Below are 57,671 nucleotides of genomic sequence, written 5' to 3' on the forward strand. Positions count from 1 at the left end.
CGGGGATGGAAAGGTCGGCCGCTGCCTCGATCTCGGTATCGGCATCGACGAACGGCAGGTTCAGCCGATGCGCGAGCCGCCGTCCGACCGTGGATTTGCCCACGCCCATCAGGCCGATCAGCACGATCGTCCGGCCATCCCATGCGGGGGCGCTATCGCGGGTTTGTAACATTGTCATCAGGGCTATACAGCGAGCCTGCGCTTCGGGCAAAAGGCCCCGCGCATCTTTGTTGTAAAGCTTTTCTTAGGCGACCTAACGCATGTCTCGATCCCTGCTCCTGCTGATTGTTATCCTCGTCATTCTGGTGGGCGGGCTGTTCCTGCTGTCTTCAAAGGATACGCAGCAGCCCGTGACGACCGTCGAAAAGGTGATCCCGCTTGACAATCTCACGAACTAGCACGGCCATTGGCGCGCTTTGCATTGCCCTGATCGGTGTCGGCGTTCCCGCCATCGGTCAGGACCGGCCCGAATCGCTGCTTCCGCCCGGATTCGGCGATGGCCCCGCGCCGACCCCGACGCCAAAGCCGACGCCGCGCCCGACCGGTCCTGCGCCGAGCCCGACGCCCGCGCCGGTGCCTGTGCCGACAGACCTGTTGCCCCCCGGCGACACGCCGCAGCCCGAAGCGACGCCCAGCCCGGTTCCGACGCTCACCGCCGAGGATCTGCTCAAATATGAGCTGCCCGAATATGCCCGGCGGCCCTTGTCGCGCGCAGGGTTCCTGTCGGCGGCGACCGGCGGCCTGCCCGCCAATGCTTATGGCGATTATAACGGCCGCTTCATCGAGGGGTTGATGCGGCGGATCGACACGCCGCTTGCCTCGCGCTGGCTGTCGATCGGCATGCGCCGTGCGCTCGTGTCGCAGACTGAGGTGCCGGCGATGGTCAACGGCGCCGATTTCGCGGCTGAACGCGCATGGCTGCTGGTCCGCATGGGTGAGGCGTTCGCTGCGCGCGCGCTGGTCCAGTCGGTCGATACCGAACGCTATACGCCCAAACTGTATCAGGTCGCGATGCAGGCGCATCTGGCCATGGCCGACCCGGCGGGACTGTGCCCGCTGGTCGGCACGGCGCAGACTGTGTCGGACGAGCAGGGCTGGAAATATGCCGCCGCGATGTGCGCGGGGCTTGCCGGAAAACCCGATGAAGCGGGCGAGCTGATCGATTCGCTCCGGCGCCGGGGCGGCAACAATGTGGACCTGCTGCTCGCCGAGAAAGTGGCAGGCGAGGGTGCTCAGGGACGCAGAGCGGTGACGATCGAATGGGACGGCGTTTCGCGGCTGACCGCATGGCGCTATGGCCTTGCCACCGCGACGCGCACCGCCATTCCGCCGCGCCTGTTCGACGATGCGCCCTCGCAGGTGCGTTTCTGGCGCGTGCAGGCGCCGATGGTTTCGCCGACCGAGCGGCTGCCCTACGCCCCCGAAGCGGCGGCGCGCGGCATCTTGTCGAGCGCGGCGCTGGTCGACCTTTACGGCCAGATCGATGAAGCTGGCGAAGCACCGAGCGATCAGATCGCAGTCGCACATGACCTGAGAGAGGCCTATACCGCAGCGACGCTGGACGAACGGATCGCGGCGCTGAAACGGTTGTGGGACGGGCCGACCGATCGGCTGGGCCGCTATGCCCGGCTGGTTCTGACCGCGCGCGCTGCGGCCGGGATTCCGGCATCGGGACCGAATGCGGCAGAGGCCGATCGGCTGGTTGCCTCGATGCTGACGGCGGGGCTGGACATGCCCGCTATGCGCTGGCTGCCCAATGTGCCGCGCGGTAGCGATGCCTGGGCGATGCTGATGCTCGCTGATCCTTCGCCCTCGCGGCGGCTGAACCAGTCGGATGTCGATGCCTATCGCGTGCGCGGCGCGGGCAGCGATGCGCGAAAGGCGCAGATGCTGGTCGCCGGGCTCGCCGGGCTGGGGCGGCTTTCCGAACGCGATGCCGCTGCCGCTGCAAAATCGATGAACTTCCAGCTCGAAGCCGATAATCGCTGGGCGGAGGCGATCGATGAGGCGGGGCGCAAGCGCGATCCGGCCATGGTGATGCTGCTGGCCGCGGTCGGCATGCAGACCCCTGATTGGGGCGGCGTCCCTCCGCAGGCGCTCTACCATATCGTGTCGGCGATGCGCGCATCGGGGCTGGACGGTTATGCCCGGATGATCGCAGCGGAATCGATCGCCCGGCTTTGAGCCGAAGCGGCGACCGCGCGCTGATCGAGCGCTTTCTGGAAATGATGTCGGCCGAGGCGGGGGCATCGGCTAACACCATTTCGGCCTATGCCACCGATTTACGGCTGGCATCGGAAGCGCTTGACGGCGGACTTGGCGATGCGGATGCAGCGGCGCTCGCCCGGCTGAGCGACGGCTGGGCCGATTTGTCGCGTTCGACCGTGGCGCGCAAATCCTCGGCACTGCGGCGTTTTTATGCGTTTCTTGCCGAAGAGGGGATGCGCGACGACGACCCGGGCCGCTATCTGCCGCGCCCCGGATCGGCGCGCAGCCTTCCCAAAATCCTGTCGATCGACGATGTCGGGAAGCTGTTCGCGGCGATTGCCGAGCGGCAGGCGCGCATTCCCCCCGATCCGCGCGACCTTCGGCTCGCCGCTTTGGTCGAGCTGCTCTACGGGTCGGGGCTGCGCGCGACCGAGCTGGTGTCGTTGCCGCGCAATGCGGTCGCCTCCGACCGACCCTTCCTGATCCTGACGGGCAAAGGCGGACGCGAGCGGCTAGTGCCGATTTCGGATCGTGCGCGCGCCGCCGTCGCTGTGTGGCGCGATCATGTGCCCGCATCGTCGCTCTGGCTCTTTCCGTCGGGCAGGCGGCATCTGACGCGTATCCGCCTCTATCAGATCATGAAGGCGCTTGCCGCCGAAGCAGGCATTCCGCCCGATCGGGTCAGCCCGCATGTGCTGCGCCACGCCTTTGCCACGCATCTGCTCGCCGGGGGCGCGGATTTGCGTGCGTTGCAATCGATGCTGGGCCATGCCGATATCGCCACGACCGAGATTTACACGCATGTCGAGAGCAGCCGGCTGGTCGAACTTGTCAATCAACGTCATCCGCTCGTTGACCTTCGCACGCGCTCGCCCTAACCGCCTTGGTCGATATGCCTAGCTTTCTAGACTTTGAAAAACCGATCGCAGAGCTTCAGGGCCGGATCGACGAACTTCGCGAAACCGCGAGCGAGGGCGATGTCGACATCGATATCGATGCCGAGGTCGCGCGTATTCAGGCGAAATCGGACAAATTGCTCCGCGAAACCTATGCGAAGCTGACGCCATGGCAAAAGACTCAGGTCGCGCGCCATCCCGAACGCCCGCATTTCAACCATTATGTCGAAGGGCTGATCGACGATTTCGTCGAACTGGGCGGCGATCGCGCTTTTGCCGACGACAATGCGATTCTGGGCGGTCTCGGCCGCTTCCGGGGGCGCAAGGTCATGGTGATCGGCCATGAAAAGGGTGACGATACCGCCAGCCGGATCAAACATAATTTCGGCATGGGTAAGCCCGAGGGCTATCGCAAGGCGATCCGCCTGATGGAACTCGCCGACCGCTTCGGCATCCCGGTGGTGACGCTGGTCGATACCTCGGGTGCGTTTCCGGGTATTCAGGCCGAGGAGCGCGGACAGGCCGAAGCGATTGCCCGTTCGACCGAGGCATCGCTCAACCTCGGCGTGCCGATGGTGTCGGCGATTCTGGGCGAGGGGGGCTCCGGCGGTGCGATTGCGCTCGCCAGCGGCAATCGCGTGCTGATGATGGAACATGCCGTTTATTCAGTGATCTCGCCCGAAGGCTGTGCCTCGATCCTGTGGCGCACGGCTGACAAGGCACCGGACGCAGCCGAAGCGATGAAGGTGACCGCGCAGCATCTGAAGGAATTGCGGGTGATCGACACGATTATCGCAGAACCGCTGGGCGGTGCGCATCGCGATCCGGGCCGCGCGATCGAAGCGCTGGGCGATGCTGTGGAAAAGGCGCTGGGCGAGCTGGACGGCAAGGATGCCGCTGTCCTGCGCAAGGAGCGCCGCGCCAAATTTCTGGAAATGGGCCGGGGGTGAACGCGCCCTGCCGCCAAAAAAGCGCGCAGACATGAAAAGGGCGGCAGAGCAGATGCTCCGCCGCCCTTTTAGCGATTAGTCGCTGTTGCCTGCATCCGTGCTTGCATTGAGGTCGCCTGCAACCGAAGAGAAGGTGTTGCTCAGACTTCCGCCGAGCGCTTTCATCGCTGTGATTGCGGCTACTGCGATCAGCGCTGCGATCAGACCGTATTCAATGGCGGTAGCGCCCTTGGAATTCTTGATAAATTTGCGAATGGCCAACATGCCGGTCTCCGTACAATCCGTTTCAAAATACCCGGCTATTCAGGAATTTCCCGTTTAGCGTCACCGGTTTAGACGTGGTTGGTTGAGAAAGGCTTAAGCCCCCGCCGGTTGTTCGGCGGTGACGACATTTGATGCAACCGAGGACCACAGACCACCGTTTACGCCGCCGAGCACGGTGAGGCCGACCAGCAGCGTCAGCGCGACCAGCGCAAGGATCAGGCCATATTCGATTGCCGTTGCCCCGGCACGCTCGCGCATCAGGCGGCGCGCGCTGCTTCGAAGGGACTTGAACATCGCTCGCTCTCCATGGTCAACGGACTGCGGATAGCAAGGGACGTTTAAAAAATGCTTCATACCCCTGACGCGGCGGCACAGCGGTCGCTTTTTCTCGTTGTCGCGGCGGCGATGGTCGATGGGGACGGGCGGGTGCTGGTGCAGCGGCGGCCCGAAGGCACCGCGATGGCCGGGCTTTGGGAGTTTCCCGGCGGCAAGCCCGAGCCCGGCGAAACCCCGGAAGCAGCCCTGATTCGCGAACTTCACGAAGAACTGGGGATCGAGACCGAGGCATCATGTCTTGCCCCCGCCACCTTTGCCAGCGAGCCACTGGGCGATCGGCATTTGCTGCTGCTGCTCTATGTGCTGCGGAAATGGCGCGGCGTACCGCGCGCGCTCCATGCCAGCGCGTTGAAATGGGTGCGCCCGAACGAATTGTTCGCGCTCGATATGCCGCCTGCCGACAGGCCGCTGATCGGCCTGCTCGACGCGCTGCTTTGACAGGGTGAGTGCGCCGTGCCGGGGCCTGTTCCGGCATTCGGCGAAGGCATGGACGAAGAGCGCCCTCGATAGCATGGCGACGCGATGGACAACTCATACCAAGCTGCATGGATGGCGACCTATCCCCCGCCGTCATGCCAGCGCACGCTGGCATCTGCTGGAGGTGCGCGGCTCGGTTCTCCCCAAGCCCGCCGGAGACCCCAGCTTTCGCTGGGGTGACGACCGGTGGCGAGGATCGAAATACGCGGATAGGTCCACATCAACGCAGCTTGCTATCAGCCATGCAAGGCGCGGATCGGAATTGCCCCTTTGCGACGGTCGGATTGGTCGTGGCGGCGTATCGGCGAGCCGCCAAGCAAGGGTGAGCCTCCAGGTCGGACGCAACAGCCGGACGAGCCTAGGGGGGCGGCTATGCCCCGGAAGTGCCGGCGCGGCGGCGATGGGGCTGCCGTTTCAAGCGGTGCGTGCGGCAATGCGATCGAGGATCGCCTGCCGCCCGGCATCGTCAACCGTGCTCCATCGGCTTATTTCATCGAGTGTTCGCGCACAGCCGCGGCACAGATCGCTATCGGGATCGATCCGGCATATGCCGACACACGGGTTCGCAACCTGTGCCGCCGGTTCGATCGAGATGAAATCGTCTTCCATGCCACTTTTTTCGCGGAGACTGTCGCGGGGCGAGCAGAGGATCGGGGGAAGAGCGATGCCAGCTGCCCTTCTTTCCGATCGGGCGGCAGGGTGGCCGAATGGCCGCACCCCGTCCCCCGACCGGCAAGCCCGACCCTAATCGCGAAGCCCGATACCGATGGTCGCGCGCGCCTGATCGGCTTCGTTCGATACCACCGGATAGGCGCAATAATCGGCGGCGTAGAGCGCGCTGGGGCGATGATTGCCCGACCAGCCGATGCCGCCGAACGGCGCTGCCGAGGACGCGCCGTTGGTCGGCCGGTTCCAGTTGACGATGCCTGCGCGGATCGTTGCCCAGAAGCGGTCGAACAATTTCGGGTCCTGACTCATCAGCGAGGCGGACAGGCCGTAGCGGGTGCGGTTCGCCTCTGCCATCGCATCGTCGAAACTGTCGGTGCGCACGACCTGAAGGATCGGGCCGAACAGCTCGGCATCGGGCCGCTCGCTCGCCTCGGTCATGTCGATCACGCCGGGGGTGAGGAAGGGAAGGTTACCGCGTGGCCGTTTGAGGTGAACGATCGGGCGCCCGCCGCGAGTCGAGAGCGACAGGAAGCTCTCGGTCAGCATATCGGCGGTGTCGCTGTCGATAACCGGTCCCATGAACGGCTGCGGATCGGCATGGGGAGAATCGACGATGATCCGGCGGATCAGATCGGTCAGCTCGGCCATCAGTGGCTCATACTGGTCGTTACCGACGATCAGCCGCCGCCCGGCGGTGCAGCGCTGCCCCGCCGTGGTGAAGGCCGATTGCACGATCAGCGTCGCGGTTGCGGCAAGGTCGGGGCTGTCCCACACCAAGATGGGGTTGTTACCGCCCATTTCGAGCGCGAGGATCTTCTCGGGCTGTTCGGCGAATTGCCGGTTGAGCGCAAGGCCGGTGCGCGCCGATCCGGTGAAGAGCAGGCCGTCGATATCGGGATGGCCGGAAAGCGCCTTGCCCGCTTCGGGGCCGCCGAGCAGCAGGCGGACACAGCCTTCCGGAATGCCCGCTTCGTGATAGCAGCGCACCAGCATTTCGCCGGTCGCAGGCGTTTTTTCGGACGGTTTGAATACCACCGCATTCCCGGCGAGCAGCGCGGGCACGATATGGCCGTTGGGCAGATGCGCGGGGAAATTATACGGGCCGAGCACGGCAAGCACGCCATGCGGTTTGTGGCGCAGCGCCATGCGCGTGTTCATCGGCGCGTCGAGCCGTCGCTGGCCGGTGCGTTCGGAATAGGCAGTCACCGAAATGTCGACCTTGTTGATGACCGTATCGACCTCGGTCTTCGCTTCCCACAGCGGCTTTCCGGTTTCGCGCGCGATCAGATCGGCGAATTCGTCATGATGCGAGCGAACGGTGTTCGCGAAGCGGCGCAGCGCCTCGATTCTGTAGGTGACCGGACGCGCGGCCCAGTCAGCCCAGCCTGCCCGCGCCTTTGCGACTTCGGCATCGACATCGCCCGAAGCGCCGCGCCACAATTCGGCGCCGGTCGCGGGTTCGAAGGAGATCAGTTCAGCTCCGGTCATCTCGGCTCTACTCTTTCGTTACTATCATCGTTCTTTCGGGCGAGCGCTGGTCTTGCCCGATTGTTCCGGTCTTTTCCACGGTCCTTATGCCGAGAGCGCTTCGCCCATCCGACGGATCGCATCGATTTTTGCGTCGAAGCGCGACCAGTCGTCATCGCGGTCGATCGCTTCCCAGATTGCTTCGACCTCATCGATCAGCATCGAACAGGGCGCAGCGTCCCGCCAATAGGCGGCACTGCGGTCGCGTCGCGGCGTGTAGTCGGCCAGCGCAGTGCGGACCCCGTCGAAACCGGGACCATAGCTTTCGGGCAGCGTGCCGCCGAACGCATCGAAGAAGAAGCGGTCAATGGGGGTGTCCTCAGCCCGTATCGCGCGCTCGACCGCGCCGACAAGTGCCGTATCGCTTTCGGGATCGCGCGGGCGCACCCCCAGACGCCACAGGATCGCTTCGGTGACATGCCGCTGATAGCAGGGACCGAAGGTCTCGAGAATGTCGATCAGCGGCTGCGCCTCGCTGATCTGGCGGAGCGCTATGGCAAGCTGCATCGCGTCCCAGTGGATCGCCTCGGGCTGGCGACCGAAAGCGTACAGCCCCTGATGATCGAAATAGGCAGCGGTGAAGCCGGGCTGCCAGGTCGGGGCGAAGCGCCAGGGGCCGTAATCGAAACTCTCGCCGGTGACGTTGATATTGTCCGAATTGAGCACGCCGTGGACGAAACCCGCCGCCATATATTGCCCGGCGAGGCGGGCGGTGCGTTCGACGACATGGGGCAGCAATTGTTCGGCAGGAGCTTCGCCCGCTTCCTCGCCATAGTAATTTTTAAGGACATAGGCGGTGAGGCGGCGCATCGCTGCTTCGTCACGCTGATAGGCGAGCCGCTGAAACGTGCCGATACGGATATGGCCATGGCTGAGGCGGACCAGCACCGCCGAGCGGGTGGGCGAGGGTTCGTCGCCACGTTCGAGCGATTCGCCGGTTTCGATCAGCGAGAAGCTTTTCGAGGTTTCGACGCCCAGCGCTTCGAGCATTTCGGTGGCGAGCACTTCGCGTACGCCGCCCTTCAGCGTCAGCCGCCCGTCGCCGAACCGGCTATAGGGTGTCTGGCCAGACCCCTTGGTCCCAAGATCGAGCAGGCGATCCGCGCCATCGCGAAGCTGAGCGAAGAGAAAGCCGCGACCATCGCCGATGTCCGGATTATACTGGCGGAACTGATGTCCGTGATAGCGCAGTGCGAGCGGAGTTTCGAGCGATCCGGGCAGGGATTCGAACCGGCCGAAATGGCGCGTCCATTGCGTATCGCTCATGTCGGCAAGCCCGACCGCGCCGTCCCAGCGCCGGTTGCGGAAGCGCAATATCGTCTTCGGAAAATCGGCCGGAGCGACGGGATCGAGAAATTCCTCGCCCAGATCGAGAATCGTTCGTTCAGGGCGATAGCTTGCGACTTGCGGTAAAAAGGCCATGCCGCGATATGGGTGCTGATGGGTGAAAAGCACAACAGCCAGGGATTCGAAGACGGCTTTTGGTGGTCGAATGACGGCCTGAGGCTGCATTATCGCGACTATCCGGGGCGCGGCGACCGGCCGCCAATCCTGTGTTTTCCGGGACTTACCCGCAATGCGCGCGATTTTGAGGGGCTGGCCGAGCGGCTGGCCGGGGAATGGCGAATCATCGCGGTCGAACTGCGCGGGCGCGGCGAAAGCGCCTATGCCAAGGATTCGATGAGCTATGTCCCGCTCACTTATCTTCAGGATGTCGAGGCGCTGATCGCGCATCTCAAGCTCGACCGGTTCATTGCCTTCGGCACGTCGCTGGGCGGGATATTGACGATGCTGCTGGCGGCGGCGGAGGGCGATCATATCGTCGGCGCGCTGCTGAACGATGTCGGGCCGGAGCTGGATTCGGCAGGGCTCGCCCGGATTCGCGGCTATGTCGGGCGCTCTGCCTCGTTCGCGACCTGGATGCATGCAGCGCGCGCGACGGCGGAGGCCAATCGCGACGTCTATCCCGATTATGGGGTCGAGGACTGGCTGCGCATGGCGAAGCGGCTGTACAGCCTGACCTCGACGGGGCGGATCACGCTGGATTACGACATGAAGATCGCCGAGCCGTTCCGCGTGCCGGGCAATGAAGCGGGGCCGGATATGTGGCGCGCCTATGACCGGCTGCAGGGATGCCCCCTGCTGATCGTTCGGGGCGAGACGTCGGATATCTTTCCCGCATCGGTCGCCGCGCGGATGGTCGAACGGAATGCAGACGCCGAGCTGGTCGTAGTGCCGCGCACCGGCCATGCGCCGACACTGGAAGAGCCCGAAGCCGTGGCTGGGATCGACCGGCTGCTCGCGCGGGTCGAGGCGCGGCTGAGCGCAGCCACGGCGTGACGAAGCGTTTCGCTTTCCAGATGTCGGTTTTGACGCATTTTCTGAACCGTCAGGTGATTCCACCTGACTGGAAAATGCTCTAGGCGCATATTCCGATGACGATCAAAATCCTCCATCTGTTTTCCAGCTTCGACCCCGGCGGCAAGGAAGCGCGCGCGGTCCGGCTGATGAATGCGTTCGGCGATGCCGCCCGGCACACCATCGTGTCGGGGGTGCCGGGGGCGCTGGGCGCGCGCGAGGGAATCGCGAGCGGAATCCGGTACGAGATTGCGCAGGACCCGCCCGCGCTGACCGGCAGGCCGTCGGTGAAACGCTATGAGATGCTGGCGCGGGCCATGGCGAAATTTGACCTGGTGCTCACCTATAATTGGGGCGCGATTGACGGGGTGATGGCAAAGCGGGTCTTTTCCGGCAAGCTGCCGCCCGTGATCCATCATGAAGACGGGTTCAACGAGGACGAGGCTCGCCGCCTGAACCCGATTCGCAACATGTATCGCCGCGTCGCGCTGCCCGCCGCCCATGCGCTGGTCGTGCCTTCCGAAAAGCTTGAAAAGGTGGCGACGCAATATTGGAAGGTGCCCGACGGGCGGCTCCACCGGATCTCGAACGGGATCGATACGTCGCTTTACGGCAAGCCGGCAAAGCCCGACGCTATTCCCGGTTTCACGAAGAAAGAGGGTGAGATCGTGATCGGCACGATCGCGGGGCTGCGCCCGGTAAAATATTTGCCTCTGCTGCTGCGCGCGGTCGGCGGTATGGCGTTTACCGTGAAGCTGGTGATCGTCGGCGAGGGGCCGGAGCGCGAGAATATCCTGGAGACCGCCGAGCTGATGGGGCTGGAGGACGATCTGGTAATGCCCGGATTCCTGCCCGATCCGCACCGCTATCTCGGCCTGTTCGACATATTCGCGCTGTCGTCGAAAAGCGAACAGCAGCCGATTTCGGTGATGGAGGCAATGGCGGCGGGCCTGCCGGTCGTCGCGCCGCCGGTCGGCGATGTGCCGAAAATGGTGGCGGCTGACAATGCCGAATATCTGTGCCCCAACTGGAATGCGGTGGGATTGCGCGACCGGTTGCAGGTACTCGCCAAAAACAAGCGCGCGCGCGACCAGCTGGGCAAGTCGAACCAGTTGCGGGCACGCGCGTTGTTCGATGAAAAAGCGATGGTGGCTGCTTATGCCCGACTGTATGGAGGGGCGATCGGGCGTCCTGACGCTTTTAATCAGGGTTAATCGCTCGCCATTTCACCGCAATATGTTTAGGCTATCGCCGAATTAAATTGGAGGATCTGTGTTCAAAGGCCTGAAGCCTATCCTGTATAATGGCCGCGAAGTCTGGCCGCTCATCGAGGGCGGCAAGGGCGTGGCGGCGACCAACCATGCCAGCGCCGGTGCCTGGGCGGCAGCGGGCGGCATCGGAACCGTCTCTGCGGTGAACGCGGACAGCTATGACGCCGAAGGCAAGATCATTCCGCAGGTTTATCATGCGCTTACCCGGCGCGAGCGGCATGAGGAGCTGGTCGAATATGCGATCGAGGGCGCGGTGCAGCAGGTCAAGCGCGCGTTCGAAATTGCGGGCGGCAAGGGCGCGATCAACATCAATGTGCTCTGGGAGATGGGCGGCGCGCAGCGCGTGCTGCACGGCGTGTTGGAGCGCACGCGCGGCATGGTCGCCGGCGTCACCTGCGGGGCGGGGATGCCGTATAAGCTCTCCGAAATCGCGGCGAGCTATAATGTCAATTATCTCCCCATCGTAAGCTCGGGCCGGGCGTTTCGCGCGCTTTGGAAGCGCGCTTATTCCAAGGCGTCCGAATGGCTGGCGGCGGTGGTGTATGAAGACCCGTGGCTTGCGGGCGGGCATAACGGTCTGTCGAACGCCGAAAATCCGCTGGAGCCGCAGGACCCCTATCCGCGCGTAAAGGCGCTGCGCGATACGATGCGCGAGGGCGGGATTTCCGACGATGTGCCGATCGTGATGGCGGGCGGCGTGTGGTATCTGCGCGACTGGGACAACTGGATCGACAATCCGGAACTTGGCAGCATCGCCTTTCAGTTCGGCACCCGGCCGCTGCTGACGCAGGAAAGCCCGATTCCGGAAGCGTGGAAGGCGCGGTTGATGGAGCTGGAGCCGGGCGATGTCCTGCTCCACAAATTCTCGCCCACCGGTTTCTATTCCAGCGCGGTGCGCAATCCGTTCCTGCGCAATCTGGAAGCGCGTTCGGAGCGTCAGATCGCCTTTTCGAAGCAGGAGGCGGGCGACCATGCGTTCCAGCTCGACGCGGGTGTAAAGAGCAAGAATTTCTGGGTGACCCGAGGCGATCTGCTGCGCGCGCGCGAATGGGTCGGGCTCGGCTATACCGAAGCGCTCAAGACGCCCGACAACACGCTGGTGTTCGTGACGCCGCAGGAGAAGGAGGAAATCCGTAAGGATCAGGCGGATTGCATGGGCTGCCTCAGCCAGTGTCAGTTCTCATCCTGGGCGGATACCGAGACGAATTCGACGGGGCGGCTCGCTGATCCGCGCTCCTTCTGCATTCAAAAGACGCTGCAGGAAATCGCCCATGGCGGGCCGGTGGACGAAAATCTGATGTTCGCCGGGCACAATGCCTATAATTTCAAGAAAGACCCGTTTTACTCAAACGGCTATGTCCCGACGGTAAAGCAACTCGTCGATCGTATCCTGACCGGCGATTGAGGCGAGGGCGGGGTGGAGCGGCCGGTCCGCCGCACCCTGCGTCGTGACTGGAGGGGCGGTGCCGGTTGCCGTCCGGTGCAGGGCGTAATTGGTGGTTGCGGTTAGCGCTTCGTTGCACTGCTCCTCACAACTGCATTGGAGGGTCGGTCGCGCTGCATGGGGGCGGTGGCGACAAGAGACGCTCCCCGCAATCGTGCCGTCACCCCGGACTTGTTCCGGGGTCCACCGTCCCGCAAGGGCTTTAACGGTTGTGATGGCTGAACCGTGGATGCCGGAACAAGTCCGGGATGACGGTTGGGGGAGTGCCCCTCCGCTCTACCGCCAGCCCTCCAGTACCTGATCGGGCGGGCGGTGGCCGTCGGCCCAGACGCGGATATTGGTGATGACCTTTGCCCCCATGCCCTCGCGCGCCTCGACGGTGGCGGAGCCGAGATGCGGAGTGAGCACCACATTGGGCAGCGCGATCAGGCGCGGATCGACTGCCGGTTCGTTTGTATAGACGTCCAGCCCGGCGCCCGCGATACGGCCCTGTTCCAGCGCCTCGATCAGCGCATCCTGATCGATGATCGCGCCGCGCGAGGTATTGATGACGAAGGCATGGTTGCCCAGCAGCGCGATCCGCCGGGCGTCGATCAGCATTTCGGTGTCGCTTGTGTGGGGCGTGTGGATCGACACGATATCGACCGCGGCCAGCATCGCGTCGAGATCGGCATGCCAGACCGCGCCGAGCTGCGCCTCCAGCACATCCGGAACGCGGTGGCGGCTGTGATAATGGATCGACAGGCCGAAGGCGCGGGCGCGCGCCGCCACAGCCTGACCGATCCGGCCCATGCCGACAATGCCGAGCTTTCGCCCGCCGATGCGGCGTCCCAGCATCCCGGTGGGGCGCCATCCGCTCCATTCGCCGGCGCGCAGCATCCGCTCGCCCTCGGTCATGCGGCGCGGAACGGCGAGGATCAGCGCCATGGCAAGATCGGCGGTATCGTCGGTCAGGACGCCCGGCGTGTTGGTAACGACGATTCCCGCCGCCTTCGCCGCCGCCATGTCGATATGGTTGAAGCCCGCCCCGTAATTGGCGATCAGCGCCAGACGCCCCTTGCCCGCAGCGATGACGTCGGCGTCGATCCGATCGGTGACGGTGGGGACGAGCACGTCGCAATCGGCTGCCGCGCGGGCGAGCGCATCAGCGTCCATCGGCAGGTCATCGGGATTGCCGACCATGTCGAACAATTCGCGCATCCGCGCCTCGATCGGATCGGGTAGGCGGCGCGTGACAAGGACGCGCGGATGGGCAGTACGCTGGCGGTCGGTCATCGCAAAAGAGAATGCGGGGCGCGGCAGGATCAGTCAACGGTTGAAGCGTCGTGCGAGATCGCTGTAACGCATCGATACGATCAGAAGGAAAAGGGCGTCTCATGCGGATATCGGGGAGCATCATCGCGGCTTGCGCTGCCATTGCGGTTGCCGCGTCTGTATCGGGCGATGCGAACGCGCAGCAGCGAAAGACGCCTTATTATGCGTCCATTTCCGCCGGGAAAGCGCATATGCGCACCGGGCCGGGGCGCAATTACCCGATCAGCTGGCTGTATCAAAGGCGCAATCTGCCGATCCGCGTGGTCGATATTTATCAGGACTGGCGCAAGGTCGAAGACCCGGACGGCACGCAAGGGTGGATGCAGGTGGGGCTGCTGAGCGCCGCGCGCACCGCGATGGTGACCGACACCATCGCCCCGATGCGCAATTCCCCCAGTGCGAGCGCAAGCATCAACTGGCGGGCGGTGCCCGGGGTGGTGGGGAAGATCGGCGATTGCAAGCGCGGCTGGTGCTGGTTCGATGTCGACGGGCGCGGCGGCTATGTCGAACAGTCGCATCTTTGGGGTGTCGATCCGGGCGAGGAATTGTAACTGCGCGCGGTCAATCCTTCCGGCGCTTTGCCCGCGCCATTGCGAAGAACAGGATCGCGGGAATGCCGATCCCGAGCAGCAGCCCGCTCGCCGAGCCCCATATCGATCCTACCTGACCGCCGATGATTCCGCCGATGACCGCGCCCGACAGAAAGAACAGCACGGGAAAGAGGCAGCCGAGCGCCATCATGGGATATATCTCCAGCATGGATATGCGCGGGCGGGCGCGCAAAAAGGGAAGCCGCGAACAGAACGCCGCGGCTTCCCTAACTTATCCGTATAAAGGCGTCAGCCCTTTAAGGATCAGCGGTGGAGATCGTAGCGATCGGCCTCCATCACCCGGGTCCATGCGGCGATAAAGTCAGTCACGAATTTCTCGTTCGCATCGGAAGCGGCATAGACTTCTGAGATAGCGCGAAGCTGCGAATTCGATCCGAAGACCAGATCGGTGCGGGTCGCGCGCCATTTTTCGGTGTCGCTCGCCCGGTCGGTGCCGATAAATTCCTCATCGCCCGATTCATCGACTTCCTTCCACGCCACGCCCATGTCGAGCAGGTTGACGAAGAAGTCGTTGGTGAGCTGACCCACGCGGTCGGTCAGCACGCCTTCGGGCCGGCCCTGATAATTGGCGCCGAGGACGCGAAGCCCGCCGACCAGTACCGTCATTTCAGGCGCAGACAGGCCGAGCAGCTGCGCCCGGTCGAGCAGCAGTTCCTCTGTCGGAACGCTCATCCGGGTCGAGAGGTAATTGCGGAATCCATCCGCCTGCGGCTCCAGCGGGTCGAAGCTTTCGGCATCGGTTTGCGCATCGGTCGCGTCGACTCGGCCGGGGGTGAAGGGCACTTCCACGTCGAAGCCTGCATCGGCGGCGGCGCGGCGCACACCAACCGTGCCGCCGAGCACGATCAGATCGGCGATCGATACCTTCTTGCCGTCGGATTTCCCGTCGAAATCCGCCTTGATCGAGTCATAGACCTTCAGAACCTCGGCAAGCGCTTCCGGCTCGTTGACCGCCCAGCCGTTTTGCGGAGCAAGCCGGATGCGCGCGCCGTTCGCACCGCCGCGATGGTCCGACCCACGCCAGGTAGAGGCCGACGCCCATGCGGTTTTGACGAGCTGCGCCACCGACAGACCCGAATTCGCGATCGCGTCGGACAGTGCGGCAATGTCTGCGTCGTCGATCATGGCATAGTCTGCTTCCGGCAGCGGGTCCTGCCAGATCAGATCCTCGTCCGGAACATCGGGGCCGAGATAGCGGATACGAGGCCCCATGTCGCGATGAGTCAGCTTGAACCATGCCCGGGCGAATGCATCGGCGAACTCGTCGGGATTGTCGCGGAAATGCTCCGAAATCTTCCGATATTCGGGATCGACCTTCAGCGCCATATCGGCAGTGGTCATCATGGTCGGAACGCGGCGGTCGGGGCTGTGCGCACCCGGTGCCATATCCTCGGGCGCGACGTCCTTTGGCTGCCACTGCTTCGCACCGGCCGGGCTGGTGACCAGTTCATAGTCATAGTCGAGCAGCATGTGGAAATAGTTCATCGTCCACTGGATCGGGGTCGGGGTCCACGCCCCTTCCAGACCGCTGGTGATGGTGTGATCGCCCATGCCGCTTTCATGGCTCGACATCCAGCCAAGCCCCATTTGCGCGATATCGCCGCCCTCCGGCTCTGCGCCGACCTTCGACGCATCGCCCGCGCCGTGGCATTTGCCGAACGTATGGCCGCCCGCGGTCAGCGCGACGGTTTCATAATCGTTCATCGCCATGCGAGCGAAGGTTTCGCGGATATCGCGCGCCGATTTCGCCGGATCGGGATTGCCGCCCGGACCTTCGGGATTGACGTAGATAAGCCCCATCTGAATCGCGGCGAGGGGGTTTTCGAGGACCTTTTCCTTTTCCTCATCGATCCGGGTATCGCCGAGCCATTCGTCCTCGGTTCCCCAATAGACGTCCTTTTCGGGTTCGTAGATATCGACTCGCCCGCCGCCGAAACCGAAGACCGGGCCGCCCATCGATTCGATCGCCACATTGCCGGCAAGGATCATCAGATCGGCCCAGCTGAGCTTTCGCCCATATTTCTGCTTGATCGGCCACAGCAGGCGGCGTGCCTTGTCGAGATTGGCATTGTCGGGCCAGCTGTTGAGGGGGGCAAAGCGCTGATTGCCCGAAGAGCCGCCGCCGCGCCCATCGGCAGTGCGATACGTACCCGCCGAATGCCAGGCCATGCGGATGAAGAACGGGCCGTAATGGCCGTAATCGGCGGGCCACCAAGGCTGGCTGTCGGTCATCAGCGCGGTCAGATCGCGCTTTACAGCCGCAAGGTCGAGCGTTTTGAACGCTTGCGCATAGTCGAAATCGTCGCCCATCGGGCTGCCCGAGCGGCCATGCTGATGCAGAATGTCGAGCGACAATTGGTTGGGCCACCAGTCGCGATTGGTGCGGCCGAGGAGCGAACGCACCCCGCCGTCATGCTTCATCGGGCATCCGCCGCCCAGCGGGTCACCGGTCTTCGCGTCCATCGTCGATCTCCCGTCAAACATTCTAGATAGGCGGAAGGATAGGGCGCGGCGGATGCCGGGGCCAAACGATTATCCCGGTCAGTCAGACGAAAAAAATCACTTTTTCCCGCGCGCAATGTTCCGATGACGGTTGCTAATGCAAGTGATTGTCATTAGTCGGGCTAGGATGATAAGCCGACAGGGAAACAGGGTAAAATCGTGAAGAATATGAAGGTCGCGACATTCGCATTGCTGGCATCGACCGCGCTCGGCTGCGCGCCCGCTTTTGCGGGGGATATCGCTGCCCCGATCGTGGAAGCGGCGACAAAAGGCGCGGATATCGCGACCGGCGGCGACGATCAGCGCCGCGATATCGTTGTCACCGGCGAACGCACCGAGGGTGATGACAGCTATACGGTCGGCGATCAGAGCACGGCGACGCGCATGCCGCTTTCCTTGCGCGAAACGCCGCAATCGGTAAGCGTTGTAACCCGGTCGCAGATCGAGGATTTTCAGCTCAACGACATCAATGCGCTGCTCGCTACCGTTCCGGGCGTGGTGGTACAGGCGCAGGAAACCGACCGAATCTACTATTCGGCGCGCGGCTATGACATTCAGACGTTCCAGATCGACGGCGTCGGCCTGCCCTTTGCATTCGGAATCCAGACCGGATCGATCGACACCGCGATCTATGACCATATTGAGGTGGTGCGCGGTGCGCCCGGCCTGTTGTCGCCGACCGGCAATCCGTCGGCGGTGGTCAATTTCATCCGCAAGCGGCCGACCCGCGATCTTCAGGCATCGGCATCGGCGCAATATGGTTCGTACGATCATTTGCGGCTGGACGGCGATGTCAGCGTTCCGGTGACGAAGGACGGCAGCATCCGCGCCCGCGCGGTCGGCGCATATCTGGACGAGGACAGCTATCTCGACCGGTACGGGCTGAAGCGCTGGATCGGCTATGGCATTGTCGAGGCAGATCTTGGTCCCGATACCGTCGTGAGCGCTGGCTATGGTCACCAGAAGCATAAGAGCCGGGGTGCGACCTGGGGCGGGCTACCGCTTTTCTATACTGACGGAACGCAGATCGAATATGACCGATCGGCGAATTCCGCACCCGAATGGTCGCATTGGGGCGTCACCGACCGCCAGATTTTCGGCGATATCACGCACCATCTGAGCAGCGACTGGCTGATCAAGGTAAGCGCCGTCCGCCGCGCGATCACCGAAGAGGATGCGCTCTTCTATGTCTATCAAAATCCGGTACGCGGTGCGCCGGGTGGGATCGACGCCAGCGACCCGGACAGTATTAAAGGCATTGTTACCTATCCCGGCGCGTTTCAGGCGGAGACGCGCAACCTGACGCTGGATGCCTATGTCACCGGTAAGGTGTCGCTGTTCGGGCGTCAGCATGATGTGACCTTCGGCGTAAACCGGGCTGCACAGCATTATATTCAGGGGTCGGCTTATGATTTTGCGGCCATCGGACAGCCGATCTCGATCGAGGATATGCTGGCGGGAACCTTCCCCTATCCGAACTTTCCGACCGAATATGATTACACCACCACGTCGCTCAGCCAGGAAACGCATAGCCGCCGGGAAAGCGCTTATGGCCTTGCGCGGCTGAACCTGTCGGACCCGTGGAAGCTGATGCTGGGCGGCAGCGTTACGCATGCCATGCAGGAGGGTTATGCCTATGGCCCACGCGCCGATTACGATCATACGCGGTTCCTGCCTTTTATCGGCACGACCTATGATCTGACGCCCAATGTCAGCTTTTATGCAAGCTATGCCACGATCTTCAATCCGCAGAGTCAGATCAAACAGGGGGGCGGCATCCTTGATCCGATCGAGGGCGATAATATCGAAGGCGGGCTGAAGGGCGAATGGTATGAGGGGCGGCTCAACGCCAGCGTCGCTTTCTTTCAGGCGCGGCAGAATAACACCGCCGAGGCTTTGCCCTTCGATCCGACGATCGGTCAGACCGTGTATCGGGGCGTCGATTCCAAATCGCAGGGTATTGAGGTCGAACTGGGCGGCGAACTCCTGCCCGGATTGCAGGCGACCGGTGGCTTTACGATGATGCGGATCATCGGCGATGAGCATCAGGATGCGCGCACCTTCGTTCCGCGCCGGACGGCGAACCTCAACCTCAGCTGGACCCCGGTCGGCTTCGATCGGCTGAAGCTGGGCGCGGCGATGCGCTATCAGAGCAAAATCTATCTCGAACCCGAAGATACCGTGTCCGACACCACCGGAGAGCAGGTGCGGATCAATCAGGGCGGCTATGCGCTGGTCGATCTGTTCGCGGGGTATAAGCTTACCGATCAGGTGCGCCTGAGCGTCAATCTGCGCAATGTCACCAACGCCAAATATCTGACCGCGCTGAATGCCAGCCAGTCGCATTATGGCGCGCCGCGTACGGTGCTGGGCACGATCAGCGTCGGGTTCTGATCGTGGCGGGGGCGGACTTTCTGGTAATTGCCGGATCGGCGGCGGCAGCGGCGTCGATACTGGTGCTGCGCGTCGCATGGTCGCGTTCCCGGCGGTCGATAGCGATCAACCTGTCGGCATGGACCCTGATGCTGGCGGGCGCGGTGCTGGCCGGGCTGGGCTATGGCGCATGGGGTGTCAGCGTGGCGGGGCTTGCCGCGACCGCTGCGGCATTCATGCTGCTCGCAATTGCCGCGATCCGCAGTCCGAAGGGGCGGGCAGAGGCGCCGCGGCGCCGAGCGCATGTCCTGTCCGCGAGGGGCGAACCGATGCACCTGCTTCGCCGCTTCGCCACCTTTCTGCTGACCGTGCCCGGAGCGGCAATCGTGTCGGTACTGATCGCGATGGTTGCGCGGCAGGCGAGCGAGGGAAGCGGGGAGGGCAATGCGAATATGATCGCGGTCTATGCCATGCCCCTCGTCTGGGCGGTGCTGATGAGCGCGATGCTGATGCAGGAGCGGCAGCGCGCGCGGATCGTGACGCTGATCGTACCGGCGCTTGCCTCGATGGCGCTGCTATGGGCAGGGGGCGGTGCATGAGCATTATTTCGAAGGAGGCGGTGCGCAAAGGCCTGTCGGCGCATGCGGTGATCGGCCTGCTGGCGAGCGCCTTGCTGTATATCGTGTGCGTCACCGGCACGCTGGCCGTATTCCATCAGGAAACGCAGCGGATCGAACAGCCCGGTGCGCCCGAAATGACGGCCATCGCGCCCGAAGCGGTGCAGCGTGCGGTGGCGAACGTGCTGACCAGCGAACCGGCGGGCAAGCCGATCACGCATCTCTATGTGCAGCTTCCCGATGGGGGCCTCCCGCGCACTGCGATCACCACCGACAACCGGTCGCTCAACGTCGCGCCCGACGGCTCGATCACCGGGCCGCAGGAAAAGGGGTGGTCCGAATTTGTCGCCGAGCTGCATTATACGTTGATGCTGCCGCAAATCTGGGGGCTGGTGACGGTCGGCGCGCTGGGCGCGATGATGCTGGCGCTGACGATCACCGGCGTGATTGCGCATCCGCGCATCTTTCGCGATGCCTTTCGCCTGCGCGCGCGGCATGGCAGCGGGGTGGGCCTTGCCGACTGGCACAACCGGCTGAGCGTCTGGACCCTGCCCTTTTCGATCGCCATCGCGCTGACCGGCGCGCTGATCGGGCTGGCTTATCTCACCAATTACGGCCTGTCGAAACAGTTTTACGGTGGTGACGCGCTGGCCGCTTATGCCCCGATTTTCGGGAAGGAACCGGAGCTTGACGATCCTTCGGTAAAAGTGCCCGATGTGGCGAGCGCGCTGCGCGGCGTGGCGCAGCGCTTTCCCGAGGTGCGGCCCTATTTCGTCGTGGTGCACGAACCTGGAAGCCCCGAACAGCACGTACAGGTGATTGCGCGGGTTCCCCACCGGCTGATCTATGGCGAAAGCTATAATTTCGACGCGCATGGTCGCTTTTTGAACAAGGTCGGCATGTCCGACGGGTCGCTGGGACAACAGGCGGCGGCGTCGAACTATAACCTGCATTTCGGCAATTTCGCCGGATTGCCGGGCAAGATCGCCTATTTCGTGTTCGGCGCAGCGCTTTGCGCGATCATCGCGACGGGGCCGCTGCTCTGGCTGGGCAAAAGGCGTCGGCGCGGGCTGGTCGAGCCAAAGCTTGCCGCCAGCTGGGACGCAGTGATGTGGGGCGTGCCGGCGCTGATGCTGATCACCTTCGCCGCGCGTATGGCGATCGGCGACGGCGTGCCTTTCACCGCAATCTTCTGGATCGGGCTGGCAGTGATCCTGATCGGCGCTGTCGTGCGGGCGGGGCTCGGGGCTCGGGGCGCGGGGCGCGGGGCGCGGGGCGCCGGATCGTCTGATTAATACCGAACTGCAATAGCCGGGACTCACTGCCAGGATCGTCATCGCGAGGAGCGCAGCGACGCGGCGATCCAGCGGCCGCGCACGCCGCTTCTGGATTGCCGCGCCCCTTTGGGACTCACGATATGTCTGGATCAACGTAGGTCGGTATTAGCTCTGCTGAGGGCGCGGGCAAAGTCGCTGCCTGCGGGATGCTGGAACAGGCGCAGCCCGAATTCGGGCAGGATCGCGATCAGATGGTCGAAGATATCGGCCTGCGCCGCTTCATATTCGACAAAGCCGGTGCGTGCGATGAAGCAATAGATTTCGAGCGGCAGCCCCTCCGGCGTCGGATCGCGCTGCCGCACCAGCCGCAGCATATTCTGCGCGACCAGCGGATGATCGCGCAGATACGCTTCGCAATAGGCGCGATAGGTGCCGATATTGGTGAGGCGGCGATGTTCGGGCTCGCTGCGATCCTTATTCCACGCCGCGATCTCACGCCGCTTCGCTTCGAGATAGGGTTTCAGCGCGCCGCGGGCCTCCAGCCGTTCGATCTGATCCGCCGTAAGATAGCCGACGCAATTCTGATCGATCGGCAGCGCGCGCTGAATCCGCCGCCCGCCCGATTCCTGCATCCCGCGCCAGTTGCGGAACGATTCGGAGATCAGGCGATGCGTCGGGATCGTGGTGATCGTCTGATCCCAGTTCTGCACCTTGACCGTGTGCAGCGCGATATCGATGACATCGCCATCGGCATTGAGCTGCTGCATCTCGATCCAGTCGCCGACGCGAATCATGTCGTTCGAGGCGAGCTGGACCGAGGCGACCAGCGACAGGATCGTATCCTTGAACACCAGCATCAACACCGCCGCCATCGCGCCCAGGCCGGAGAGCAGCAGCAGCGGCGATTGCTCCATCAGCGCCGCGATCATCAGTATTACCGCGCCCAGATACACGATGATCTTCACCACCTGCACATAGCCCTTGATCGGGCGCAGGCGCGATTCGGGGCGGCGGCGATAGAGTTCGTTGACGATGCTGAGCCCCGCGCTGGTCGCACGCGCGAAACTCAATACCACGATCGCGGTGCAGACATTGCCGGTGACCGATTCCACTTCGGTCGAAAGATGCGGGACCAGCCGGACCCCATGTTCGACGAACAGCGTCGGAACGATCGTCGCAAGTCGCTGAAACACCGACGGCAGTGACGGGAGGTCGTCGTCGAACGACACCCGGTCGAAATAGCGCCAGAGGATACGCAGCAGCACATGGCGGACGAGCGCGCTGATCGCAGCAGCGCCGAGGGCAAGCAAAGCGAGGCCGATCAGCGTTTCGGCAAGCTGACTGAGGCCGAGATCGGAAAGCGTGAATTCCATGGCGGACATGCTACTACCGCGCGCAGGGCGCGGGGCCAACCACCGCCCGAATTTTGGTGCCGGACATAGTTGGGGGAAGGTGCGTTGTGACTTTTCAATTACTTATGAGAGGTTCGGCGCGCATGGAAGACAGTCCCACGGTTCAGGCGATCAAATGGGCAGCGACCGCGACCGGCGTTCTGGCAGCGTTCATGGTTTCGCTTGATCTGGGCCGCAGGACGGTGGGGGCAGGGTTCGTCATTTTCACCGTGTCGAGCGTGGCATGGATCACCGCCGCTGCGCTTTCGACCGACTGGGCGCTGGGAACGCAAAATGCGGTGCTGTTCGCGATCAACATTTTCGGCATTTATCGCTATCTGATCCGCGCTACACCGGGCCATGGCTGACTCTCTCTGGCTTTGGCCCGCGGCGCTTAGCGTGCTGGGGCTGATCTTCGGAAGTTTTATCGCGACGGTGGTGCTGCGCTGGCCCGAGGAGCGATCGCCGCTGCACGGGCGATCGGTCTGCGATCAGTGCGGCAAAAGCCTCAGCGCGGGCGAACTGGTGCCGCTGATAAGCTTTCTGGCGCAGCGAGGGCGATGCCGCGCCTGCGGGGGCAGCATATCGCGCGTGCACCCCGCATGCGAGGCGCTCGCCATGCTGATCGGCCTGTCGGCGGGGCTGGCCATGCCCGGCTGGGCGGGCGTTGCGGGCGCGGTGTTCGGATGGCTGTTGCTGACGCTGGGAGCGCTCGACTGGCGCGCCTTCTGGCTGCCCGATCTGCTTACCGGTGCGCTGGCGCTTGCCGGGATCGTCGCCGGGCTGTGCGGGCTGATGCCGTCGCTTATCGATCGGGCGATCGGCGGAGCCGCGGGGTTCGCCGCGATCTGGCTGGTGGCTGCGGGATATCGGCACCTGCGTGGGCGCGACGGGCTGGGCGGCGGCGATGCCAAGCTGGTCGGGGCGATCGGACTGTGGCTCGGCTGGCGGGCCCTGCCGCTGCTGGTGCTGAGCGCGAGCCTGATCGGGCTGATCGCAGTGCTGAGCGCGATTCTTCGCGGGCAGCGCATGGCAGCGACGACGCCATTGCCGCTGGGCACGATGCTGGCGCTGGCGGGATATGCGCTATGGCTGACCGGCGCAGGATGAGCAGCGTGGGCTTGCGCCTAGCGACCCGCAGAGGCTGGCGCTGATAAGTCCGTATATCATCGGACAAAAGCCGGATTTTTGAAATTGGTAGGGTTGCGGTTGCCGTAAGGGAAATGCAGCCATGCTACTGTACGTTCGCAGCTGCGATAAACCGGGAAGCGGCAAAAAAAGGGGCCGCCCGAAGGCGACCCTTGAAAAGTTTTAGGAGAGGATGCCTGAAAAGGCCTGACCCTTGTGCATCGCAGCAAAGCCGAATGCAAGCGTAAAATGCATGTTCAGCTAAAAAATATAACCAATCAGTCGATTTGGTAGTGAATTGGTTTGAACGAGCCGCCGTTGGAATCAGGCGCGGAACAGGCGGTAAGGCCGATGATGAGATCCATCTCGGCACGCAGTTCGATCCGGTCGCCCGCCTTGCTGATCGGTGGAAGTACTTTCAATTCGCCGGTTTCGCCGTCGATCGGAACATTCATGAAGCAGTTGAACGCAACCGGAATGTCGTCCTCCTTCACCCCATAGGGGGCCAGCGCCTCGGCGAGATTGCCGAAACAGCCTCGATGCGGCGGCTGGTCGGGATAGAAATGGTGGAACGTATCGACCGAACAGGGGGTAAGCAGGAAATCGTGCCGCCCGACTGTGTCTTGGATAATCTCCAACATCACGCCGGAGCGATTCGAATAGAGTTTGTGCCCGGTGGTAAGGCGGATCGTCTCGGCATAATCGAGCGTCCGCCCTGATGAGATCACTTCGTTCAGATCATCGGCGTTGAACGCGAGAAGATCGGCAACCTGCTCCCCCTTGGGGTCGATGACGGTCAGTACCTGCCCCTTGTTCAGGCGGAACGCAGTGCCGCTGCGCTCGGGAATTACCTCGACGCTCATTGGTCGCTCCCATGATATTCGAAGGGCGGTTTCCAGTCCGGATCGACGATCCGCCCGCTATATTGGCGTGCCTCGCTCGATTCGCCATGGGCGGCGAGCATCGGATTGCGCGATCCGGCGAGTCGTTCGTCGCGGGTGAGGATTTTCTCGCGCATGCCTTCATATTTGCGTTCTTCGCGCAGCCGCTCGAACTGATCGTGCAGGTTGAAAACCAGAGCCGGGCGCTCGAACCGGCGGGCCGGGCGGCTGGCATGCGGATGCAGCCCGACGATGAAAAAGGCCTCGCCGCCGAAGCTGAGCGAAAAATGCGGATTTTCAGGGTCGGAACTGACGCGGTCATCGTAAGACTGGCCGCGCCAGACATCCTTGTCCGACAGCGACTGGACGCGCTTCCACAGCGCAGCCTCGAACGCTGGTTCGTTGAGATCGACCGGCCCTTCGAAGATTACTGCGAAGCTGCGATACAGCTGAGGGTCTTTCTTATATTCCTCGGCCCAGCGCATCAGCGCGTCATGGATGCGGACATCGTCCCATGCGCTGTCGATGGCATTGCAGGCGAGCGTGCGCAGCGTTCCGCGTGCCAGCGCCGCTTTTGCGCCGACACAGGGAAAATGCTTGTCCTCGACATGAGCGAATAAAAGGCTTTGCAGTCGCTCCTGCGCTTCGTGTTGCCAGTGGAACATGGTTTCTCGGCGATCCGCCCCTGATTTTACTTGTCGCTCACGAACGAAGCGGCAAAGGGCGGGTTCCGGCGCTTTAACCTTGATCAACCAATTGATTTGCCAGCGATAGAGCCCTCCGGCTCAACGCCGCACATCGGCCTTGGGAAAGCCCGCCCAAGCCGAATCATAATCGCGTTGCGCGCAGGTGCACGCAAAGGCCGTCGGACGGAAAACCCAGCGGCTTTCGACCATGAACGCCATGGTGTTTTCGATCTTATGCGGTTTAAGCTCCGCCTCGCTCGCGCCCTTCCAGCTGGCGACATCGGGGCCATGGCCCGACATCTGGTTGTGAAGCGACAGCGCGCCGGGACCGAACCCCTCGGCCTTTGCGTCATAGGCGCCGTGGATCAGGCCCATCGCCTCGCTCATCACATTGCGGTGAAACCATGGCGGGCGGAACGTGTCCTCCGCCACCATCCAGCGCGGCGGGAAGATGACGAAATCGGCATTCGCCGTTCCGGGCACGTCGCTGGGCGAGGTGAGGACGGTGAAGATCGACGGATCGGGATGGTCGAAACTGACCGTGCCGATCGTGTTGAAGCGCGCCAGATCATATTTGCACGGCGCGAGATTACCATGCCACGCGACGACATCGAGCGGCGAGCGCCCGAGATCGGTGCGCCAAAGCTGCCCGAGATATTTCTGGACCAGTTCGAATTCGCCCTCAACATCCTCGAACCACGCGACCGGCGTTTCGAAATCGCGCGGATTGGCAAGGCCGTTCGACCCGATCGGGCCGAGATCGGGGAGGCGGAAGGGGGCTCCATGATTTTCGGCGACATAGCCGCGCGCCGATCCGTCGGGCAGCGTCACGCGGAACCGCACCCCGCGCGGGACCACCGCCACCTCTCCCGGCGATAAATCGATCCGGCCCAGTTCGGTGAGCAGCGTCAGCCGTCCCTGTTCGGGGATGAAGAGTAACTCACCGTCCGCAGAGACAAAGGCTCTGCGCTCCATGTCTTTGTTCGCGCGATAGATATGCACCACCGCGCCGCTCTGCGTCTCAGCGCCATGGCTGGCGAGCATCGTCGTCATGCCGTCGACCCAGTCGACATCGCCGGCATCGCTCATCGCGAGCGGCGACCAGCGCATGCGGTTGGGGGATAGCGGCGCACTATCGGGCCGCGGATCGAAATGCGCCGCGCCCTGATAGGGTGTAAACGGCGGGTGCGCGGCGGACGGGCGCAGGCGATACAGCCACGAACGGCGATTTTCGCTGCGCGGCGCAGTGAAAGCAGTTCCCGAAAGCTGTTCGGCATACAGGCCGAATGCGGGTTTCTGCGGGGAATTGCGGCCGATCGGCAGCGCGCCGGACACTGCTTCCGTCGCGAAGTGATTGCCGAAACCGGTCATATATCCGTCGGACACGTCATGTACTCCGGATGGAAAAATGGGTGTGGTTCGTCGTCATGCTCGTTATTTTTATATCGCCCCCTGATGGTGGCGGGCATGGCGACGAACCACAGGCCTTGTTTCGCCGGTCCTCCTGCGGACCTGGTCGGCCTCTCCAACTCGTCAGGGCTGTTTGCCCTTAAACCTCGCTCTTTTCCTTCGCGGGGATAACGCCGCGACGAATCTGGTCGAGCTCGATGCTTTCGAACAGGGCTTTGAAATTGCCCTCACCAAAGCCTTCATTGCCCTTACGCTGAATGATTTCGAAGAAAATCGGGCCAACCATATTCTGGGTAAAGATCTGCAAAAGCAGTCCTTCGCCGGTTTCGGGCGATCCGTCGATCAAAATCTTGCGATCGCGCATTTTTTGAATGTCGTGACCATGGCCGGGCAGGCGTTCGTCGATCAGGTCGTAATAAGTGTCGGGCGTGTCCTGAAACTTCACGCCGTTCGCGCGAAGCGCATCCACGGTTGCGAAGATATCGTCGGTGGTCAGCGCAAGATGCTGAATACCTTCGCCTTTATAATCGTTGATGAATTCCTGAATCTGCGAATGATCGTCGCGGCTTTCGTTCAGGGGGATGCGGATTTTGTCATCGGGCGCGGTCATCGCACGCGACAACAGGCCGGTTTGCTGTCCCTCAATGTCGAAATAGCGGATTTCGCGGAAATTGAAGATCGTTTCGTAATAATTCGCCCAGTAATCCATCCGCCCGCGTTCAAGATTATGGGTAAGATGGTCGAGCGTCTGAAGCCCGGCGGCATTGGCGGGCTGAGCGCCTTCGACCGGTTCGAAATCGGTGTCGTAGATCGTCTGATCGCCGTGACGATCGACCAGATACAGATTGGCGCCGCCAATCCCTTCGATAGCCGGAATGTCGAGCTCGCCGGGACCGTTGCTGCCCTTCACTTCCTTTGCGCCGCGCTCGACGGCCAGCTTCAGCGCCTTTTGCGCATCGGCAACGCGGAACGCCATCGCATTGGCGGAGGGGCCGTGCGCTTCGCGGAAGCCAGCGACCTGACCCTGCGGCTCCATGTTGAGGAGGAAGTTGATATCGCCCTGATTATAGCGGCGCACATTCTTGGTCTTGTGCGTACCCACATGGGTGAAGCCCATTTGCGTGAAGAGCGTCGCCAGCGCATCCGGGTCAGGACCGGTAAATTCGACGAACTCAAAGCCGTTGAGGCCCATCGGGTTGTCGCGCGGTTCCATGATATTCCGTCCTGTGTTGTGAACTCGTTGCATTTGTTACTACCTACCAAGCCGCAACGTCGGTGTCAAAATCCATTTCGCTGCGATAGGCTGTCGTCAAAGAAACGGATTTGGGCAGGGATGGTGCCATGACGACGCTGCAACTGGACGCATTTCTTCCCTATCGCCTGTCGATCGCATCGAACCGCGTGTCGGGCGTAATCGCCACCGCTTATCAGGCGCTGTTCGGCCTGAAGATCCCCGAATGGCGGCTGGTCTGCGTGCTGGCCGAGGGCGGGGGGATGAGCCAGCAGGCGCTTGGCGTTGCGACCCGGATGGACAAGGTGATGGTCAGCCGCGCAGCGATTGCGCTCGTTGATCGCGACCTTGTCGAACGCGCGCCCAATCCCGGCGACCAGCGCTCGCACTTGCTGTCGCTAAGCCCGCTGGGCGAGCAACTTTATGAACAGATCGCGCCCAAGGCTCTGGAGATCGAACGCGCGCTGTTCGCCGATTTTTCGGCCGCAGAGCGGACGACGCTGGAGGCGATGCTGTTGCGGCTGGAGGCGGCCGCCGAAGCATATGAGGCGGATCAGACTTGATCCGGAGCGGCCAGCTGCTTTAAGCTTGCGGTGCCTCCCCGGACCATTTGCGTATCATCGTAGCTTGCCAAGGAGGAACCATGTCCCAGATGCTGTCCCGATCCGGTCTGAAGATTGCCGCGCCGCTCGCGCAATTTGTCGAGCGGGATGTGCTGCCGGGACTTGGCATCGACGCCGATTCCTTCTGGAGTGATGTTGCGGCGATATTCGATCGCTTTGCGCCCGAAAACCGGCGGCTGCTCGATATTCGCGATACGCTGCAGGCGAAGATCGACGCCTGGCACAAGGCCAATCCGGGGCCGATCCGCGATATGGCGGGCTATCAGGCCTTCTTACGCGATATCGGCTATCTGATCGAGGAGCCTCAGCCGTTCACGATTGGCACCGAGAGGGTCGATGCTGAGATTGCCGGGGTCGCGGGGCCGCAACTCGTTGTGCCGGTGCTCAATGCGCGCTTCCTGCTCAACGCCGCCAATGCGCGCTGGGGCAGCCTGTACGATGCGCTCTACGGCACCGACGCGATTCCCGGTGCGGCAACGCCGGGCGGATATGATCCGAAGCGCGGGGCGAAGGTGATCGCGCGCGCACGGGCGTTCCTCGATCAGGCGGTGCCGCTGAAATCGGGAAGCTGGGCCGATGCCCAATGGCCGGTGGAGCTCGCCGATCCGGGCCAGTGGATCGGCACCAGCGGCAATACGCGCCTATACCGCCATAACGGGCTGCATATCGAAATCGTGGTGGATCGCGACCATCGCATCGGCAAGGACGATCCGATGGGGATCGCCGATGTCGTGCTCGAATCGGCGATCACGACGATCGTCGATCTGGAGGATTCGGTCGCTGCGGTCGATGCCGAAGATAAGGTCGCTGCCTATGCCAACTGGCTGGGGCTGATGCAGGGCGATCTGCAAGAGACGTTTGAGAAGGGCGGCCGGACGCTGACGCGGCGGCTGAACGCCGATCGCAGCTATACCGCGCCCGATGACGGCAGCTTTACCCTGCCGGGGCGCAGCCTGCTCTTCGTGCGCAATGTCGGACATCTGATGACGACGCCCGCCGTGCAGCTTGCCGATGGGCGTGAGGCGCCGGAGGGGATTCTCGATGCGATCCTTACGGCGACGATCGCGCTGTACGATCTTCGCGGCCTCGGCCGATATCGAAACAGCCGGGCGGGGTCGGTCAACATCGTGAAGCCCAAAATGCACGGGGCCGACGAATGCGCCTTCACCAACAGCCTGTTCGATGCGGTGGAGGATATGCTTGGCCTTGACCGCCACACGATCAAGGTCGGTGTGATGGATGAGGAGCGGCGAACCTCGGCCAATCTTGCCGCATGTATTCATGCGGTGAAAGATCGGATCGTCTTCATCAATACGGGCTTTCTCGACCGGACGGGCGATGAGATGCACACCGCGCTATATGCCGGGCCGATGATCCCCAAAGCGGAGATGAAGACCAGCGACTGGCTGACCGCGTATGAGGATCGCAATGTCCGTATCGGCCTTCGATGCGGGCTGTCGGGCAAGGCGCAGATCGGCAAGGGGATGTGGGCGGCGCCTGACCGGATGGCCGATATGCTGGAGCAGAAGATCGGCCATCCCCGCTCCGGGGCCAATACCGCGTGGGTGCCGAGCCCGACTGCCGCGACGCTGCACGCGATGCATTATCACGCGGTCGACGTCTTCGCGCGGCAGCGAGAGATTGCGGGCGAGCCGGTGCCGGGCCTCGACCGGCTGCTGACGATCCCGGTTGCCGAGGGGCGCAACTGGCTGGCCGAGGAAGTAACGCGCGAACTCGACAATAATGCGCAGGGCATATTGGGCTATGTCGTTCGCTGGATCGATCAGGGCGTGGGCTGTTCGAAAGTGCCCGATATTCACGATATCGGCCTGATGGAGGACCGCGCGACGCTGCGCATTTCATCGCAGCATATGGCAAACTGGCTGCTCCATGGCGTGGCGTCGGAGGCAGATATCGACAGCGCCTTTGCGCGTATGGCCGAAAAGGTTGATGCGCAGAATCGCGGCGATCCGGGCTATCAGCCGATGGCCGGTCGCGAGGAGGAGAGCCTTGCCTGGCAAGCGGCGCGCGCACTGGTGTTCGAGGGCGCGGCGCAGCCGAACGGCTATACCGAACCCCTGCTCCACAAATTCCGGTGCCGGGAAAAGGCGCGGCATTAAAGCCGCCGCCCGGCGCGTCCGCATCAATAGCGGTCGCGCCGGGGCTTTCTCTGGCGTTTGCTGGGCAGCGTGTCGGCCATCACTGCGCCGCGATGGCCGAAGGGGCGGGGGCGGCCGGTGGTGCTGTCCACCCCGGTCTGGCGCTCCGCCTCGGCATTGATCTCGGCGCCGAGCAGCACGGCGTAGGACGATACGAAAAGCCACATCAGCAGCACGACGACCGCGCCCAGCGCGCCATAGGTCGCATTGTAATTAGCGAAATTCGCCGCATAGAGCCCGAACAGCAGCGTCGCGACCAGCCAGAGCAGCGTGGCTGCAAACGATCCCATTGACAGCCATTCCCAGCGCGCCTGCGCCCGGTCGGGTGCAAAGCGATAGACGAATCCGAAGCCGGTGCTGACGATCAGCGCAGCGACGATCCATGTCGCGATCTGGATCAGCATGACACCGACCGGCCCCAAAATCGACACCGCATGCTGGAGGTAACCGAACACGCCCGCAGCCGCCACGCCGACAATCGCGGCTACGATCGCACCGAGGGTGAGCAGCATCGACAACAAGGTGGTGAAAAAGATGCTGCGCTCGTCCACCTCTTCATAGACGACGTTCATCGCCTGAATGAGCGCGCCTGCCGCGCGCATTGCGCCGTAAATGGACAGTAAAAGCGCGATGGCGAGGCCGAGGCCGGTCTTGCTCGCCGCCTCGCTCGTTACATTGATGAGCTGATCCTGGATCAGGCGCGCGGCGTCGGCGGGGACCAGTTCGAAAATCTTCTGCATATGCTGCGCGACCGTCGCCGGATCGGCGACAAGGCCATACGTCATCACGACAGCGCCAAGCAGCGGGACGAAGGAAAGAAAGGCGTAAAAGGCTACCCCTGCCGCCATGAGCGACAAATTGTGATAGCCGGTCATTGAATAGATACGCCCGAAAATCGCCTTCCATGCGGGCCATGGATGGTGCCAGGGCCGGGTGGACTGAAAGCCCGGAATATTCGCGGTGTCCGCTTCGGCCTGCGGCATGGCGGTATCTTGCGCGGTCGCATTGCTGCTGTCGGTCATCGCGACTTCGGTCTCCCCTTGTTGCGCACCGCCAACGCGCGATCGGCCAAAAAGATCGGGAAGCGCGCCGGTAAAGCCTTTATTTCAAGGCAATGGACCTTTTGCAGCGCTCGCCGGTTGTCGAAGGCAGTCAATATTAGATACGTCGATTCGGCACGACGTTAAGGGGGTTCGGGGCGACGTGCGCGTCAATAACGGTGTATCATTGTCTGTACTTGCATGGGCCGGACTGGCCTGTATGTCCCAGCAGGCATTTGCGCAGCAAAGCGGGCAGGCAGCCGGTCAGGCGGCGGCCCAGCAATCGCAATCGCAGACGGATGCGCAGGGCGATAAATCAGTCAACGAACCGATCATTCCCGAAAAACAGTTTGAAGACGCGCTTCCGCCGCTCAGCGACGATATCGATGCGCCGCTCGAACCCATGCCGCAGCAGGGCGCGCAGCAATCGGGCGATACCGGGGACGATAAGGGAGCCGCTCCCGCCGTGTCGGCCGAGCCGATCGACGGCGTGCCCGCCCCTGCCGCGATCGAAGAGCCCGCACCGCTCCCCGATGAGGGCGAGATCGCGCAGCCTTTGCAGCCGATCGGTCAGTTCGACACCCAGCCGCCGCCCGAGATCGCGGGGGTGAAGGACGAAAAGACGGTCGAAATCCCGTACAGCGTCAAGGTCGAAGGTCTGGAGCAGGTCGGGCTGGAAGATCAGTTCCGCGACTATTCCTCGCTGGAGGAAGGCGATGGCGAGGCGGCGAACGCGACCATGGTGTCGGCGCGCGCCAAGGAGGATGAGCAGCTTGCCGTCCGGCTGATGCAATCGCTCGGCTATTATGACGGAACGGCGGTTTCAACGATCGAACAGGCGGGCAAGGATGCGAAGGGTCTGACCGTCACGATCATAGCGACGCCGGGCGAGCGCTACACCTTCGGTTCGATTACGACGAAGGGCGACGCCACCGAGCCGCAGGGGCTGGTCGACAAGGCGCTGCCGTTAAAGGTCGGCGATCCGATCGATGCCGAGCGGGTGCAGGCGGCGGAAGCCAATGTGTCGCTTCGCCTGCCGCAACAAGGCTATCCGTTCTTCAGGCTCGGCGACCGCGACATATTGCTCGACGATGCCGATCACCAGGGCGATTATACACTGCCTTATGATCTGGGGCCGCGCGCATCATTCGGCGGCTTCACGATTCAGGGTGAGGATCGACCGTTCGAAGCCGAGCATGTGAAAGTGCTCTCCCGGTTTGAAAAGGGCGATCTGTATGACAGCCGCAAGGTCGACGATCTGCGTAAGGCGCTGGTCGCGACAGGGCTGTTTTCGACCGTGTCGGTCGAACCGAAGCAGACCGACGAGACCGCACCCGACGGCACGCAATATGTCGACATGCTGGTGCGCGAAGCGGCAGGGCCGCCGCGCACGCTCGCCGGAGAGGCAGGCTATGGCACCGGTGAGGGCTTCCTGCTTCAGGGGTCATGGACGCATCGCAACCTTTTCCCGCCCGAAGGCGCGCTGATCGTCGCGGGCAAGGCCGGGACGCAGGAACAGGGGTTGAGCGGGACGTTCCGCCGCTCCAATGCCGGAAAGCGCGATCGCACGGTCACGCTGGGTCTTTCCGCCGATCATACTGATTATGACGCGTATGAGGCGTATACCGGGCGGCTCTTCGGGCGCATTTCCTATGATTCCACGCCGCTTTGGCAGAAGAAATTCACCTATGGCTATGGCTTCGAACTGATCGGCACCAACGAAGACGTGTATAATTTCGCCGCGGACGAACGGCAGCGAAAGACGTATTTCGTCGCCGCGCTGCCGCTTGATGCGACCTGGGATACGTCGGACAGCCTGCTCAACCCGACGCGCGGGTTCCGGATCAAGGCGAATGTCAGTCCCGAAGCGGCGGTGAAGGGCGGATTCCGGCCCTATGCGCGGATCAGTCTGGAAGGCGATGTCTATTATCCCGCGACCGACAGTCTGGTGCTGGCCGGGCGGCTGGCGGCCGGCACGATTCCGGGGATCGACCGCGACGAATTGCCGCCTTCCCGCCGTTTTTACGCCGGTGGCGGCGGATCGGTGCGCGGCTATGGCTATCGCGAGCTCGGTCCGATCGCGCCTGACGGGAAGCCGATCGGCGGCCTCAGCTTCAACGAATTCTCGCTCGAAGCGCGCTATCGCTTCGGCAATTTCGGAATCGTGCCGTTCATCGATGGCGGTCAGGCCTATGACACCGTCTATCCGCGCGGATCGGACCTTCGCTACGGCGCCGGCATCGGCGGGCGCTTCTATACCAATTTCGGGCCGCTGCGCGTCGACCTTGCGACGCCGCTAAACCCGCGTGAGGGCGATCCGAAGATCGCCGTCTATATCTCGATCGGTCAGGCCTTTTGATGGCGCAGCAATCCGCCCCGGAATATGGTGAGCAGCATGGCGAGACGGTCCATGTCGTGGAAAAACGCCCGCTTTGGCAGCGCGTGCTGAAATGGATCGGCATAGCGGTGGGCTCGCTCGCTGCGCTCGTTATTCTGGTGGTACTCGGCATCAATACCGGGCCGGGGCGCAGCTTTCTCGTCAGCAAGATCAATAATTTCGAACTGGCATCCGGGATGGGATTCCATGTCGGGGAGATTGACGGTTCGCTCTACGGGCGCATGGTGCTGAAGGATGTGCGCATCACCGATACCAGGGGCGTATTCGCGGCATCGCCGAGCATCACGCTCGACTGGCGGCCGTTCGCTTATGTGAACAACCATGTCGATGTGCGCGAACTGTCGAGCCCGCTGATCCGTTTTGCGCGGATGCCGGTGCTGAAGCCCACGCCCGCCAGTAACGATAACGGCCCGCTGCTTCCCGACCTCGATATCGATGTGAACAAGCTGGCGATCGAGCGGCTCGAAATCGGCAGGGCCGTTACCGGTCAGCCGCATATCGCGCAGCTTGCCGGGGAAGTGCATATCGCCGACCGTCGCGCGCAGGTGCAGGCGCAGGCGCGAACGATTGCAGCGCCGGGGATTGCGGGCGGCGACCGGCTGGCGCTGACGCTCGACGCGGTGCCCGATGCCGATAAGCTCGATGTCGATATGAAGCTCGCTGCGCCGGCGAACGGGATGATCGCGGGACTTGCCGGGCTGAAACAGCCGCTGGCGCTGTCGCTTGACGGGAACGGGAGCTGGGCCCGCTGGAACGGGCGGCTTGCCGGGACGCTGGGGGGCAAATCGCTCGCCGATCTGAAGATCGCCGAGGAAAATGGCCGGTTTCAGGTGCGCGGGGTGACGCATCCCGGCCTGTATCTGACCGGGCCGGTCGAGCGGCTGACTCAGCCGGGGCTTCAGGTCGCGCTCGATGCGGCCTTCGACAATCGCGTCGCCGATACGCGGCTCAGGCTGCGCTCGAATGCGCTGGCGCTTTCCACGCAGGGCGTGATCGACCTCGGCAAGAGCGAATTTCACGATTTCCGCGCCGAGGGGCTGTTGCTCACCCCCGGCGCGATTGCCGAAAATCTGCGTGGGCGTTCGGTGCGCGCCGCCGTTGTGCTGGACGGGCCGTTCCAGACCCCGAGCGTGCAATATAAGATCAATGCAGGCGCGATCGGCTTCGGCGAAACCGTGGTCGAGCAGCTTGCTGCCGAGGGGAAGGCCAAGGTCAATGCGGATCGCATCCTGATCCCGGTTCATGCCACTGCGGCAAAGGTTTCGGGATTGAACGCTGCGGCGGGCGGCCTGCTCACCAACCTTGCCATTGACGGCGATTTCGCGATCAGCGGGTCCAAGGTGCTTGCCGACAATCTGCGGCTGCGATCGAGCAAGGTCGATGCGACGGCGATCATCGCGGCTGACCTGGCCGAGGGGCGCTATACCGGCGCGCTGAAAGGGCGGGTGAACGATTATCGGGTCGAGAGTATCGGCATCTTGAACCTTCAGACCGATGCCGATGTCTATTCGGCGCCGCAGGGCGGGTTCGGAATCCGGGGCCATGTCGTGATGCGCACGCAGCGCATCTTCAACGAAGGCGCGCGAAATTTCCTCGGCGGTAATGCCATGGCGCGGGTCAATCTGGACTATACCCCCGAAGGCGTGATCCGCTTTTCGAACCTTGAGGTGCAGGCACCCGAATTCCGGCTGCGCAACGGATCGGGCATGTATGATCCTGCCGGGCCGCTCGCGATCTCGGCGGATGCCTGGTCGGCGCAATATGGCCCGATACAGGCGCGGGTGACGGGCAGCATGGCGCGACCGGTGGTGAATGTGCGCGCGGCGAAGCCGGGGCTGGGCGTGGGCCTTGCTGATCTGAAAGCGCAGATTCGCGGCAATGCCGGTGCCTATGCGGTGCAGGCGAGCGGCGACACCGATTACGGGCCGTTCCGCGCCGACATGCTGGTCGATACCGGCAACCGGCTGAGCGTCGACATTCGCGACGGTCGCTTTGCGGGCATGGATATCAGCGGAAAGGTGCAGCAGACGGCAGCGGGTCCCTTTGCGGGCAAGGTCCGCTTCGCCGGATCGGGCATTAACGGCAGCGCCGATCTTTCCGCAAAGGGCCAGTATCAGCATGCCGAGGTCGACGCCCTCGCAAACAATGCGGTCATTCCGGGCACGGCAGGTCTGACCATCGGCAGGGCGATCATCGACGCGAGCGCGACGATGGTGCCGGGCAAACCCGAGGTGGTCGCCGATGCGCAGATCGCTGCCTTCAAAATGGGCGATTTTGTTATCAAGGCAGCGCGCGCCAAAGTGAATTATCGCGGCGGTCAGGGCACGGCGCAGATCGTCGCGAACGGATCGTCAAGCGTACCGTTCGAACTCGCCGCCAATGCGCGGCTCAGCCCGGAGCAATATCTCGTCGCGCTGAAGGGCAAAGCGAACGGCATCGCCTTCCGCACCGCCAATCCCGCAAAGATCGCGAAGACCGATAGCGGCTATGCGCTGTCGCCGACCCAGATCGATCTGGACGGCGGCAAAATCCGGCTCGCCGGGAATTTCGGACCCGGCATTTCGATGAAGGCGCGGCTCGATTCGCTTGATATGTCGATCGCCAACGCCTTTGTGCCGGGTCTTGGCGTCGGCGGGCAGGCGAGCGGCAGCCTCGATTTCGCGCAGGAGGGCAATAGCTTTCCCAAGGCCGAAGCGCGGCTGAACATCGCCGGGTTCCAGCGGACGAGCATCGCGCGCGTTTCCGACCCGGTGAATATCGAATTTGTCGGACGGCTGGTGCCCGACGGCGGCGAGGCGAGGGCACTGATCAAGCGCGGCACGACGACGGTGGGCCGCATGGTCGCGACGTTGCAACCGCTGCCGCCGGGAACGGGTGCATGGCAGACGCGGCTGATGGCCGCTCCGCTGGGCGGCGGCATTCGCTATAACGGGCCGTCGGACGTGCTGTTCTCCTTTGCCGGGCTGTCGGGCCAGACGCTGTCGGGACCGATCGCGCTTGCCGCCAATTTCAGCGGGCGGGTGCGCTCGCCGCAGCTGACCGGCGTCGTGCGCGCGCAGAATCTGCGCTATGAGAACCAAAATTACGGCACGCGGCTGACCGGCATGTCGATCGACGGGCAGTTCAACAATGACCAGCTCGTCCTCAACAAGCTGCATGCGCAGGCGGGCGACGGCACGGTCGATGCCAGCGGTCGCGTCGGGCTGGCGGCCGATTCAGGCTTCCCGATCGATATCACCGCAAAGCTCAACAAGGCGCGGCTGGCGCGCAGCGATGCGCTGGGCGCGACGGCCAGCGGCGAAATCCGCGTGCTCAACCGGCAGGGCGAGCAGCCGTCGATCACCGGCGAAATCCGCATTCCCGAAGCGCGCTATCAGATCATCCGGCAGGGTTCGGCCGACGTGCCGCAACTGACCGGGATCCGGCGCAAGGGGCAGAAGCTTCAGGACAATAAGGACGCGCAAAGCGGTCCTCCGGGCCTGTTCCGGCTCGATATCCGGCTGCGCGCCGATAATCAGCTCTACGTGTCTGGCATGGGGCTGGAGTCCGAATGGAGCGCTGACCTGCGCGTGACCGGCACATCGGCCGATCCGCGCGTTCGCGGCACGCTGGAAATCGTTCGCGGCACCTATTCCTTTGCCGGCAACCGGTTCGACGTGACGCAGGGTGTGGTGAGCTTCGAAGGCGGTGCGATCAGCGATCCGCAGATCAATATTCAGGCGAGCACCGAAACCGACGGCATCACCGCCACGATCAATGTGACGGGCAGCGCGCAGGACCCGCAGGTGACGTTCAGCAGCTCGCCCGCGCTGCCGCAGGACGAAGTGCTCTCGCGCCTGCTCTTCGGCAGTTCGGTAACCGATCTGTCGGCGACCGAGGCGTTGCAGCTTGCCGCGTCGCTCAATTCGCTGCGCGGATCGGGCGGCGGCGGGTTGAACCCGCTCGGCAAGTTGCGCTCGGCGACGGGGATCGACCGGCTGCGCGTGCTGGGCGGCGATGATGCCACCGGGCGCGGTACGTCGGTTGCCGCAGGGAAATATATCACCAACGATATCTATGTAGAGATTATCACCGACGCGAAGGGCTTTACTGCAACGCAGCTCGAAATCTCGCTCACCAAGGCGCTCAGTATCCTGTCGCAAACCGCAAGCTCGGGCGGGTCGAGCGCCAGCCTGCGCTATTCGAAGGACTATTGACGCACAGCGATGCGCCGCCTTTGTTCGCACGAGAGCAAAGGCGGGAGGAGCGGATGAGCGAAGATTTCGATGTGATCGTGGTCGGCGCCGGGCTTTCCGGGGTCAGCGCCGGCTATCATCTCCAGCGCGATTGCCCGACACGCAGCTATGCGATTCTGGAAGCGCGCGATGCGATGGGCGGGACATGGGATTTGTTCCGCTATCCCGGCATCCGCTCGGACAGCGACATGCACACCCTCGGCTTTTCCTTCCGCCCCTGGCGGGGGGAGAAGGCGATTGCCGATTGGTTCGTCGATCCTGCGTTATGTGGAGGATACCGCGCGCGAATATGGCATCGACCGGCATATCCGCTACGGCCACCGCGTGCGCAGCGCGAACTGGACGGCTGAGGATGCGCGCTGGACGCTCGAGGTCGAGCAGGGCGGCGAGACGCGCCCCTTCACCTGTAACTTCCTCTTCCTGTGCGCCGGCTATTATGATTATGCGCAAGGGCATGATCCCGCTTTTGCCGGAGCGGAGACGTTTGGCGGGCGGATCGTCCATCCGCAATTCTGGCCCGAAGACATGGATTATTCGGGCAAGCGCGTCGCGGTGATCGGCAGCGGGGCGACCGCAGTGACGCTGGTCCCGGCGATGGCGGAGCGCGCCGCGCATGTGACCATGGTGCAGCGATCGCCGACCTATATCGTATCGCGCCCCGGCCGGGATGCGGTTGCGGAGCGGCTCCGCTCATGGCTTCCGGAAGGTGCGGCCTATGCGATCACCCGCTGGAAGAATGTGCTGTTGCAGCTGTTCTTCTTCACCCTGTTTCGCAAACGCCCGCAAGCGGCGAAGCGGCGGCTGATCGCGATGGTGAAGGATCAGCTTGGTCGCGGGCGGGATGTCGAAACGCATTTCACCCCGCGCTACGATCCGTGGGACCAGCGGCTGTGTCTGGTCCCCGACGGCGACTTGTTCGCGGCGATGCGCGAAGGGCGGGCGTCGGTGGTGACCGGCGGCATCGAGCGATTTACGCCGGGCGGTATCCGCGTGAAGTCGGGCGAGGAAGTGCCCGCCGATATCATCGTCACCGCGACCGGGCTTCGCATGAAGCTGATGGGCGGCATCACGCTCCGCATCGACGGCGAGCCGGTCGATCCCAGCCGCTCCTATAGCTATAAGGGGCTGATGCTGTCGGACATTCCCAATCTGGCGGTGACGTTCGGCTATACCAATGCCTCCTGGACGCTGAAGGCTGACCTCACCGCCGCTTATGTCTGCCGCCTGCTCAACGCGATGCGGCGGCGGGGCCTGCGGCAGTGCACCCCGCGTCTTGCCCAGACGATGGAGGAGCTGCCGTTTCTCGATTTCAATTCGGGCTATGTGCTGCGGGCTAAGGATCAGCTTCCGCGCCGGGGCACGCGCGGGCCCTGGCGCGTGAACCAGAATTATCTGAAGGATATCATCGCCATGCGCTTCGGCTCGGTCGACGATCAGATGGAATTTTCCAATCCGGTTCCGGAAGGCTCGGCTGACAGGGCATGATTTTTTCGTGACAAGTCCTGCACGCATGTCCATTTTTTCCGCAACGCAGCGAGGATTTGTTCGTTACGCCCCCGGGAGGCATCTGAATCATGAACCAAATCGCGTCCGACGTGTCGCCATCCACAAACATCGGCATCCCCGAAATGCCGCCGCCGTCACTGCTGCGCGATGCCAGCCTGTTCCTCGATTTCGACGGTACGCTGGTTGAGATCGCATCGCGCCCCGACGGGGTGTCGGTCGATGACCGGCTGCGCCGCCTGATCACGCGACTGGGCGAGCGGCTGGACGGCCGCATGGCGGTGGTCAGCGGGCGTCCGGCAGATACGATCACGCACTATCTGGGCGAAGGCTTCGCGATCAGCGGAAGCCATGGGCTGGAGATGCGCTGGGCGGACGGTCGCCGCGATGCGCCCGACCGGCCGCATGGACTGGTTGAAGCGATGGCCGAAATGCGCCGCTTCGCCGATGGCCATGATGGTATCCTGATCGAGGAAAAGCCGTTCGGTGTCGGGCTTCACTATCGCGAGGCGAGCAGCGCGGCGGCAGAAGCGGCGGCGCGCGATATTTCCGAACGGCTCGCGCGCGAAACCGGCATGCAGCTGCAATCGGGCAAGAAGGTGTTCGAACTGCGCGCAGCGGGCGCCGATAAGGGGCAGGCGATAGCGGCGTTCCTGCAAAGCGCGCCCTTTGCCGGGCATAAGCCGCTATTCCTTGGCGATGACGATACCGACGAACATGGTTTCGTCGTGGTCCGCGATCTGGGCGGTGCGGGCATATTGGTGGGGGACCCGCGCGAAACGGCGGCGCGCTATCGCCTCGGCGGGGTGAGCGACGTTCTGGAATGGCTGGAAACGGCAGTGGAGGCACTATGACAAGCACGCCCGATATGGACCTCTGGCCGATCGGCAATTGTCAGGTTGCCGGTCTGATCGACCGTTCCGCGCGGCTGGTATGGGGGTGCGTTCCCCGGTTCGACGGCGATCCCGCCTTTTCCTCGCTGCTGTCGGGCAAGGATCCGTCTTCGGACGATGCGGCGGGGCTTTGGGCGATCGATCTGGAAGATTGCGTCTCGATCGATCAGGAATATGTTCGCAACACTGCGATCCTGCGCAGCGTGCTGACCGATCATCACGGCAATTCGGTCGAGCTGATCGATTTCTGCCCGCGCTTTCAGCGGCTGGGGCGCACCTATCGCCCGGTATCGTTCGTCCGCATCGTTCGCCCGTTAAGCGGATCGCCGCGCATTCGCGTGCGGCTGCGCCCGACGCGCAACTGGGGCGATCCCAATGTCGTGCGGACCAGCGGGTCGAACCATATCCGCTATCTGCTCGAAGGCGTGCAACTGCGCCTTTCCACCAATGCGCCGGTCGGCCTGTTGCAGGAAGAGCGCGCATTTCGCGTCGAAAAGCCGCTGCATTTCTTCCTCGGCCCCGATGAGAGTTTTTCCGGCGATATCGCGCTCAGCATCGAAGAAATGCTGCGCTATACCACGCAGCATTGGCAGGAATGGACTCGTGGCCTCGCCACCCCGTTCGAATGGCAGGAAGTGGTCATCCGCTGCGCGATCACCCTGAAGCTCTGCCAATATGAGGAAACGGGGGCGATTGTCGCTGCGCTCACCACCTCAATCCCCGAACATGAAGGGTCGGAGCGCAACTGGGACTATCGCTATTGCTGGATACGCGATGCCTATTACACGGTGCAGGCGCTGAACCGGGTCGGTGCGCTCGACGTGCTGGAGGGCTATCTCAGCTATCTGCGCAATATCGTCGATGAAGCCAAAGGCGGGATGATCCAGCCGCTATACGGCGTGCTGGGCGAAGCGACGCTGATCGAACGCGTCGCGCCGCGCCTTGCCGGGTATCGCGGGCAGGGACCGGTTCGCGTCGGCAATCAGGCCTATGAACAGATTCAGCACGATGCCTATGGCCAGATCGTCCTGTCCAACGTTCAGGCGTTTTTCGATCACCGCCTGTTCCGCATTGCGGGCCGCGAGGATTTCGAATCGCTCGAACGCGTGGGCGAACGGGCATGGGAGCTGTATGACAAGCCCGATGCCGGGCTGTGGGAACTGCGCACCCGGCAATCGGTGCATACCTATTCGGCGGCGATGTGCTGGGCCGCGTGCGACCGGCTCGCCAATGCGGCGGAGCGGCTGGAACTTCCCGAACGGCGCGATTTCTGGGCGGATCGTGCGGATACGATGCGCGCGAAGATCGAGCAATCGGCCTGGCGCGAAGACACCAACCGCATGTCGGCGACCTTTGCCGGCGACGATCTCGACGCCAGTTTGCTCCAGCTGCTCGAACTACGATTCCTCTCGCCAGACGATCCAAGATTTCGCGGAACTTTGGAGGCAACTGAACAAGGGTTAAGGCGCGGGTCGCATATGCTGCGCTATGCGACCGAAGATGACTTCGGATTGCCGCATACGGCATTCAATGTATGCACTTTCTGGCTGATCGAGGCGCTGCACTTCACCGGACGGAACGCGGACGCCCGCGAATTGTTCGAAGAAATGCTATCCCGCCGGACGGCTGCCGGATTGTTGTCCGAAGACATCGATCCTGCCAGCGGGGAGTTGTGGGGCAATTATCCCCAGACCTACTCGCTCGTCGGGATGATCAACTGTGCCGTGCTGCTGAGCCAACCCTGGAGCGCTATACGATGAGCCGCCTGATTATCATTTCGAACCGCGTTTCCGCGCCCAAGGATTCCAATTCGGGCGCACAGGGCGGCCTCGCCGTGGCGCTGGCGGCGGCGCTTCGCGAAAATGGCGGAATCTGGTTCGGATGGTCGGGCGATGTGACCGAGGAATTTACCGGCGACATCAATTTCCAGCGCCGGGCCGGAGTAACGGCGGCGACGATCGACCTCGAACAGCAGGATGTCGAGGAATATTATAACGGTTACGCCAATCGGACGCTGTGGCCGCTTTTTCATTACCGGATCGATCTTGCCGAATATGAGCGCGGCTTTGCGGGCGGCTATGTCCGTGTGAACGACCGGTTCGCGGACACCGTTCGCCCGTTGATCGAGCCGGAAGATGTGGTCTGGATTCAGGACTATCACATGTTCCCGCTGGGCCAGGCGCTGCGTGATCGCGGGTGCCGGAACCGGATCGGTTTTTTTCTGCACATCCCCTGGCCGCCCCGCCGCCTGCTCGGGACGCTTCCCGAAGCGGCCGATCTGGTGCGCACCATGTTCGCGTATGATGTGGTCGGTTTTCATACCGAGGAATGGCTGGAATCGTTCCGCGACTTCGCGGTGAAGGATCTCGGCGCAGAGCTTGGCGAGGATAATACGCTTAAACTGGGCGATCGGACGCTAAAGGCGATCGCTGCGCCGATCGGCATTGACTGCAAGGAGTTTGTCGAGGGCGCGAACAGCCCGGCAGCGCGGCTTGCCTTTCGCCAGATGCGCGACAGCGCGGTCGGCCGCGACATGATCGTCGGCGTCGACCGGCTCGATTATTCGAAAGGGCTCGAAGAGCGGTTTCGCGGCTATGAGCGCTTTCTGGAGCGCCATCCCGAAGAGCGCAAGGAAGTGTTCCTGCTGCAGATAGCACCGCCGTCGCGTGCAGGGGTCGAGAGCTATCAGAAGATTCGCACCACGCTGGAAGGGCTCGCCGGTTACATCAACGGGCGCTATGCCGATGTCGACTGGGTGCCGATCCGCTATGTCAATCAGGGCTATCCGCGCGACCAGCTTGCCGGGATTTACCGCGCGGCGCGGATCGGGCTGGTGACGCCGCTGCGCGACGGGATGAATCTGGTCGCGAAGGAATATGTCGCGGCGCAGGACCCGGAAAATCCCGGCGTGCTGATCCTGTCGAACTTCGCGGGCGCGGCGGCACAGCTTCGTGAGGGCGCGGTGCTCATCAACCCCTATAGCGCCGAGGAAATGTCCGACGCGATCATTCAGGCGCTGCGCATGGAACGGCAGGAGCGGATCGACCGCTGGCGCGTGATGATGGACAATGTCGAAAAGGAAGATGTGATCTGGTGGCGCAAACGCTTCACCAGCGTCCTGATGGGAACGGAGCAGGAAACCGAACCCGCCGAATGACTCGGCTGCGTTTCCCGCCGCGCGATCGGGCGGCGGGGCGGACGCGTCAGGGTTCGAGGTGCAGCTTCATGCCGACATGGCTGGATACGAAGCCCAGCCGTTCGTAAAAGCCATGCGCGCGGGTGCGGGCGCGGTTCGACGTCAGCTGCACCACCCGGCAACCGCGTTCGCGCGCGCGATCGATCGCCCAGCGCATCATCGTCTGACCATGGCCGCGCCCGCGTACGCTTTCGTCGATCCGCACCGCTTCGATCAGCGCCCGCCAGCCGCCATGGAAAAGCAGGCCGGGGATGAAGCTCAGCTGAAACGTGCCGACCACGCGCCCCTCGGCTTCGGCGACGAGCAGGCGGTTGCGTGGATCGCTGTCGATCGCATCGAATGCCTCGCGATAGCCGGGATCGAGCGGCGGGCCGGGCGAGTCATTCTCTCCCCCCATCTGATCCTGTGCCAGCAGCGCGATGATCGCTGGCAGATCGTCCGCCGTCGCGTCGCGGATGGTGAGGTCGCTCACATCCTTACTCCGTCAAAATTGCCGTTTCCGCCCCAACGGGCGGGGCGGGAATGGGTTCACTCCACCGCCTCGATGCGGATGAGGACGGTCCCCTCTTTCACCTGATCGCCGGTCTTTGCCGACAGTTCGGCAACAGTCCCTGCAAAGGGGGCGGTGAGCACATGCTCCATCTTCATTGCTTCGAGCGTCAGCAGCTTTTGCCCGTCGTTGACGCTGTCGCCCTCGGCAATATCGACCGAGATGACCTTGCCCGGCATCGGCGCCTTGATCCCGCCATCGCCGCCCGCTCCCGCCGCACGAGCAATGGCGTGCGGCGTTTCGAACAGAAAGGCGTTGCCGCGCTCGAACACCAGCACGCCGTCCTGATCCACCTCACGCGGAAGAAACGCGTCGGGTGGCGATTGCACCAGATCGAAGACGCGCACATCGCCCTTGTGCACCACCGCAGTCAGCGAGCGGGCGGGGGCGTTCAGGCGAAAGCCCGACCATTGGCTCCAAGGGCCATGGTCGGTGAGGCGTTCCGCCGTTCCGTCGATTTCAGCGCGTGCAGCGGCGCCAATCCACCACGCCGCCTCGGAAGGTTCGGCAGCGCCGGTTAACCGGTCGAGATGGTCGCCGATAAAGCCGGTGGTGACGTCTGCAGCCCTGAATTCAGCTGTGGTGAGGCAGTTGCGCAGGAACGCGGCGTTCGTTTTTACCGGCCAGATCGCGACATCGTCGATCGCCTCGGCCAGCGCGTCGATCGCTGCTTCCCGGTCGCCTTCATGGACGATCAGCTTGGCGATCATCGGATCGTAAAAAGGCGTGACCGCGTCGCCCTCCATCACCGCGCTGTCGGCGCGGATCGTGTCGGGTAGCGAGAAGATGCGCAAAGGGCCGGTCGAGGGCAGGAAGCCGGTAACCGGGTCCTCGGCATAGAGCCGCGCTTCGACTGCATGGCCGGTAATGGTGAGGTCGTCCTGCGCGCAGGGCAGCGCCTCGCCGCTCGCCACGCGCAGTTGCCACTCCACCAAATCCTGTCCGGTAACCGCTTCGGTCACCGGATGTTCGACCTGAAGCCGGGTGTTCATTTCCATGAACCAAGTGCGATCCGCCGACAGCCCCTGGGATGCATCGGCGATGAATTCAATCGTGCCTGCACCGACATAGTGTACCGCCTGCGCCGCGCGCACGGCTGCGGCGCAGATTTCAGCGCGCGCCGCCTCGCTCATGCCGGGCGCGGGGGCTTCCTCGATTACCTTCTGGTGGCGGCGTTGCAGCGTGCAGTCGCGTTCGAACAGATGCACGACATTGCCATGGCTGTCGCCGAACACCTGCACCTCGATATGGCGGGGGGTGAGAATATACTTCTCGATCAGCACCCGGTCGTCGCCGAACGAGGCAGACGCCTCACGCTTGCACGATGCGAGCATGTCGGCGAAGTCGGCGGGGGAATCGACGCGGCGCATCCCCTTGCCGCCGCCGCCCGCAACCGCCTTGATCAGCACGGGATAGCCGATCTCGTCCGCTTTGGCCTGCAGCGTGTCGGGAGACTGGTCCTCGCCCAGATAGCCGGGCGTGGTGGGTACGCCCGCTTCCTGCATCAGCTTCTTTGCGGCGTCTTTCAGCCCCATGGCGCGGATGCTGCTCGCATCCGGCCCGACCCAGATCAGGCCAGCCGCCTTCACTGCATCGGCAAAATCGGCATTTTCGGAAAGGAAGCCATAGCCGGGATGGATCGCCTCCGCGCCGGTCTCTTGCGCCGCCGCGATGATCCGGTCGCCAAGCAGATAGCTTTCCGCCGCGGGGGAGGGGCCGATATGCACTGCCTCATCCGCTTCACGCACATGCAGCGCATGCGCGTCGGCGTCCGAATAGACGGCAATGGTGCGGATGCCGAGGCCACGCGCGGTGCGGATGATCCGGCAGGCGATTTCGCCGCGATTGGCGATGAGCAGGGATTTCATCATGGTCTGCCTCACATCCGGAAAATGCCGAAGCGCGGCGCTTCGGGAACAGGGGCATTGGCGCAGACGGCCAGGGCAAGGCCAAGCACGTCGCGCGTCTGGGCAGGATCGATGATCCCGTCATCCCATAGCCGCGCGGTCGCGTGCCAGGGATTACCCTCCTCCTCATATTTCGCGCGGATCGGTGCCTTGAATTCCTCGGCCTGCTCGTCGCTCCAGCTATCGGCGTCACGATGCACGGTGGCGAGGACGCTGGCCGCCTGTTCGCCGCCCATCACGCTGATCCGGCTATTGGGCCAGGTGAACAGGAAGTTGGGCGAATAGGCCCGGCCGCACATGCCGTAATTGCCCGCGCCGAAGCTGCCGCCGATCAGCACGGTAATCTTTGGCACCTGCGCGGTGGCGACGGCAGTGACCAGCTTCGCGCCATGTTTGGCGATCCCCTCCGCCTCATAGCTGCCGCCGACCATGAAGCCGGAGACATTCTGCAGGAACAGCAGCGGGATTTTGCGCTGGCACGCAAGCTCGATGAAATGCGCGCCCTTTTGCGCGCTTTCCGAAAAGATCACGCCATTATTGGCGAGGATCGCAACCGGCTGATCATGGATATGCGCAAAGCCGCACACCAAGGTATCGCCGTAAAGCGGTTTGAATTCATGAAACTCGCTGCCATCGACCAGCCGCGCAATGACTTCATGCACGTCATAGGGTGCGCGAACATCTTGCGGAATGATGCCGTATAGTTCCTCTGCCTCGAACCGTGGTTCACGGGCAAGGTCGCGCGGCGGGGTGCCGCCTTCGGGCATGGGCAGGGTGGACACGATATCGCGGACGATGGCGAGCGCGTGATGGTCGTTCTCAGCAAGATGATCGACCACGCCCGAGGTGCGCGCATGAAGGTCGCCGCCGCCAAGATCCTCCGCGCTGATTTCCTCGCCCGTCGCTGCCTTTACCAGCGGCGGCCCGGCGAGGAAGATCGTGCCCTGTTCGCGCACGATAATACTCTCATCGGACATCGCAGGAACATAGGCGCCGCCTGCGGTGCAGCTTCCCATGACACAGGCGATCTGGGCGATACCCTGCGCCGACATCTGCGCCTGATTGTAGAAGATGCGCCCGAAATGATCACGATCGGGAAAGACCTCTGCCTGATGCGGCAGGTTCGCGCCGCCCGAATCGACCAGATAGATGCAGGGGAGCCGGTTCTGCATCGCGATTTCCTGCGCGCGCAGATGCTTCTTCACCGTCATCGGATAATAGGTGCCGCCCTTCACCGTGGCGTCATTGGCGACGACCATCACCTGACGCCCGCAAATCCGCCCGATACCGGTGATCAGCCCCGCGCCCGGCACTTCGCCGTCATACATGTCGCATGCGGCGAGCTGGCTGAGTTCGAGAAACGGCGCGCCGGGATCGAGCAGCAGCTCGACTCGTTCGCGCGGCAGCAGCTTGCCGCGCGCCACATGACGTTCCCGGCTCCGTTCGCTGCCACCCAGCGCCGCAGCCGCTACATCGGCGCGCAGCCGCTGCGCAAGCAATTGATTATGTTCAGCCTTACGGGCGAAGTCCTCGCTATCCGCACTGATACGCGATTGCAGGGCAGGGGCGCTCATGCTGCGTCGTCATCCTCTCTTATCGTTTCACATCGGCCCTAACGATCAGGGGAGGAATTGGGAAGCGTAGCGCGATCAGATCATCGCTGCGGAAAGATCTCCCGCCGGACCTTCATCGACCCAGCGGATACTACCGCGCCCCGATCGCTTGGCGGAATACATAGCGGTATCGGCACGATCGAGAAGCTCGGTGATCGACCCTGCCTCGCGAATGTTCAGAACCGTGATGCCGATGCTCGCCGATATCTCGACCGGGGAATCGCGCAGATTGCGGGTATGGCGACAGGCACCGATCAGGCGGGCAGCGAGCGCAGTCGCTTCCTGCCGCGAAAACAGATGTTCGGATGCCACCACGAATTCATCGCCGCCGATCCGCGCCACCACGGCATGTTTCCCGCTTACCAAGAGGAAGCGTTCGGCAAGCTCGGCGAGCAGCGCATCGCCCTGACGATGGCCATGGGTGTCGTTCACTGCCTTGAACCCGTCAAGGTCGATATAGAGCAGATAGCGATTTCCCCGATCCGGTTCGCCGCCATCGGGCAGCGCCTCGACCGTTTCGATAAAGCCCTGACGACTATAGCATTTGGTCAGTCCGTCATAGCAGATGACGCGGTGCAATCGCTGATTGGCCTGGTGCAGCTCTTCGGTACGTTCATCGACCAGCCGGTCGAGATAGCGCAAGGTCGCCTGCACCCGCTTGTGTGCCACGCCGCGATCATGGGTCAGTGCGGCAAGCAGCAGCCCGCTTACCCCCAAAGCGATCAGAAACCCCTGAAGCAGGAATATATTGATCGACGGTTCCGCCCAGGCGGCGAAGGGGCCGAACCCGGCGGCAGTCATGCCTGCGGCGATCAGGCCCACGCCGAACGTGACCGTGGCCGTCGCACGCCTTCCGGCATGGACCGCGAGCAGCGTGATTGCCGGGAACAGCACAAAACTGATCGGGAGAAAGGGCAGGCCGATGGTCCGCGACCAGTCGCAGAATACCAGCACCGCGAGCGCGAGCGCGAGCGATATCTCGCCCAGCGATCGGGAGAGCGGCGTCGTTTCACGCGACAGGAGAAACCGGCAAAAAGGGGTAACGATGACGAAGGCGGTCATGTCGCCCAACGTCCACCGCGTCCAGGTGATGAGCGATTGCGGCGAATGCCATCCTTCAAAGGCAAGCGTGCCGATCGGCGAGGAGATGCCGACGCTGACGATCAGGGTTACCGCGAGAAACCGGACGACCGCGCCGGGAGAGTCGCCGATGCGAAGATCAGGTCCGGTAAGCCGGACCAGCAGGCGATATACAAGTCCCGCTTGCAACCCGTTGGCCAGCGCGATCACCGCCGCGTTCATGACCGGCATGTCCATCACGAACGTTTCGGTCGTGTAAGACGCGATAATGATCCCCGCCATGGCCGCTTTGCCGAATTTGCGGACAAGCAGCGGCGCAATCCCGTTGGAGAACCAGATCGGAACCCAGAAGGGCGAACCCGATCCGTCGGGCATCAGCCATAAAAATAAGAAATTTGCTTGTGTTAATACAAAGCAGAAGCTGGCCAGCAGCATCGCCAGAAGCAATGTTGCCGCCGGTCCTTCCTGTAGAGGAAGGCGGAAAGCGCCACTATCTATTGGCCGAATCAAAGGCTTCGCTTCTGCCGAATAAACCTCTATCGTCCTTGCTATATCACGGCGCTGCCGTCCAGTGTGAACGGTAACGCCATCACAAGCGCCTGATCATGAACGCATGTGTGCGCGGCGGCAGCGGCGGCGATGGTGCGGTCGTCCCTCGCGGTTCCATGCGCGACCGGATATTCCTACGTAGGACAAAAGGCGGAATATCCGGCCACGCATGGATGCCGGAGCAGCGCTCCGACATAGAACGGGGAGGGAAAGCGTTTACACACCGATAAGTTCCCGCCCGATCAGGTAACGCCGTATCTCGTTAGTGCCGGCACCGATATCGTATAACTTTGCGTCACGAAGAAGGCGCTCGACGGGCCATTCCTTGGTATAGCCCGCGCCGCCCAGCGCCTGGATCGCTTCCAGCGCCGATTTCACCGCATTCTCGGAAGCGAGCAGGATCGCGCCTGCCGCGTCGAAACGCGTCGTCTTCCCGGCATCGCAGGCGCGTGCCACCGAATAGACATAGGCACGCGCCGAATTGAGCGCGACATACATATCGGCGACCTTCGCCTGAATGAGCTGGAAACTGCCGATCGGCGTCCCGAACTGGCTGCGTTCGCGGACATAGGGCAGAACGGTGTCGAGACAGGCCTGCATGATACCCAGCGGCCCCGCAGCAAGCACGGCGCGTTCATAGTCGAGCCCGCTCATCAGCACCGTAGCGCCGCGATTGACTTCGCCCAGCACATTTTCGGCCGGAACTTCGCAATTGTCGAAGACCAGCTCGGCGGTGTCCGAACCGCGCATGCCCATTTTGTCGAGCTTTTTCGAAACCGAGAAACCGGCGAAATCGCGCTCGATCAGAAATGCGGTGATTCCCTTCGGTCCCGCGTCGGTATCGGTCTTGGCATAGACCACCAGCGTATTGGCTTCCGGAGCGTTGGTGATCCAGAATTTGGTACCGTTCAGCACATAGGCGTCATTGCCCTTCGCTTCCGCCTTGAGCTTCATCGAGATGACATCGGAGCCCGATCCGGCCTCTGACATGGCAAGGCTGCCGACATGTTCGCCGGAGATCAGCTTGGGCAGATAGCGCTTTTTCTGGTCCGCATTGCCCCAGCGGCGGATCTGGTTGATGCACAGATTGGAATGCGCGCCGTAGGACAGCCCGATCGAGGCCGAGGCGCGCGAAATTTCCTCCATCGCCACGCAATGTTCGAGATAGCCGAGCCCCAGACCGCCAAATTCCTCCTCGACCGTGATGCCGTGAAGACCCAGCTCGCCCATTTGCGGCCATAGTTCGCGGGGAAATTTGTTGGTTTCGTCCACCTCTGCCGCGATCGGTGCGATTTTGTCGGCGGCAAAGCGCTGCGTGGTGTCGCGGATCATATCGGCGGTTTCGCCGAGCGCGAAATCCATGGTCGGTTGCATCGTCACTCCTAAACTTCTCATATTTCTATGGCGAGGCGATTAGCCGGTGGCGAGGCGAAGGTCCATGGCGCGCGGTTCAGGCGGCGCTGTCGTTCCGGGGTGCCGCCACCGCGTCGGCGAGCGCGAGGATCCGTCTGGCATCATCGACATGAAGCTGCTCGACCATCTGCCCGTCGATCCGTGCGACGCCAAGCCCCTGTGCCCGCGCAGCATCCCATGCGGTCACGATCGAACGAGCACGCTCGATTTCTCCGGCATCAGGCGCGAAAATGCGGTTGGCCGTGTCGATCGTCGATGGATGGACCAGAGTCTTTCCGTCAAAACCCATATCGCGCCCCTGCATGCAGTCGCGTTCAAATCCTTCGGCATCGTCCAGGTCGAGATACACCCCGTCGATCGCGGCTCGCCCGAAGGCTCGCGCTGCGAGAAGGATCGACGCCAATGCGGGCAGCAACGGCGCCCGGCCCGGCACATGGCGGGCGTGCAGATCCTTGGCGAGATCGTTGGTGCCCGCGATCAGCCCGGCAACCGAAGACACGCCAGCGATTTCACCTGCTCTTAAAACGCCGAGCGGCGTTTCGATCATGCACCACAAAGCAAGCGAGGTCCGCGTTTCGGCTTCGGCAAGCATCGCCGCGCTCTCGACCTTGGGAAGCAGCAGGCCGTCGAGCGGAAGGCGCGCGGCGAGCGCAAAATCCTCCGCAATCCGCAGCCCGCCGACGCGAAGGATGAGTTCGCAATGCCGTTTCTCCCAGCCGGAAACTGCCTGCTCGATCGCATCGCGCGCTGCCGCTTTGCGATCGGGGGCGACCGCATCCTCCAGATCGATGATGATCGAATCGACGGGCAGGGTCTTGGCCTTTTCAAGCGCGCGGGCCTTGTCGCCGGGAACATAGAGCATGGAACGGCGTGGGCGGGTCGACATGGCTTGCTCTCCTTTCGCGCGAATTCGCCGGTGGGAATCGATCGGGCAGCGATAGCAGCGATTCCGGGCACGAACAGCGCCGGGTGCCCGACCGCTGCCCACCATCAGGCGTTGCGCACGCCCGACAGCAATTCCGGGTCGAAATCATCGCCATGCAGCACCGAAATATCGCCGGTGGTTTCGAGAACGACCGCGCGCACTTTGGACAGTTGGAGCGCATTTGCGGCGCGAAGCTTTGCGATGACGTCGCTTTTTGCCACCCGGCTTTCGGTCAGCGCCGATTCGATGAACCGGCCGTCGCGCATCAGCAGCACCGGTTCATTCTCGACCGTTCGCTGCGCATAGGTGGATTTTCTGCGCATCTTCGCCAGAACGAACTGCATGGCGAGCAGCGCGAATATGGCTATCCCCGCCTGAAGAAAGGCGGGCCATGCGCTTGATGAGGCAGCGGTCGCGAGAAGCGATCCGACCGCCAGAGTGACCACGAAATCGAACGCGGTCATTTTCGAAAAGGCGCGAAGCCCGATGAACCGTACGACCAGAATCACCCAGGCAAGGCCGATCATGGCGAGAACAAGACCGCGCAGCAGCGCGTCGGGAGTGGGGGACAGGCCGAACATGATAGACAGTACGCATGAATCGCGGCTTGGATGCGTCGGCAGCGCAATCGCCCGATGCAATCGGGCATAGCCGCCCCATATAGCGGGTATGAGCCGATTGATCGTCTGGCACGATGGAGCATGTCCGCTATGCGCGGCGGAGATCGCGCTGATGCGTCGACTGGACCGGCGCGGTGCGATCTGCTTCATCGATGCGCAGGCGGCGAGGGATGAAGCCTGCCCGGTCGATCGCGCTGAATTGCTGGCGCGTTTTCATGCGAGCGAGGATGGCCGGCTGCTTTCCGGCGCTGCGGCCTTTGCGGCGATGTGGCGCGCCATACCGCTGTTGCGCCCGCTGGGCCTTGCCGCGCGCTCGCCGCTGATTCTGAGCATTCTGGAGCGCGGCTACCGTCGGTTTTTGCGGGCCCGCCCGAAACTGCAACGCTTATTCCGTGAGAAGAGACCGACAGCATGAGTGACGACAGCGACGCGCGTTCGCGCGGGCGGCAGGTGCCGCGTGGCCGGATTTCGCGCTTCGGTGCGTTCGGCCGGCTTGCGGGAGGCGTCGCTGGCGGCATGGCGGCGGAGGGCGTCCGGCGTCTTGCCGGGGGTGAGCGGCCCAATATGCGTGATATGCTGCTCACCCCGGCCAATATCGGCAAGGTAGCCGACCGGCTGTCGCATCTGCGCGGCGCGGCGATGAAGCTCGGCCAGATGATCTCGATGGATGCGGGCGATATGCTGCCGCCGGAGCTCGCCGATATCATGGCGAGGCTGCGCGACAATGCGCATCATATGCCGCCCGCCCAGTTGCAGAAGGTGCTGGCGCGCGAATGGGGAAGCGACTGGCGCACCCGGTTTCAACGGTTCGATGCCCGGCCGATCGCCGCTGCCTCGATCGGGCAGGTGCACCGCGCGGTGGCGCTGGACGGGCGCGAACTCGCGATCAAGGTGCAATATCCGGGCGTGCGCGAAAGCATCGATTCGGATGTCGATAATGTCGCCGCACTGCTCCGGATATCGGGGCTGCTCCCGCGTGAGCTCGATATCGCGCCGCTGCTCGAAGCGGCAAAGGTGCAGCTTGCCGAAGAAGCCGATTATGCGCGCGAAAGCGAGCAGATGGCGCGTTTCGGCGAATTGCTGGCCGATCGCCCCGAATTTCTGGTGCCGGTGCCCGCGCCGGACTTCACGACCGGACAGGTGCTTGCCATGACCTATCTGGAGGGGCGCCCGATCGAGGCGCTGGAAAGCGAGCCGCAGGCGGTGCGCGATTCGGCGATGGCGATGCTGATCGGGCTGGTGCTGCGCGAATTGTTCGAGTTCGGCGTGATGCAGACCGACCCTAATTTCGCCAATTATCGCTATCAACCGGATACGGGGCGGCTGATCCTGCTCGATTTCGGCGCGGCTCGGCCCGTCGCGCCTGCAACGACCGCGGGATATCGGCGGCTGCTCGAAAGCGGATTATCGAACGATCGCGATGCGGTGCGCGACGCCGCCATCGCCGCAGGCTTTCTGGGCGAAGCAGCTGCCGAGCGGCATCGGGTGCTGGTGAACCGGATGATCGATATCATCCTTGGCGAACTCAACCGGGCAGGACCTTTCGATTTCGGTGACCGGCGGTTCGTCGCCACGCTGCGCGAGGATGGCGGCGAGATCGCCGCCGATCGTGCGACCTGGCACGTCCCGCCCGCCGACATATTGTTCGTGCAGCGCAAGATCAGCGGCACCGCGCTGCTCGCCGCGCGGCTGAAGGCGCAGGTTGATGTTCGCGCGATGGTTGAGCGCGAGCTTGCGCGAACGCGCGGCTAAACACGCTCGCCCCGGCCGAAATCATCGGATATGCGAGCCCGATATCGGACGCGGTTAAGGGAAATACGCTATGCTGGAAGTCTGTGTCGATGACGCTGCCGGGATCGATGCGGCCTTGAGCGGCGGCGCGGACCGGCTGGAACTGGCATCCGCGCTTGCGCTTGGCGGACTGACCCCGCCCGAATCGCTGGTTCGCTATGCCACCCGGCAGCCGATTGCGGTGCATCTGCTCGCCCGTCCGCGCGACGGCGGTTTTCGCTATGGTGCCGCTGACGCCGCGCTGGTCGCCGACGATATCCGCCTTGCCGCCGAAGCGGGGCTGGCGGGCGTGGTCATCGGCGCGAGCGGTGAGGATCGTACGCTGGACGAGGGGTTGCTCAGCCAATGGGTCGCGCATGCCCGTGCGCTGGGAGAGGCACGCGGAGCGCCGCTGTCGCTGACCCTGCACCGCGCGTTCGATCTGTGTCCCGATCTCGACGCAGCGCTCGACAGCGCAATCGCGCTCGGGTTCGACCGTATTCTGACCTCGGGTGGAGCGCCGCGCGCGCCGGATGCGCTGCCAGTTCTGGCGCGACTGCATCAGCGCGCCGGGGGACGGATCATCCTGCTTGCCGGAAGCGGGGTCGACCCTTCCAATGCCGAAGCGATTCTGGCGACCGGCGTGCGCGAACTGCATTCCTCCTGCAGCACCGCTGCCGCTATGCATGACGATACGAGTCCTGAGGTCCGTTTTGGTTTCGAACCGGCCGGAAAGAAGCGGACAGACGCGCGAAAAGTAGCGGAAATGCGCCAGATTATTTCACAGGTGCGATATAACTTGAACCATACCAATACCTAACTTATTGGATACCCTTCCAGCTTTAGGAAAGGGGGCAGCGTGGTAGAGGGCACCGCCGGTCCGGCATCCGAACGGGATGTCGCGACCACATTGATGGATCGGGAAGCTGCCGAAAGCGGTGCCGCTGTCGGCCGGATGATCGAAGCGAACCTGACGCGGCTGACGGCTCTCGGGGAACGGCTTCGCGCCGCGCCGCCTGCGCGGATCGTCACCATTGCGCGCGGATCGTCGGATCATGCAGCTACCTATGGCAAATATCTGATCGAAACGATGATCGGAGTGCCGGTCGCATCGGCCGCGCCGTCGGTCGCATCGGTCTTTTCGGCGAACGTCGCGGAGGAGCCGGCAACGCTTTGCATCGCCATTTCGCAGAGCGGACGCAGTCCCGATCTGCTCGCCACGGTAACGGCCCAGCGCGCAGCGGGCGCGCACATCGTGGCGCTGGTCAATGACGAGCAGTCGCCGCTGGCGCAGCAGGCCGATACGCTGGTCGCGCTCAGCGCAGGACCGGAAAAATCGGTGGCCGCGACCAAATCCTATATCACCGCGCTCGCGGCGCAGGCGTTGATGGTTGCGCTCTGGTCGGAAAACGAAGCGTTGCTGACGGCTGTGAACTCCTTGCCCGGCGAACTGGAGCGGGCGTGCGGGCTCGACTGGAGCAGCGCGGTGCCGGCGCTTCGCGATGCGACCAATATGTTCGTGATCGGGCGCGGCTACAGTTTCGGTATCGCGCAGGAAGCGGCGCTGAAGTTCAAGGAAACCTGCGCGCTGCATGCCGAAGCGTTCAGCGCGGCGGAGGTTCGCCACGGGCCGATGACGATCGTTCGCGCCGGATTTCCGGTGCTTGGCTTTGCGACATCCGACACGGCGGGCGATAGCGTGCGCGAAGCAGCGCAGGAATTTGCTGCGCGCGATGCATTGCTGCGCGTCGCCGATCCGGCGGGTAACGGAGAAGCCGCGCTTCCCGCCATTCCGGCCCATCCGGCCATCGAACCGATCCTGATGGTCCAGAGCTTTTATCGCATGGTCAATGCGCTGGCGCTGGCACGCGGCATGGACCCCGACAAGCCGCAATATCTGAGCAAGGTGACGGAAACGCGATGACCAGGTTCAGTTTCCGGAACGGCGGTATCATTACCCCGGAAGGTGCGCTGAGCGGCGCGACGATCGAGGTTTCGAACGGGCGGATCGCCGATATTGCGCCGCTGTCCGCCGATGCGGATATCGTGATCGACCTTGACGGCGGCTGGCTGGTGCCCGGCTTCATCGATGTGCAGGTCAATGGCGGCGGCGGCGTCCTGTTCAATGATGCGCCGACTGTTGAAGGCATGGCGGCGATCGCCCGGGCGCATGCCCGGTTCGGCACCACCGCGCTGCTTCCCACGCTGATCAGCGACGGCAGCGATGTCATCGCGCGCGCGCTGGATGCACTGGACGCGGCAATGGCCGCCGGGGTTCCCGGCGTGGTCGGCGCGCATATCGAAGGCCCGGTATTCAACGAAAAGCGGCACGGCATTCATGATCCGGCGCGCGTCCGCCGCTTTGACCCCGAACTGATCGAGCTGCTTGCGCGACCGCGCGCAGGGGTGCGGCTGGTGACGCTTGCCCCCGAAAAGGTCGAGCGCGATCAGATCGCACGCCTGATCAATAGCGGCATATTGCTCAGCATCGGCCATAGCGATGCGGATTATGAGACGGCGCGCAGCGCCATCGATGCGGGCGTCACCGGCATCACGCATCTGTACAATGCGATGTCGCCGCTCCATCATCGCGCGCCGGGAATTGTGGGCGCCGCGCTGGAGGATGACCGCGTCTATTGCGGACTGATCGCTGATGGTTTTCACGTCCACGACGCCGCGTTGCGCGTGGCATTGCGTGCCCGTCCCCGCGACCGGATGATGCTGGTCACTGACGCCATGCCCTGTGTCGGAGGCGACGGATCGGGCAGTTTCGACCTTCAAGGGCGGACCATTCATGTTGAGGCCGGGCGGTGCTTCGGCGATGACGGCACGCTGGCCGGGTCGGCGCTGGACATGGCAAGCGCGTTTCGCAACGCGGTCACTCGCCTTCACGTCACGCCCGAACATGCCGTTGCGCTGAGCGCGACCAATCCCGCAGCATTTCTGGGCCTGTCGTACGAACGCGGCGCGCTCGCTTGTGGCCTTGTCGCCGACTGGGTGCAGCTCGATGCTGATTTCCGCCATGTCGATACCTGGATCGGCGGGAACCGATTTTCCTGAGCCTCCGATTTTTCGAACCATGCATGCAAAGGGGAGACCCGCGCTGACTGAAACATCGCCGACCGCCGACGATCATGGCCTTGAACAGGTAGAGATCACGCTTCGTTCGCCGCTGGAAGGCTGGATATCAGGGCTCGACGAAGTTCCTGATGCTGTATTCGCCGATCGGCTGCTGGGCGATGGCGTGGCGATCGATCCGGTCGGTTCGACGCTGTATGCGCCCTGCGATGCAGTGGTGCGCGGGGTGCAGCCGACCGGCCATGCGGTCACGCTGGCGCTGGGCAATGGCGCGGAACTGCTGATGCATATCGGCATC

49 protein-coding genes and 1 pseudogene (2 of these 50 only partly in view) are annotated in these 57,671 nt (G+C 63.2%); 28 read left to right on the forward strand and 22 right to left on the reverse strand.

The window, feature by feature from the left end; all coding sequences use genetic code 11:
• Positions 1-172 carry the 5' portion of a shikimate kinase gene (locus EV664_RS13770; RefSeq protein WP_133496359.1) on the reverse strand. The gene continues 368 nt to the left of window position 1, outside the view, so only the first 172 of its 540 coding nucleotides appear in the window; the start codon lies at positions 170-172; the stop codon falls past the left edge of the window.
• Between the two features lie 88 nt (positions 173-260).
• Here EV664_RS13770 and EV664_RS19295 point away from each other — a divergent pair, with 88 nt between their 5' ends.
• Genes EV664_RS19295 through EV664_RS13785 form a run of 4 tightly spaced genes read left to right on the forward strand, consistent with a single transcriptional unit; the run spans position 261 to position 4,054 of the window.
• Positions 261-398 (forward strand): hypothetical protein, encoded by a 138-nt coding sequence (locus EV664_RS19295; RefSeq protein ID WP_162848858.1) that lies wholly within the window; start codon positions 261-263, stop codon positions 396-398.
• Positions 379-2,184: a hypothetical protein gene (locus EV664_RS13775; protein ID WP_162848859.1), complete on the forward strand. Its 1,806-nt coding sequence runs from the start codon at positions 379-381 to the stop codon at positions 2,182-2,184. The genes EV664_RS19295 and EV664_RS13775 overlap by 20 nt, the downstream gene beginning before the upstream one ends.
• Positions 2,181-3,086, forward strand: a complete 906-nt coding sequence (locus EV664_RS13780) for a tyrosine recombinase (RefSeq protein WP_268237685.1) — start codon at positions 2,181-2,183, stop codon at positions 3,084-3,086. The genes EV664_RS13775 and EV664_RS13780 overlap by 4 nt, the downstream gene beginning before the upstream one ends.
• Before the next feature lie 14 nt (positions 3,087-3,100).
• Entirely contained in the window at positions 3,101-4,054 is a 954-nt protein-coding gene (locus tag EV664_RS13785; protein ID WP_133496307.1) for an acetyl-CoA carboxylase carboxyltransferase subunit alpha, read from the forward strand.
• A 75-nt stretch (positions 4,055-4,129) separates the two neighbouring features.
• Here the strand turns inward: EV664_RS13785 and EV664_RS13790 are convergent, their stop codons facing one another.
• Positions 4,130-4,318, reverse strand: coding sequence for a Flp family type IVb pilin (locus tag EV664_RS13790; RefSeq protein WP_133496308.1), 189 nt, complete (start codon positions 4,316-4,318; stop codon positions 4,130-4,132).
• 93 nt (positions 4,319-4,411) lie between these two features.
• Positions 4,412-4,612 (reverse strand): Flp family type IVb pilin, encoded by a 201-nt coding sequence (locus EV664_RS13795; protein ID WP_211338512.1) that lies wholly within the window; start codon positions 4,610-4,612, stop codon positions 4,412-4,414.
• 51 nt (positions 4,613-4,663) lie between these two features.
• Here EV664_RS13795 and EV664_RS13800 point away from each other — a divergent pair, with 51 nt between their 5' ends.
• Positions 4,664-5,092: a (deoxy)nucleoside triphosphate pyrophosphohydrolase gene (locus tag EV664_RS13800; RefSeq protein ID WP_133496309.1), complete on the forward strand. Its 429-nt coding sequence runs from the start codon at positions 4,664-4,666 to the stop codon at positions 5,090-5,092.
• A 453-nt stretch (positions 5,093-5,545) separates the two neighbouring features.
• Here the strand turns inward: EV664_RS13800 and EV664_RS13805 are convergent, their stop codons facing one another.
• From EV664_RS13805 to EV664_RS13815, 3 genes are all read right to left on the reverse strand, one after another.
• On the reverse strand, positions 5,546-5,740 hold the full coding sequence (locus tag EV664_RS13805; protein WP_133496310.1) for a DUF1289 domain-containing protein: 195 nt from the start codon (positions 5,738-5,740) through the stop codon (positions 5,546-5,548).
• A gap of 135 nt (positions 5,741-5,875) precedes the next feature.
• Complete coding sequence (gene astD, locus EV664_RS13810) at positions 5,876-7,288, reverse strand: succinylglutamate-semialdehyde dehydrogenase (RefSeq protein ID WP_133496311.1); 1,413 nt, start codon at positions 7,286-7,288, stop codon at positions 5,876-5,878.
• Between the two features lie 84 nt (positions 7,289-7,372).
• The gene (locus EV664_RS13815) at positions 7,373-8,749 is read right to left on the reverse strand and encodes a protein adenylyltransferase SelO family protein (protein WP_133496312.1); all 1,377 of its coding nucleotides are present in this window, start codon (positions 8,747-8,749) and stop codon (positions 7,373-7,375) included.
• Between the two features lie 18 nt (positions 8,750-8,767).
• Here EV664_RS13815 and EV664_RS13820 point away from each other — a divergent pair, with 18 nt between their 5' ends.
• The 3 genes from EV664_RS13820 (at position 8,768) to EV664_RS13830 (ending at position 12,361) form a co-directional block, all read left to right on the forward strand.
• Positions 8,768-9,667 carry an alpha/beta fold hydrolase gene (locus EV664_RS13820; RefSeq protein ID WP_133496313.1) on the forward strand — a complete coding sequence of 300 codons (900 nt, stop codon included), beginning with the start codon at positions 8,768-8,770 and terminating at the stop codon, positions 9,665-9,667.
• Positions 9,668-9,762: 95 nt separating this feature from the next.
• On the forward strand, positions 9,763-10,899 hold the full coding sequence (locus EV664_RS13825; RefSeq protein ID WP_133496314.1) for a glycosyltransferase family 4 protein: 1,137 nt from the start codon (positions 9,763-9,765) through the stop codon (positions 10,897-10,899).
• Between the two features lie 58 nt (positions 10,900-10,957).
• Positions 10,958-12,361 (forward strand): NAD(P)H-dependent flavin oxidoreductase, encoded by a 1,404-nt coding sequence (locus EV664_RS13830; protein WP_133496315.1) that lies wholly within the window; start codon positions 10,958-10,960, stop codon positions 12,359-12,361.
• A gap of 315 nt (positions 12,362-12,676) precedes the next feature.
• Here the strand turns inward: EV664_RS13830 and EV664_RS13835 are convergent, their stop codons facing one another.
• Entirely contained in the window at positions 12,677-13,675 is a 999-nt protein-coding gene (locus tag EV664_RS13835) for a 2-hydroxyacid dehydrogenase (protein ID WP_133496316.1), read from the reverse strand.
• 101 nt (positions 13,676-13,776) lie between these two features.
• Between EV664_RS13835 and EV664_RS13840 the strand changes: the two genes are divergently transcribed.
• The gene (locus EV664_RS13840; RefSeq protein WP_133496317.1) at positions 13,777-14,265 is read left to right on the forward strand and encodes an SH3 domain-containing protein; all 489 of its coding nucleotides are present in this window, start codon (positions 13,777-13,779) and stop codon (positions 14,263-14,265) included.
• A 10-nt stretch (positions 14,266-14,275) separates the two neighbouring features.
• On the opposite strand, the gene EV664_RS13845 is transcribed toward EV664_RS13840, so the two are convergent.
• Both EV664_RS13845 and katG read right to left on the reverse strand, forming a co-directional pair.
• Complete coding sequence (locus tag EV664_RS13845) at positions 14,276-14,455, reverse strand: hypothetical protein (protein ID WP_133496318.1); 180 nt, start codon at positions 14,453-14,455, stop codon at positions 14,276-14,278.
• A 113-nt stretch (positions 14,456-14,568) separates the two neighbouring features.
• Positions 14,569-16,788 (reverse strand): catalase/peroxidase HPI, encoded by a 2,220-nt coding sequence (katG, locus tag EV664_RS13850; protein WP_133496319.1) that lies wholly within the window; start codon positions 16,786-16,788, stop codon positions 14,569-14,571.
• 207 nt (positions 16,789-16,995) lie between these two features.
• On the opposite strand from katG, the gene EV664_RS13855 reads away from it, so the two are divergent.
• From EV664_RS13855 to EV664_RS13860, 3 genes are read left to right on the forward strand one after another with little or no spacing between them, the layout of a single operon-like run.
• The gene (locus EV664_RS13855; protein ID WP_229668280.1) at positions 16,996-19,221 is read left to right on the forward strand and encodes a TonB-dependent siderophore receptor; all 2,226 of its coding nucleotides are present in this window, start codon (positions 16,996-16,998) and stop codon (positions 19,219-19,221) included.
• Between the two features lie 2 nt (positions 19,222-19,223).
• A complete protein-coding gene (locus EV664_RS19300) occupies positions 19,224-19,799 on the forward strand; it encodes a hypothetical protein (protein ID WP_162848860.1) in 576 nt (191 codons plus the stop codon).
• On the forward strand, positions 19,796-21,112 hold the full coding sequence (locus tag EV664_RS13860; protein WP_162848861.1) for a PepSY-associated TM helix domain-containing protein: 1,317 nt from the start codon (positions 19,796-19,798) through the stop codon (positions 21,110-21,112). The genes EV664_RS19300 and EV664_RS13860 overlap by 4 nt, the downstream gene beginning before the upstream one ends.
• 131 nt (positions 21,113-21,243) lie before the next feature.
• On the opposite strand, the gene EV664_RS13865 is transcribed toward EV664_RS13860, so the two are convergent.
• Positions 21,244-22,467, reverse strand: coding sequence for a mechanosensitive ion channel family protein (locus EV664_RS13865; protein ID WP_133496322.1), 1,224 nt, complete (start codon positions 22,465-22,467; stop codon positions 21,244-21,246).
• Between the two features lie 122 nt (positions 22,468-22,589).
• On the opposite strand from EV664_RS13865, the gene EV664_RS13870 reads away from it, so the two are divergent.
• Both EV664_RS13870 and EV664_RS13875 read left to right on the forward strand, forming a co-directional pair.
• Positions 22,590-22,853: a hypothetical protein gene (locus tag EV664_RS13870; RefSeq protein ID WP_133496323.1), complete on the forward strand. Its 264-nt coding sequence runs from the start codon at positions 22,590-22,592 to the stop codon at positions 22,851-22,853.
• On the forward strand, positions 22,846-23,595 hold the full coding sequence (locus tag EV664_RS13875) for a prepilin peptidase (protein ID WP_133496324.1): 750 nt from the start codon (positions 22,846-22,848) through the stop codon (positions 23,593-23,595). Before EV664_RS13870 ends, EV664_RS13875 begins: the two co-directional genes overlap by 8 nt.
• A 296-nt stretch (positions 23,596-23,891) precedes the next feature.
• Here EV664_RS13875 and EV664_RS13880 read toward each other — a convergent pair whose 3' ends face one another.
• The 4 genes from EV664_RS13880 to hppD form a co-directional block, all read right to left on the reverse strand.
• Positions 23,892-24,476 (reverse strand): DUF1989 domain-containing protein, encoded by a 585-nt coding sequence (locus EV664_RS13880; RefSeq protein WP_133496325.1) that lies wholly within the window; start codon positions 24,474-24,476, stop codon positions 23,892-23,894.
• A complete protein-coding gene (gene gntA / locus EV664_RS13885; protein ID WP_133496326.1) occupies positions 24,473-25,159 on the reverse strand; it encodes a guanitoxin biosynthesis heme-dependent pre-guanitoxin N-hydroxylase GntA in 687 nt (228 codons plus the stop codon). The genes EV664_RS13880 and gntA overlap by 4 nt, the downstream gene beginning before the upstream one ends.
• A 120-nt stretch (positions 25,160-25,279) precedes the next feature.
• On the reverse strand, positions 25,280-26,551 hold the full coding sequence (hmgA, locus tag EV664_RS13890; RefSeq protein WP_133496362.1) for a homogentisate 1,2-dioxygenase: 1,272 nt from the start codon (positions 26,549-26,551) through the stop codon (positions 25,280-25,282).
• A 178-nt stretch (positions 26,552-26,729) separates the two neighbouring features.
• Positions 26,730-27,803 carry a 4-hydroxyphenylpyruvate dioxygenase gene (gene hppD / locus EV664_RS13895; protein WP_188656438.1) on the reverse strand — a complete coding sequence of 358 codons (1,074 nt, stop codon included), beginning with the start codon at positions 27,801-27,803 and terminating at the stop codon, positions 26,730-26,732.
• Between the two features lie 128 nt (positions 27,804-27,931).
• Here hppD and EV664_RS13900 point away from each other — a divergent pair, with 128 nt between their 5' ends.
• Positions 27,932-28,384, forward strand: coding sequence for a MarR family winged helix-turn-helix transcriptional regulator (locus EV664_RS13900; protein ID WP_133496328.1), 453 nt, complete (start codon positions 27,932-27,934; stop codon positions 28,382-28,384).
• An 89-nt stretch (positions 28,385-28,473) separates the two neighbouring features.
• Entirely contained in the window at positions 28,474-30,564 is a 2,091-nt protein-coding gene (locus tag EV664_RS13905) for a malate synthase G (RefSeq protein WP_133496363.1), read from the forward strand.
• Positions 30,565-30,587: 23 nt separating this feature from the next.
• Here EV664_RS13905 and EV664_RS13910 read toward each other — a convergent pair whose 3' ends face one another.
• Positions 30,588-31,625: a YihY/virulence factor BrkB family protein gene (locus EV664_RS13910; RefSeq protein ID WP_229668275.1), complete on the reverse strand. Its 1,038-nt coding sequence runs from the start codon at positions 31,623-31,625 to the stop codon at positions 30,588-30,590.
• A 238-nt stretch (positions 31,626-31,863) separates the two neighbouring features.
• Here EV664_RS13910 and EV664_RS13915 point away from each other — a divergent pair, with 238 nt between their 5' ends.
• From EV664_RS13915 to EV664_RS13940, 6 genes and pseudogenes are all read left to right on the forward strand, one after another.
• The gene (locus EV664_RS13915; protein ID WP_133496329.1) at positions 31,864-34,002 is read left to right on the forward strand and encodes a BamA/TamA family outer membrane protein; all 2,139 of its coding nucleotides are present in this window, start codon (positions 31,864-31,866) and stop codon (positions 34,000-34,002) included.
• Entirely contained in the window at positions 34,002-38,237 is a 4,236-nt protein-coding gene (locus EV664_RS13920) for a translocation/assembly module TamB domain-containing protein (RefSeq protein WP_133496330.1), read from the forward strand. The genes EV664_RS13915 and EV664_RS13920 overlap by 1 nt, the downstream gene beginning before the upstream one ends.
• 53 nt (positions 38,238-38,290) lie before the next feature.
• Positions 38,291-39,761, forward strand: a pseudogene (locus EV664_RS13925) (flavin-containing monooxygenase).
• An 89-nt stretch (positions 39,762-39,850) separates the two neighbouring features.
• Positions 39,851-40,633: a trehalose-phosphatase gene (gene otsB, locus EV664_RS13930; protein ID WP_188656439.1), complete on the forward strand. Its 783-nt coding sequence runs from the start codon at positions 39,851-39,853 to the stop codon at positions 40,631-40,633.
• Positions 40,630-42,432 carry a glycoside hydrolase family 15 protein gene (locus tag EV664_RS13935; protein ID WP_133496331.1) on the forward strand — a complete coding sequence of 601 codons (1,803 nt, stop codon included), beginning with the start codon at positions 40,630-40,632 and terminating at the stop codon, positions 42,430-42,432. The genes otsB and EV664_RS13935 overlap by 4 nt, the downstream gene beginning before the upstream one ends.
• The gene (locus tag EV664_RS13940) at positions 42,429-43,829 is read left to right on the forward strand and encodes an alpha,alpha-trehalose-phosphate synthase (UDP-forming) (RefSeq protein WP_133496332.1); all 1,401 of its coding nucleotides are present in this window, start codon (positions 42,429-42,431) and stop codon (positions 43,827-43,829) included. Before EV664_RS13935 ends, EV664_RS13940 begins: the two co-directional genes overlap by 4 nt.
• Before the next feature lie 46 nt (positions 43,830-43,875).
• Here the strand turns inward: EV664_RS13940 and EV664_RS13945 are convergent, their stop codons facing one another.
• The 7 genes from EV664_RS13945 to EV664_RS13975 form a co-directional block, all read right to left on the reverse strand.
• Positions 43,876-44,340, reverse strand: coding sequence for a GNAT family N-acetyltransferase (locus EV664_RS13945; RefSeq protein ID WP_133496333.1), 465 nt, complete (start codon positions 44,338-44,340; stop codon positions 43,876-43,878).
• A 56-nt stretch (positions 44,341-44,396) separates the two neighbouring features.
• The gene (locus EV664_RS13950) at positions 44,397-46,289 is read right to left on the reverse strand and encodes an acetyl/propionyl/methylcrotonyl-CoA carboxylase subunit alpha (RefSeq protein WP_133496334.1); all 1,893 of its coding nucleotides are present in this window, start codon (positions 46,287-46,289) and stop codon (positions 44,397-44,399) included.
• An 8-nt stretch (positions 46,290-46,297) separates the two neighbouring features.
• Complete coding sequence (locus tag EV664_RS13955) at positions 46,298-47,899, reverse strand: carboxyl transferase domain-containing protein (protein WP_133496335.1); 1,602 nt, start codon at positions 47,897-47,899, stop codon at positions 46,298-46,300.
• A 75-nt stretch (positions 47,900-47,974) separates the two neighbouring features.
• Positions 47,975-49,393 carry a diguanylate cyclase domain-containing protein gene (locus tag EV664_RS13960; RefSeq protein ID WP_162848862.1) on the reverse strand — a complete coding sequence of 473 codons (1,419 nt, stop codon included), beginning with the start codon at positions 49,391-49,393 and terminating at the stop codon, positions 47,975-47,977.
• A 390-nt stretch (positions 49,394-49,783) separates the two neighbouring features.
• A complete protein-coding gene (locus EV664_RS13965) occupies positions 49,784-50,941 on the reverse strand; it encodes an isovaleryl-CoA dehydrogenase (RefSeq protein ID WP_211338515.1) in 1,158 nt (385 codons plus the stop codon).
• Positions 50,942-51,017: 76 nt separating this feature from the next.
• Positions 51,018-51,866 (reverse strand): HpcH/HpaI aldolase/citrate lyase family protein, encoded by an 849-nt coding sequence (locus EV664_RS13970; RefSeq protein WP_133496337.1) that lies wholly within the window; start codon positions 51,864-51,866, stop codon positions 51,018-51,020.
• Positions 51,867-51,970: 104 nt separating this feature from the next.
• Entirely contained in the window at positions 51,971-52,486 is a 516-nt protein-coding gene (locus EV664_RS13975; protein ID WP_133496338.1) for a DUF421 domain-containing protein, read from the reverse strand.
• An 88-nt stretch (positions 52,487-52,574) separates the two neighbouring features.
• Here EV664_RS13975 and EV664_RS13980 point away from each other — a divergent pair, with 88 nt between their 5' ends.
• From EV664_RS13980 to ptsP, 6 genes are all read left to right on the forward strand, one after another.
• On the forward strand, positions 52,575-52,940 hold the full coding sequence (locus EV664_RS13980) for a thiol-disulfide oxidoreductase DCC family protein (RefSeq protein WP_133496339.1): 366 nt from the start codon (positions 52,575-52,577) through the stop codon (positions 52,938-52,940).
• Complete coding sequence (locus EV664_RS13985) at positions 52,937-54,277, forward strand: ABC1 kinase family protein (protein WP_133496340.1); 1,341 nt, start codon at positions 52,937-52,939, stop codon at positions 54,275-54,277. Before EV664_RS13980 ends, EV664_RS13985 begins: the two co-directional genes overlap by 4 nt.
• A 70-nt stretch (positions 54,278-54,347) precedes the next feature.
• Positions 54,348-55,115 carry a copper homeostasis protein CutC gene (locus EV664_RS13990; protein ID WP_133496341.1) on the forward strand — a complete coding sequence of 256 codons (768 nt, stop codon included), beginning with the start codon at positions 54,348-54,350 and terminating at the stop codon, positions 55,113-55,115.
• Between the two features lie 93 nt (positions 55,116-55,208).
• Complete coding sequence (locus EV664_RS13995) at positions 55,209-56,219, forward strand: SIS domain-containing protein (protein ID WP_133496367.1); 1,011 nt, start codon at positions 55,209-55,211, stop codon at positions 56,217-56,219.
• Complete coding sequence (gene nagA, locus EV664_RS14000; protein ID WP_133496342.1) at positions 56,216-57,355, forward strand: N-acetylglucosamine-6-phosphate deacetylase; 1,140 nt, start codon at positions 56,216-56,218, stop codon at positions 57,353-57,355. The genes EV664_RS13995 and nagA overlap by 4 nt, the downstream gene beginning before the upstream one ends.
• Positions 57,356-57,374: 19 nt before the next feature.
• On the forward strand, positions 57,375-57,671 hold the start of the coding sequence (gene ptsP / locus EV664_RS14005) for a phosphoenolpyruvate--protein phosphotransferase (protein ID WP_162848864.1). It continues 2,298 nt past the right edge of the window; only the first 297 of its 2,595 coding nucleotides appear in the window; the start codon lies at positions 57,375-57,377; its stop codon lies beyond the right edge, outside the window.

Origin of the sequence: Stakelama pacifica (assembly GCF_004361835.1) — a bacterium.
GTDB classification, from domain to species: domain Bacteria; phylum Pseudomonadota; class Alphaproteobacteria; order Sphingomonadales; family Sphingomonadaceae; genus Sphingomonas; species Sphingomonas pacifica.

What these genes read in the sequence shown, in the direction of transcription:
- EV664_RS13935 (WP_133496331.1), top strand. Translation starts at nt 40,630, where the DNA reads ATGACAAGCACGCCCGATATGGACCTCTGGCCGATCGGCAATTGTCAG.
- nagA (WP_133496342.1), top strand. Translation starts at nt 56,216, where the DNA reads ATGACCAGGTTCAGTTTCCGGAACGGCGGTATCATTACCCCGGAAGGT.
- EV664_RS13820 (WP_133496313.1), top strand. Translation starts at nt 8,768, where the DNA reads ATGGGTGAAAAGCACAACAGCCAGGGATTCGAAGACGGCTTTTGGTGG.
- EV664_RS13815 (WP_133496312.1), bottom strand. Translation starts at nt 8,749, where the DNA reads ATGGCCTTTTTACCGCAAGTCGCAAGCTATCGCCCTGAACGAACGATT.
- EV664_RS13920 (WP_133496330.1), top strand. Translation starts at nt 34,002, where the DNA reads ATGGCGCAGCAATCCGCCCCGGAATATGGTGAGCAGCATGGCGAGACG.
- EV664_RS13860 (WP_162848861.1), top strand. Translation starts at nt 19,796, where the DNA reads ATGAGCATTATTTCGAAGGAGGCGGTGCGCAAAGGCCTGTCGGCGCAT.
- katG (WP_133496319.1), bottom strand. Translation starts at nt 16,788, where the DNA reads ATGGACGCGAAGACCGGTGACCCGCTGGGCGGCGGATGCCCGATGAAG.
- EV664_RS13955 (WP_133496335.1), bottom strand. Translation starts at nt 47,899, where the DNA reads ATGAGCGCCCCTGCCCTGCAATCGCGTATCAGTGCGGATAGCGAGGAC.
- EV664_RS13870 (WP_133496323.1), top strand. Translation starts at nt 22,590, where the DNA reads ATGGAAGACAGTCCCACGGTTCAGGCGATCAAATGGGCAGCGACCGCG.
- EV664_RS13880 (WP_133496325.1), bottom strand. Translation starts at nt 24,476, where the DNA reads ATGAGCGTCGAGGTAATTCCCGAGCGCAGCGGCACTGCGTTCCGCCTG.
- gntA (WP_133496326.1), bottom strand. Translation starts at nt 25,159, where the DNA reads ATGTTCCACTGGCAACACGAAGCGCAGGAGCGACTGCAAAGCCTTTTA.
- hppD (WP_188656438.1), bottom strand. Translation starts at nt 27,803, where the DNA reads ATGGAACCGCGCGACAACCCGATGGGCCTCAACGGCTTTGAGTTCGTC.
- EV664_RS13785 (WP_133496307.1), top strand. Translation starts at nt 3,101, where the DNA reads ATGCCTAGCTTTCTAGACTTTGAAAAACCGATCGCAGAGCTTCAGGGC.
- EV664_RS13805 (WP_133496310.1), bottom strand. Translation starts at nt 5,740, where the DNA reads ATGGAAGACGATTTCATCTCGATCGAACCGGCGGCACAGGTTGCGAAC.
- EV664_RS13865 (WP_133496322.1), bottom strand. Translation starts at nt 22,467, where the DNA reads ATGGAATTCACGCTTTCCGATCTCGGCCTCAGTCAGCTTGCCGAAACG.
- EV664_RS13960 (WP_162848862.1), bottom strand. Translation starts at nt 49,393, where the DNA reads ATGCCCGACGGATCGGGTTCGCCCTTCTGGGTTCCGATCTGGTTCTCC.
- EV664_RS13915 (WP_133496329.1), top strand. Translation starts at nt 31,864, where the DNA reads ATGTCCCAGCAGGCATTTGCGCAGCAAAGCGGGCAGGCAGCCGGTCAG.
- EV664_RS19295 (WP_162848858.1), top strand. Translation starts at nt 261, where the DNA reads ATGTCTCGATCCCTGCTCCTGCTGATTGTTATCCTCGTCATTCTGGTG.
- EV664_RS13840 (WP_133496317.1), top strand. Translation starts at nt 13,777, where the DNA reads ATGCGGATATCGGGGAGCATCATCGCGGCTTGCGCTGCCATTGCGGTT.
- EV664_RS13835 (WP_133496316.1), bottom strand. Translation starts at nt 13,675, where the DNA reads ATGACCGACCGCCAGCGTACTGCCCATCCGCGCGTCCTTGTCACGCGC.
- hmgA (WP_133496362.1), bottom strand. Translation starts at nt 26,551, where the DNA reads ATGACCGGTTTCGGCAATCACTTCGCGACGGAAGCAGTGTCCGGCGCG.
- EV664_RS13900 (WP_133496328.1), top strand. Translation starts at nt 27,932, where the DNA reads ATGACGACGCTGCAACTGGACGCATTTCTTCCCTATCGCCTGTCGATC.
- EV664_RS13985 (WP_133496340.1), top strand. Translation starts at nt 52,937, where the DNA reads ATGAGTGACGACAGCGACGCGCGTTCGCGCGGGCGGCAGGTGCCGCGT.
- EV664_RS13875 (WP_133496324.1), top strand. Translation starts at nt 22,846, where the DNA reads ATGGCTGACTCTCTCTGGCTTTGGCCCGCGGCGCTTAGCGTGCTGGGG.
- EV664_RS13970 (WP_133496337.1), bottom strand. Translation starts at nt 51,866, where the DNA reads ATGTCGACCCGCCCACGCCGTTCCATGCTCTATGTTCCCGGCGACAAG.
- EV664_RS13995 (WP_133496367.1), top strand. Translation starts at nt 55,209, where the DNA reads ATGGATCGGGAAGCTGCCGAAAGCGGTGCCGCTGTCGGCCGGATGATC.
- EV664_RS13980 (WP_133496339.1), top strand. Translation starts at nt 52,575, where the DNA reads ATGAGCCGATTGATCGTCTGGCACGATGGAGCATGTCCGCTATGCGCG.
- EV664_RS13855 (WP_229668280.1), top strand. Translation starts at nt 16,996, where the DNA reads ATGAAGGTCGCGACATTCGCATTGCTGGCATCGACCGCGCTCGGCTGC.
- EV664_RS13845 (WP_133496318.1), bottom strand. Translation starts at nt 14,455, where the DNA reads ATGATGGCGCTCGGCTGCCTCTTTCCCGTGCTGTTCTTTCTGTCGGGC.
- EV664_RS13825 (WP_133496314.1), top strand. Translation starts at nt 9,763, where the DNA reads ATGACGATCAAAATCCTCCATCTGTTTTCCAGCTTCGACCCCGGCGGC.
- EV664_RS13910 (WP_229668275.1), bottom strand. Translation starts at nt 31,625, where the DNA reads ATGACCGACAGCAGCAATGCGACCGCGCAAGATACCGCCATGCCGCAG.
- EV664_RS13950 (WP_133496334.1), bottom strand. Translation starts at nt 46,289, where the DNA reads ATGATGAAATCCCTGCTCATCGCCAATCGCGGCGAAATCGCCTGCCGG.
- EV664_RS13990 (WP_133496341.1), top strand. Translation starts at nt 54,348, where the DNA reads ATGCTGGAAGTCTGTGTCGATGACGCTGCCGGGATCGATGCGGCCTTG.
- EV664_RS13905 (WP_133496363.1), top strand. Translation starts at nt 28,474, where the DNA reads ATGCTGTCCCGATCCGGTCTGAAGATTGCCGCGCCGCTCGCGCAATTT.
- EV664_RS13975 (WP_133496338.1), bottom strand. Translation starts at nt 52,486, where the DNA reads ATGTTCGGCCTGTCCCCCACTCCCGACGCGCTGCTGCGCGGTCTTGTT.
- otsB (WP_188656439.1), top strand. Translation starts at nt 39,851, where the DNA reads ATGAACCAAATCGCGTCCGACGTGTCGCCATCCACAAACATCGGCATC.
- EV664_RS13795 (WP_211338512.1), bottom strand. Translation starts at nt 4,612, where the DNA reads ATGTTCAAGTCCCTTCGAAGCAGCGCGCGCCGCCTGATGCGCGAGCGT.
- EV664_RS13790 (WP_133496308.1), bottom strand. Translation starts at nt 4,318, where the DNA reads ATGTTGGCCATTCGCAAATTTATCAAGAATTCCAAGGGCGCTACCGCC.
- astD (WP_133496311.1), bottom strand. Translation starts at nt 7,288, where the DNA reads ATGACCGGAGCTGAACTGATCTCCTTCGAACCCGCGACCGGCGCCGAA.
- EV664_RS13800 (WP_133496309.1), top strand. Translation starts at nt 4,664, where the DNA reads ATGCTTCATACCCCTGACGCGGCGGCACAGCGGTCGCTTTTTCTCGTT.
- EV664_RS13940 (WP_133496332.1), top strand. Translation starts at nt 42,429, where the DNA reads ATGAGCCGCCTGATTATCATTTCGAACCGCGTTTCCGCGCCCAAGGAT.
- EV664_RS13965 (WP_211338515.1), bottom strand. Translation starts at nt 50,941, where the DNA reads ATGCAACCGACCATGGATTTCGCGCTCGGCGAAACCGCCGATATGATC.